Consider the following 57,671-nt stretch of genomic DNA (forward strand, 5'->3'; position numbering starts at 1 on the left):
CTGATGTTCTCCTTTACTGTTTCGGGATTTTCCCGTAAAAATTTTAAATCAATCATATGCTCCTCCTGATCAAAGGATTTATTACTCCGGCGGTTAAATATCGCAGTAGATTACGCAGAACAAATCTTCATATGCAAGGCGGAAGATTGAGCTGTAGCGAGTGCTACAGCGATTGATGAGGGTCTGCCCCGCTTTATCGGGCACAACGTAGCAGATGGAGGTTTGGGCAAGTAAGATACTGCAATATTTAACCGCCGGAGTAATAAATCCGTCTTGTTCATATCTCCCGATATTATACCCTGATTGGCTTTTCTTCGCAAGTGTTTTAGGAAAATCCTCTGTTTGTGGGTGGAATTCACTTTTTAATAAGTTGCTTTTCACAGAAAAAAAGCTATACTATTAACACCACACAAAAGATCGATACGCAATTGAACGGAACACATATTGTTGAACGCACAGATTGGAGAGAACTATGGGCATTTATGTAAATCCAGGAAACATTGCTTTTCAGGAAGCTGTAAATTCCGTCATTTATGTAGACAAAAGCCAGCTGATTTCCTATACAAACAGCATTTTAAATACCTTGCAGAAAAATGTATGCGTCAGCCGCCCACGCCGTTTCGGAAAATCCATGGCGGCAGATATGCTGACTGCCTACTACAGCAAAGGCTGTAACTCCCATGATCTGTTTATGGGAAAATCCGCCGAAAAAGATGAACATTTTTCAGAACATTTCAATCAGCATAATGTGATCCGCCTGGATGTTCAGCAGTTTCTGTTTCATGATTCCCATCTTAATATTTTCATTGATAAAATCCAGGAAGAGATTATAAAAGAACTGCGGGAAGAATACGGCAATTGCTTCCAGGTGGACTCATACGGGCTGCCAAATGTCCTGAAACAAATTTTCACGCACACAGGAGAAGGATTTATATTTATCATAGATGAATGGGATTGTCCCTTCCGCATAGCCAAAGAAAATACATCCCTCCAGAAAAATTATCTGGATTTTCTGCGGGGACTTTTTAAAGGACAAACTTATGTGGAATTAGCATATATGACAGGAATCCTTCCCATAAAGAAATACGGAGAGCACTCTGCACTGAATATTTTCGATGAATATTCTATGATCGATCCTGCTGAACTGACTGATTTTTTTGGATTTACAGAAGATGAGGCCTTTCATTTATGCACCCAAAAAGAACTGGATTTTTCCATGCTCCGGAACTGGTATGACGGATATCTGTTAAATGGACAGCATATTTACAATCCTAAATCCGTTGTAGATGCCATACGCCGAAGAAAATTTAAAAGCTATTGGACTGGTACGGAAACTTATGAGGCGCTGAAATTTTACATTGACATGAATTTTGACGGCCTAAAAGAAGCAGTCACAATTATGTTGGGAAACGGCCGCTGTAAAATCAATACCAGAAAATTTCAAAACGATATGACAACCCTTGCCTCTAAGGACGATGTTCTTACACTGTTGGTACATCTTGGGTATTTAACCTTCGATGAATCAACAGATGAAGTATTCATTCCCAATCAGGAAATCGCAAATGAATTTCTGAATGCAACAGATGATTCAGAATGGAGCGGCGTCATCCAGTCCTTGCAGCGTTCCGAAGAATTCAAAAAAGCAATATGCTTCCTGGATTGAGAACTACACCGGAAATATTTTATTAGTAGGCATCAGTTACAACAAAGAAAAGGAGCACCAATGTATCATTGAACAGCACAAAAAGGAGTAAATTTTCACGCTTGGTTGTGGATCGTCACCGTCTGATACGGAATCTCAATGCCGTTTTCCTTAAAAGCCTTTACCAGATCCGCCCGGATATCACTGCAGGCCCGAAAACTGTCATTTAAGTTTCTGGTCCAGATGGTGGTCTTTAAGGTGACGCCGTCGGCTGCAAAGCCGCTGACAGTGACGCTGCTCTTGTCAGTGTCTATGGCCAGCGGATGGTCTGCGCATATCTCCTTCATGACAGAAACAGCTTTCTCAATGTCTGACTCATAAGAGACCACCACCTCGATAAAGTTCCCTACATTTTCCGTAAAATTAGTATTGATAATCACCGCGGAATCCATAATGGAATTGGGCACAATACAGCATTCTCCGTTGAACTGGCGGATTACCGTATGTCTTATGGTAACGTCAATGACCATGCCTTCCGCAATTACAGTCCCGCCCTGCAGCACCCGAATTTTTTCATCCACGTTATAGGGCTTGGAAGCGGAAACAGAAATGCCGCTGATCACATTTGCCAGCGCCTGCTGTGCGGCAAATGTGGCGATTGCCACAATCAAAGTACCGCTTTGCAGAAGGGCCTTGCTGATATCTTTGGTAATTTCAAACTGCTGAACCAGACTGTAAATGATAATTACATCTATAAATACATTAATCGCGCTTTTTAAAAAATGCAGATGAATTGCCTTTGATTTCCTGGACGCAAGCCGGTAGCATAAATTCACAAACTGGTTCAGCGCCAGACCCACTGCCACAAACAAACCTATTTTGAGCAAATTATTCATATTTACCTCCATAAATATCTTCCAATTTCCTCAAATTATATCAAATTATTTCTGTTTCTTCCAGTGTGAACTTTTATTAAAATCATGGAGCGCATTCCCGATAATTTCTGACAGAATAAAGCTCTTTCCAGAACAATATTCCAGCAATTCCCGCCGTTATCAAATCTGCAGCGGCCTGGGACACAATCACTCCCATATATCCGCCCATGCGGTATGATACTGCAAGAACTGCCAGAAAAACAACCCCCTGCCGGCTGATGGATAAAAGAAAGGATGCCGTAACCTTCCCCATGGACTGAAACACAATCGTCAGCAAAAGTATCATGCCCACAAATACCATTGTAATAACCTGCCACCGGAGCATTACGGTTCCGTCGCTGATAATGGTTTCCTGATCCATAAAGCATCGCATTAAAAACGGAGCCAGCAGGAAAATAACTGCTGTCAAAGCAGCCGCAATGACGCTGATAAACCGGAAACAGAACCGGAGCAGCTCCCACATCCTTTTTTTATCACCGGAACCGTAATAATATCCAAACAAGGGCTGTCCCCCAAACGCAAACCCGGTCAGCAGCAGAAGGGCTATCATATTTACTTTCAGCACAATTCCCATTGCCGCAATTTTGTCATTTCCAAAAGGCAGCAGAAATTGATTCATCAGTACCACGCTGACGCTCTGCATCAGATTTGCAAGGGCCGCAGGTATGCCAATTCCAAAAATCTGCCACAAATGCCCTGCCGGCACCTTCAGTTCCCTGGGATTCAGCGACAGTATTTTACTTCTCTTTGCCACTGCAATCAGAAAGAAAACGTCTACACATACGTATCCGATGACAGTGGCAATGGCCGCGCCGCTTGCGCCCCACCCCAGAACAGAAATAAAAATGGGGTCCAGTATAATATTCACCACCGTGCCGATCAGAGTGCCCGCCATAGATTCTTTTGACATCCCTTCCGCCCGCAGCAAATTGGAATGAATAAATGAAACCATAATAAACGGAGCGCCTATTGCCAGATAAATATAATAATTTGACGCATGGACAAACGTCTCCTCACTGGCTCCTAACACATACAGAAGGGGCACACGAAGCATCAGCATCACAGCGGCAATCAAAATGCCGGCAAAGATTGTGACATAAAAGCAGCAAGAGCTGACGCAGCGCACCCCCTGCTCGTCCTTCTGGCCCATCAGACGGGAAATCAGAGAACTGCCTCCCTGTCCAAAAATATTTCCGAAGGCCATCAGCAGCGTGAACAAAGGCATCCCCAGAGAAACGCCCGCCACAAGGTTGGTGTCATTGCTCTGGGCAACAAAATAAGTATCTGCCAGATTGTAAATTAACGCCACCGCCATGCTCAGGACAAGCGGCAGAGACAGACGCAGATATGATTTTGAAATATTTGAATCTTTAAAAATTTCATTTTCCATGTTCTTTCCCTCGCTTCTTTATTTTCAATGCCATTATAACAATTTACATTGATTTTTTCTGTGCCATATGGCACAATAGGAAAAAATAAAATGAAAAGAAAGATGTGTATTTTATGGAAAAAATATATGATGCGGCAGAAATTGAATACTGGCTTTCGAAAGAACAAATCCGCAGTTATTTCGATACCCCTGACTTGTCCTTTCACCTCTGCCGCTATGAAAAAGGGGAGTTCCTTACTACTCCGGATGCCCCTGTGGAAGATCTGCTGTTTGTGGTTCGGGGAACCATTCAAATCTACGGCATCCGTGAGGACGGAGGCATTTCCCCGGTCAATCAGAGCAGCAGTCCCACGCTGATTGGGGATCTTGAATTTTCCAGGCAGGGAAACCCGCCCTTCTTTGCATCGGCGAAAACAGAAGTCACCTGCATTGCCCTGTCCATGACAAACTATCAGAAACAGCTTCACTGCGACCTGCGGTTTCTCCATTTGCTTCTTAAGTCCTACGGTGATAAGTTAGCGCTTTTTACTTCCATTGACGTCCCCGCCTCAACCACAGAGGAGCGGGTGCTTCTTTATATGAAAAATATCTCTCCTGCCCATGAACTGAACGGCCTGGAGGCGGCTATCCATCAGATTCACTGCAGCAGAAGGCAGCTGCAGCGGGTGCTGAAAAAATTATGCAGTACCGGACAAATTGAAAAAACCGGAAGGGGCAGATACCGGCTGAAGGATACAGGATTCTAATCAGGAAAGCTTTGGTTCAGCCCGTTTCTCAACGATTAAATTCGCTCTTCCCTCCGGTTTTATTCAGAAGATAAATCTCCCCGATTTTCATATGCTTGTCCAATGCCTTGCACATATCGTAAATGGTCAGAAGGGCGATGCTGACTCCGGTCAAAGCTTCCATTTCCACTCCGGTTTTTCCGGTTACTTTCACCGTGCAGTAACAGAGAATCTCTCTTCTTTCGCTGTTTTTCTCAAATTCTATCCTGCAGTTTGTCAGGGGAAGGATATGGCACATGGGAATCAGCTCCGCCGTTTTCTTCGCCGCCATAATTCCCGCAGTGGCCGCTGCGCCGAGAACATCTCCCTTTTCCACGGTCCCCGTTTCAATCGCATGGTATACTGCCTGGTTTACGGTGATTTTCCCTGCTGCCACGGCGGTTCTGTCTGTGACTGCTTTGCCTGTTACGTCCACCATCACTGCTTTTCCGTTTTCATCAAAATGTGTCAGTTCCATTTTCTCTCCTCTCTTTTTCTGTGTTCCCTATCACAAATATTTAAAACAGCATCATACATTCTTCCTTTAGCTCTAAATAGTCGGGCAAACCCCTTTCTTCGATCTGAATATGCTTCTCCTTCTGCACAAACCAACAGAGGGACTGCCTTGGAACAGTTTGCTGCCCGGATTGGCAGACAGGCTGCAGATAGTAGTGGTATTCGAAGGGCATTTCCGCCATGCGCCTGACCTGCACGCTCAGGCAATGATTCCTTCTGCCGCCCCACACCGGCACAAAATCGTGGGCGCGATAGCCAATGCCGGTAACGCCATCGGGTATTTCACGTTCCAGGCAAAGACAGATTCCCCAGTCCGGAACTTCCAGTCTGTGAACGTCTATCCGCCTGGCGTCCGCAATATTTTTACAGCCGGTCAGGCGGGCCGCTTCCCGGTAACGGGGATTTGCAAATATTTCTTTTGTCCTGCCGAATATCACCTCATGCCCCTGCTCCATCACCAGTAATTCCTCCGAAAACCGATAAATTTCGTCTCTGCTGTGGGAAACCAGTATCACCAGTCCGGGAAAATCCGCCAGCAGCTCTTCCAACTCCCGCTGCATCTGATCTTTCAAAAACACATCCAATGCAGAAAAAGGCTCGTCTAACAAAATCACCTCCGGCCCGCAGGCCATCATCCTTGCAAGGGCAGCTCTTTGCTGCTGTCCGCCGGACAATTCTCCCGGCAGCCGGTCTGCCAGACCTGTAAGCTGAAATTTTTCCATCATTTCCTGAACCCGCCTCTGCCGTTGAATTTTCTTCCCTGACCATCTGGTTTTCAGCGTTCCCGCTGACTTGCCCTGCAGTCCGGCTCCGATATTTTCTGCCACCGTCATATGGGGAAACAATGCGTAATTCTGAAACAGATAGCCGATCCGCCGGTTCTGAGGCTTTACGTTTCTCTTTTGTCCGGAATCAAACAGCAGGTTTTCTCCAATCCGTATATGACCGGCATCCGGCGTTTCAATCCCCGCCAGTAATTTCAAGGTCAGGCTCTTTCCGCAGCCGGAAGCTCCTAGAATTCCCAATCGGTTCCCCTGGCTTTCCGCTTTCAGGCTCAGTTTAAATTCTCCCAGTGTTTTTTCTATCTGAAATGAAAATCCCATGTTCCGCACCTCCTGAAATGAAAATCCCATGTACTGCACCTCTTTTGGGCCTTTCACCCTGAATATTTGAATCGGCATAAACTTGGGCCGTTACCATCGTTTTACCATTCTGTTCTTTTTCCCCGCCGCCAGATTCATCAGCACAAGAATGAGAAATGCAATCAGAATCACAATCAGCACCCAGATTCCTGCCGTCCGAAAATCCCCGTCCTGCATTACCATGGCTATTTTCTGAGAAATAGTGGCTGTTTTTCCAGGAATATTCCCCGCTAACATGGATGTGGCCCCATATTCCCCAAGAGCTCTTGCAAACGTCAGCATTGTGCCGGAGGCAATCCCGGGACCGGCGCAGGGAACTGCTATTTTCCAGAAAATTCTGGCTTCCGACATGCCCAGGGTTCTAGCTGCGTATATCAAATTAATATCCACCTGTTCGAAGGCCGCTCTGGCAGTCCGGTACATCAGGGGAAAGGCAATAACTAAAGCGGCAATGACGCAGCCTGCCTGGGACTGCACCACCTGAATGCCAAGGGTATGATACAGAAAACTTCCCGCAGGCCGTCTTTTGCTGAACACCAGAAGCAGGAAAAATCCTGCCACGGTAGGGGGCAGCGCCAGAGGAAGGGTCAGAAGGCCGTCAAGGATTGATTTTTTTAAAGGGGATGTTTTCATCGCTCTGTATGCGCCGTAAATTCCCAGAAAAAAGGAAATTACAGTTGCCGCAAATCCTGTTTTCAGGGATACCAGCAGCGGGCTCCAATCCAGATTTTCCAAAATAATTTTCAATTCTTCCATTGATAACTCCATTTGTTTCTGTGAAAACACGGCAGACATTTATTGCATTGCACTGGTGTCAAAACCGTATGCTTCAAAGATTTCTTTCGCTGCATCAGACAGGATAAATGAGATAAACTCCCGGGCTGCCCTGCTTTTTGCTTCATCTGCCTCCGGATTTACCACCTGTGCGATGGGATAAACAATGCTTCCAGTCAGCTCCGGGCTGACAGTCTGAAGAATCTCCAGCTCCTTTTCATACCCGTAAGTATCTGAATCATACACAGTTCCCACTTCACAGGAACCTTCCACAACTGCAAGAAGCACCTTGCTTACATTGTCCTGTTCGCTGATTTCCGTACCGCCCAGGGCTTTTTGCACCTGCCTTGCAGTAATGGAAGCAGGATCTTGTGTTTTTTCAAGAATTCCCAGATTCATCAGCGCCTGACGGGTATATCTGCCTGCCGGAACGCTTCCGCCTGCCAGGGCAACGCTGGCTGCCTCTCCAAAAGTTTCAAGTCCTTTTACGGCTGTGCCGCTGCCTTTTCCTGTAATAACCACCAGCTGATTTTTCACTGCATCCTGTCTGGTTCCATCCACAATCAGCCCGTCTTTTTCCAATTGATCCATTTGCGTTTGCGCAGCGGGAAAGAAAATATCACATGTACAGCCTTCCTGGATTTGCGTTAACAGCCGGCCGGAGCTGTCTGCATTGCAGGAAACAGAGACCTCCGGATGGAGCTTCTGATATTCCTTTGCCAGTTCCTCTGTCACTCTGTTCAGACTGGCTGCCAGAAAAATCTGAATCTCTGTTTCCTCCAGGTTTTCCGCTGCAGACTGGCCGGTTTCGGTTTCTTTATTTTCCTGCCCGTTTTTCCTTCCGCAAGCGGATATGCAAAAGATGAGCAGCGCTGCCAGTAACAGCATCCATATTCTTTTTTTCCTGATTATCGGTATTTTTCTTTTCATGCTCTTCACCATTTCATCGCCGCACTACCGCAGCTCTTTTGCGCACTCTCCTGCTGTGCCCCGCAGAATTCCAAGTCCATGTCCCAGGTGGGGGAGTATGTATTCCAGGCTCTCTTTGACGGCTTTTGGGCTTCCCGGAAGATTGACAATCAAGGTTTTTTTCCGGATACCGGATACTGCCCGGCTTAACATAGCCCGCCCGGTAATGGTCAAAGAATACTGGCGGATGGCTTCTGCAATGCCCATGGCCATCCGGTCACAGACTGCCGCTGTGGCTTCCGGAGTAACGTCCCGTTCTGCAAATCCCGTTCCGCCTGTGGTGAGAATCAGATTCACCTGCCGTTGGTCTGCCAGTCTGCAAAGCTGTTTTTCCAGAGACTTTCTGCCGTCCGGAAGCAGGAGTTTTTCTATCACTTCGTATCCCTGCCCTTTGAGAATTTCCTGAATCAGAGGCCCGCTTTGATCCTCCCGCTCCCCGGCATATCCTTTATCGCTTAAGGTAAGCACTGCAGCGGTAAAGGGGCGGTGAGCCAGAAGGGGCAGCGCTTTGATTTCATCTCCGGGCCGGATTATGCCCCCTGTCAGCACTTCTGCAAACACGCCCTCTCTTGGCATGATGCAGTCGCCCATCACCTTGTAAATCTGGCAATGGCTGTGACAGTCCTTACCAATCTGGGTGAGCTTCAGCACTGCTTCCCCAATCTGAAAACAGGTTCCCACGGTCATTTCAGACAGGTGAAATCCCTCCACCACCAGATTTTCTCCAAATGCCCCGTATGTTATATCGGCCCCTTTCTGCCGGAATTCTTCGATCTTTTCCAGAGAAAGGAGGCTCACCTGCCGGTGCCAGTTTCCTCCGTGGGCGTCCCCGGCAATTCCAAAATTTTCTATCAGCTTTGCATGATCGGTTTCTGTTTTCTGAGTTCCTTTTTTATCACTGATACAGATTGCTGTAATTTTTCCCATCTGATGCTCCTCCAATTTTATGCCTCTCTTTTTTCTACCCGCCGATTTGGGCCATTTGCCTGCGTTCTGTGATTTGTCCCGCTGTTTCAAAATGATGTTCCCGGGGCTTTTGGCTGACAGCCTGGGCAATCCGCTGTTTCAAAAGCTCTTTTCGGACGGCGGCTTTGCTGCGCTGCTGCACTTCTCTGCAGGCGGAATTTTCTTTCTCCTGCAGAACTTCCATTGTATCTTCTTTTTCTTTCTCCTGCAGAACTTCCATTGTATCCTTTTTTTCTTTTCCCCGCAGAATTTCCATCACATCCACTTCTTCCTCGAAACACAGGCAGGGTTTTAATTTCCCCTGCGCGGTCAGCCGCAGCCTGTTGCAGCCGCTGCAGAATTTTCCATGAAGGGCGCTGATAAAGCCCACGCTTCCCATTGCCCGTGGAATCCGGTAATAGACGGCCGGGCCGTTTCCGCGGATGCTTTCGTCTGTTCTAAGGTCCGGGTAACTGGCTTTCAGACGCAAAAGAAGTTCCTGATTGCTGACGGGCCGGTAACTTCTCCCGCAGCCAATGGGCATCATTTCAATAAAGCGCACATCCAATGGATACTGCGTTGTGAGCCTTGCCAAGCTTAACCATTCTTTGCTGTTTATGCCGGGCTGCAGCACCGCATTCAATTTAACCGTAAGTCCTGCTTTAAGGGCCTGCCCAATCCCTGCTAATACCTCATGCAGTTGGTTTTTCCCGGTAATCTGCTGATAAATCTGAGGATTTAAGGTATCCAGGCTGATATTTACGGCGTCCAAGCCATGGTCTAAAAGCTGCGGCAAATACTGTTTCAGCAGAGTGCCGTTGGTGGTCATGGTTACCTGCTCAATTCCGGGAATCTTTTTCAGCATTCCAATCAGCCGGGGGCAGCCGGAACGGACTAACGGTTCGCCGCCGGTAATTTTCAGCCTGCTGATCCCCAGTTCCGAAGCCGCCCGGCAGAGTTCCTCTATCTCCTCATAAGTTAAAATCTCTTCCATGGGAACCTGGGAAATCCCCTCCGGCATACAGTAGCGGCATCGCAAATTGCAGCGGTCTGTAATGGAAATCCGCATATAATCTATGATTCTTCCATAGCTGTCTCTCATTTTTCAATCTCTTTTCCCTTCTATAACCCGCCGTCGGCAGCGCAAATTGTCATTTAATGTCCGATGTACCAAAAATCGTCTCTAACAGGACGTCTATGACGCCGCCGCAGACCATGCCCTCCTCCTGCGCGTCCTCTCCTGTCATATCCACATGGCACAGTCTGCATGGTTCCTTGCCGTTACGGCTCATGGAACGGGCAATTCTTACCACCTCTGCCTCCGCACAGCCGCCTCCGATGGTGCCAATACAGTTTCCGTCCGGCAGAATCAGCATTTTTGTGCCTGTTTCTCTCGGAGCAGAACCTTTGCGCATGATGATGGTGGCAAGCACATTCTTTGCATTTGTTTCCTGACGGTCCAGAATGTATTCCAACAATTCTTTGGAATAACCAAAGCTTCTTTTTTCCCTGTTTTTCACCTGAATCAGTTCCGCCATAACTGCCACTGCAATCTCTTCCGGGGTCTCGGCGCCGATATCCAGTCCGATGGGCGTGTAAATGCGGTTCACTGCCTCCGGGTCTTTTCCCTGTTCTAAAAGAGCTTCTTTTACTTTGGCCGCCCGCCGCCGGCTGCCGATCATTCCAATGTAGGCATGTTCTTTTTCCACAATGGATTCCAGGCAAATCTGGTCGTAGCGGTGTCCCCGGGTCACAACCACAAAAAAGGTATCTTTATCGCCTTTAACAGCAGCAAGTCCCTGGGCAAATGGCTGACACGTCACTTCCTGGGCTCCTGCAGCTCTGGCCCAGTCTGCAAATTTGGGACGGTCCTCCAACACATGAATTTGAAATCCCGTCATACGGCCGATTTTTATAATAGGAAAAGACACATGACCGCCGCCGCAGATGACAATCTTTTTCGGCCTGCCCAAAATCTCGCAAAACATCCGGGTTCCCTCAACGGAACAGATACCGGTGTTTTGAATCTCTGACAGTTTGGGCAGATAAACCGGGCCCGGCATGGATTCTGACGACTGATAAACAACAGAACCGCCGGAAATCAGCAGTTTTTCCCCAAAAAATTCTCTTTCTAACAAAGTAACAGCCAGATTTCGGTTATTTGGTTCTAATTCTCTGAGCGCTTTGAAAAATTTCAGCATGTTCTATCCCTCTTTTCTGTCTCATGACAATTCATACGAAGCATCTGCAAGCATATTTTATGCCTTCCCAAATCCGCAGTTTGGAAACGTACAGACCGGGCAGGACAGGCACAGACCCCCTTCGCCCAGAATGTCAAAATCCTCTTTTTCCAATTTTTCTCCTGCCATAATTCTGGGAAGAACTAAATCAAAAATTGTCCGTTTCGCATACATCACGCAGCCCGGCAGTCCCAGAATGGGCACGTCCTGCCTGGTATAAGCCAGAAGGAACATGGCTCCCGGCAGCACCGGCGCCCCGTAAGTCACAACTTCTGCCGCCGCCCTGCGGATTGCCGCCGGCGTCTTATCATCCGGGTCCACGCTCATACCGCCGGTACAGATAATCAGCTCCGCGCCCTTTTTCAGCAAAAGACGGATTTTCTCTTCTATCTGTTCCGGGTTATCGCCGCTGACTTCACGGCCGATGATATCCGCAGAATATTCCGCCAGTTTTTCCTCCACCACAGGGGTAAAGGTATCCTGAATTCTTCCATAATACACTTCATTTCCGGTTGCGACAATTCCGGCTTTTTTCTTTTGAAACGGTTTTAACTGGAAAATCGGAGCATTGCCGCCCACTGCCTTTGCCCGCTCCATTTTGTCTTTTTCAATGACCAGGGGAATAATTCTGGTTCCTGCAATTTTATCCCCCGCCCGCACCGGAAAATTCCCATGGCGGCTGGCTATCATCATCTCTCCCAGGGAATTGACTGCTTTCAGCTTTTTCCGGTCAATTTTCAGCAGTCCGTCGCAGTCGGCAATCAATTCAATTTTTCCTTCTTTCACCTGAGTGGGATGCATATGCTCATTTCTGCAGATATGGTATAGAATCTTGGCGGCTTCATTTTCATGGAGCATCCCTTCCTGCTTTTCCCAAATATAAATATGATCTTTTCCTACGCTTAAAAGCACTGGGATATCTTCTTCTGTAATCACATGGCCTTTCCGAAACACGGCGTCTTTGGATACGCCTTTAACAATCCTTGTAATATCATGGCAGAGCACCTGGCCTGCCGCCTCTTCTGTTTTCATCAATTTCATGATTTCCTCCATTTTCCGGGCTGTTATAAACTATGCCGTACCGTCTATTTTTTCAAAACAAATCGCCGGATAAAAAAATTTCCTGAAACAATTCGCCGCTGATTTTATTTAACTGTTCCCCATAAGTTTCAAAAAGCTTCAGCAGCTTCTTCCCCCGTTCGGTTACATTGGCCGTACCTCCGCCCCGTCCGCCCGGCTGACGCTCTACAATCCGGCAGCCCATACCGTCTTCTGCATTCTGAATGATATTCCAGCCTTTACTGTAGGAAATTCCAAGCTGTCCGCAGGCTTCCCGGACAGAACCGGAAGCTGCGATTTTTCTCAGCAGTTCCAGTGTCATTTCATCAAAAAACCCTTTGTGATTCACCAGAGTCACCTGAATCTTCGGGTGTATCAGCCTGGAATTGTGGACATCCACCAACCGTTTGAAATCTTCTCTGGTGTCCGCGTCCATCAGTACGGCTTCATCTTCTACCGGCACCCGGACGCGTTTCAGGTTTTCAATGGAGTTCAAGGCGCCTTTCAGCCCGCCGTCTCCCTGATAGGCCAAAATGGCAGGAATCAGAGATGCCCGAAGTAAAATGGGGTGTCCGGCTTTCCCCTGGAAAACCGGCTGAATGATATCGCCCTGCTGATCCAGAAGAATTTCCACGGTCTGTTCCATAAAAAACGGAATATCCACCGGACAAAAGCATACGCTGTCACAGCGTTCCTTCAGATATTCCAGACCGATTTTTGCGGAATCAAACATCTGGGTGGTTTCGTACCGGGGATTTCTTAAAAAAGTAATTCCAAAGCTCCGGAGTTCTTTTTCCAGTTGATCGCTGCGGTATCCGGTTACCATGACAATCTCAGTTATTCCTGCCTGCTGAAAATTCACAATCACCCGTTCTGCCATGGTGCGGCTGCCGATTTTCATTAATTGTTTGAACTGGGCCATGCGGGTGGACATTCCGGCGGCTGCGATGAGGGCGGCTGTTTTCATGATGGGGGCTCCTTTCCTGAAAATATTTTAGGGAACTTTTTATTTTTGGATACGGACGGGAATGGCGGACTGCCCTTTCTCACGCGAACCGGGCAACGCTCCGGCGAACTAACTGCAACTTCGACCACGGAAGTCAGGAAAGCCTTCCTTCCCAAGTCTCCGTAAGCAGTGGATTTCGCCTGCGCTAAATACGCCCTTGAACCGTTTGCTTAGAGAAAGGGCAGTCCGCCATTCCCTGTGTATCGAAATATAATACGTTCTGTAATTCCCGGATTTGAGAAGCATACCTTCCCAAATTAAACCTTTCAAAATTTCAACACTTCTACTATTTAGCAACTTTACGAATAACCAGAACGCAACCAGCATCTCATAGCAATCCCATCATTCACAAGCTGCAGCACATTCTGTAAATAATAAAAAGCTCACACCTCTCACAGCAAGTAATATTCACAAGCTGCAACCGCCAACAGACAGCCAAACAGGGCAGGAACCTGTTCCCTGGAAACAAGTCAGGGCTGCTTTTCATGAAGGGGAAATCCACTGCTTACGGAAACTTATGGATGAAGGCTCTCCTGAATCCATTAGTTGGAGTCAGCAGTTAGTTCCCTGGAATGTCGGCCCGTTTCCAGGGGACTGGTTCCTGCCCTGTTTGGCGTCCGTTGGCCACGGTAAAGCTGCAATTTCACTGCCTGGTTCCTGCCCTGTTTGGCGTCCGTTGGCCACGATAAAGCTGCAACTTTACTTCACCTTCTTATAATAAGTATCCCGCAGCGGCATCTCCGTCCGAAGTTTCCCATCCAGCCGGTAATACGCATGCGCGCAGGCGGCTCCGGTGGGAATCATGCACAGTTCTCCGCAGCCTTTGGCGCCGAATGCCAAAGGAATTTTCCTCGGCCCCTGCACCAGTTTTACTTCCAGTTTTGGCACATCGGTGGAACGCATCAGTCCCAGGGTGCCCAGCTTGGTTTTGCAGTAGCCTTCCTGGCATTTGAATTCTTCGGTTAAGGCATAGCCAAGGCCCATCACCATGCCGCCTTCGATTTGTCCCTCCACAGACTGAATGTTTACGGGTGTTCCCACATCATAAGCGGCGACTATTTTTTCCATTTTTCCCTTTTCATCGGGAAGCGCCACCTGAACGCCGTAGCTGTAGCTTACATGACGCACCGGAAATTCTTTTGTGGAAGTAAGGCCGTCTGTCATGGGATGATATTCTCCGTAGTATTCCTCTCCTTCCAAATCTGCCAGAGATTTTCCTGCATCCAGGTCTTTTTTCAGCTTTTCGGCCGCCAGCCTTGTGGCTTCTCCAGTTACCACGGTTTGACGGGAGGCTGTACTGGTGCCGGAATCCGGTGTGGTTCTGGTGTCTGCGTCTGCATGGACCACCAGTCCGGGCGCAATGCCTGCAGCCTCACAGAGAATCGTCTCGCACATAATGGCAATTCCCTGGCCCATGCATGCGGCGGAAGTCAGTACATGTACTTTTCCCTCCTGCACCCGCAGCCTGCAGCGGCCGCTGTCAATGATTCCCACGCCTTTTCCGCTGTTTTTCCATCCCAGGGCGATTCCGGCATAAGGATTGGATTCATAGATTTCTTTCACTGCCTCCAGACATTCTGCCGCTCCGGTACTCTCATCCGCAATCTGTCCGTTGGGAAGAATCTGTCCTGGCCGGATGGCGTTGCGGTAGCGGATTTCCCAGGGGGAAATTCCCACTTTTTCTGCCAGAAGATTCAGATTCTGCTCCATGGCAAAATTGCTCTGGGCCGCCCCAAATCCCCGGAACGCGCCGGAAACCATATTATTGGTATACACAGACATGCCGAGAATATCCACATTCTGATAATTATACGGGCCTGCCGCATGGGTGCAGGCCCGATCCAGTACCGGGCCGCCCAAAGACGCATAGGCTCCGGTGTCTGCGATAATGACCGCTTTCATTCCCGTTAAGATTCCGTTTTCATCACAGGCTGTAGTAATTTCAATTTCCATGGGATGCCGTTTGGTATGGTAAGCAAGGCTCTCCTGCCTTGTAAATTTCACTTTTACAGGCTTTTTGGTATACCATGCCATCAACGCCGCATGATGCTGAACGCTCATATCTTCTTTGCCGCCGAATCCGCCGCCTACCAGCATGGAATGGCAGTGCACTTTTTCTTTGGGGATTTTCAGCATCATTGCAATTTCCCGCTGCTCATCATAAACTGACTGGCTTCCGGTGTACAATAACAGGCCGTCGTCTCCCTCCGGTACTGCAACGGCGCATTCCGGCTCCATAAACGCATGCTCCTGATGGGGCGTTTTGTACTTTCTTGTCACCACGTATTTTGCATTGGCAATGGCGGTTTTCACGTCTCCGTTTACCAGGGTGGACTTGCTCATGATATTTCCGTCCTCATGGATTAAGGGCGCGTCTCCCCGTAAAGCGTCCTGGGGAGTGGTCACAGGTTTTAATTCTGTGTAATCCACCTCCACCAGCGAAACCACTTCCTCTAAGCTTTCTTTGCGTCTGACTGCCACAAGGGCAAGGCAGTCTCCCACATAACGGGTAATTCCTCCTTCCGGAATCATCACGTCCCAGTCTTTTTTCATATGCCCGATGACATTGTCCGGCACGTCCGGCTGCAGCAAAATCCGCACGCAGTCCGGGTGGGCCAGCGCTTTGCTGACGTCAATTTTATTAACTCTGGCGCGGGGATACCTGGAGCGCACTGCTTTGGCATAGAGCATATCCGGAAATTCCAGATCGTCCGCGTATTTTCCGGTTCCGTTTACTTTTTTGGCGGCGTCGGGACGGTTAAAATGCTCATTCATGTGAAGCTCTTTCGGCTCCTTTGGTATTTCCAGAGATTCCCGGAAAAATTTTCCCGCCATTAAAATAGCTTCTTCAATTTTCTTATAGCCTGTACAGCGGCAAATGTTTCCCCGGATTGCTTTTTTCACATCCGAACCTGTCGGATCGGGGTTTTCATCCAGTAATGCTTTGGCGCAGATGACCATGCCCGGGATACAGAATCCGCACTGTACGGCGCCTGCCGCCCCAAAGCAGTACTCATAGACTTCCCGTTCCCGCCGGCTGAGTCCTTCCACCGTCAGGATGGACTTTCCAACAAATTTCGACACTTTCTGCACGCAGGCTTTCACTGCCTTATTGTCCACCAGAACGGTGCAGGTTCCGCAGGCGCCTTCGCTGCAGCCGTCTTTTGCAGAGGTAATCTTTAAATCGTCCCGCAGAAAAGACAATAACGTTTTATCCTGGTCTGCGCTGACTGTTTTTCCGTTTACCTGTAACTCAAACATTTGTGGTACCTCCTTAAAAAATTTTTATTGCAATAACTTTTTATCCTTGAATTTTCCTCTCCTGCATGAGATAATTAATTTTATGGCAATTCATTCCCTCATCTATCCTGCACAGAAAGGAAATTTTATGTCTGATAATATATTGAATCAATACAAAATCCTTGTGGACTTTCTGGGGAAAGCCCTGGGGCCGGACTATGAAATCGTACTCCACGACATCACTTCAGAACCCGGCCAGATTGCCGCCATCGCCAACAGCCATATCAGCGACCGGCAGGTGGGCAGCCCTACCACAAATGACGCCCTGCAGATGCTTGCGGCCAATTCCTATAAAACCAATGACTTTCTGCACAACTATCCGGTGACAGCGGAAAACGGACATGTTCTGCGGGCTTCTACTTTATTTATCAAAGATGAGGAGGGCAGCCCGGTGGGGCTTTTGGGCATCAACTTTGACGATTCCCGTTACCGGGAGCTTTGCGGCGGGCTGCTCTCCGCCATCCATCCAAAGGATTTTTCCGGCGGAGAATGCAGGACTTGTCAGGAATCTACGGCAGCGCCCAGTCCGCAGCCTGCCCCGGCGCAGCCGGATTCCCTGGCGGAACACTTCTCCATGGACATTTCCGCCATGATGCAGACTGCTTTTGACAGTGTCACCTCATCTCTGGAGACTCCCATTGACCGGCTGAATCAGCAGGAAAAGCGGGATATTGTGCAAAAACTGCAGGAACGGGGGGTCTTTAAGCTAAAGGGAGGAATCGCTTTTGTGGCCAAACACCTTTCCTGCTCTCCTGCCACAGTATACCGCTATCTGGGAGATCTGTAGATTTTCCAGAACATGCGAAAACCGCTGTCTCTCATCCGGCCGGCTGATATTTTCCGCCGTTTTCCCTGCAAATCCTGCCGTTTTCTGCCGCCAGGCAGCCCCGCAGATAAACCTGCTCTGCCCTTCCTTTCAGGCATGTTCCCTCCAGCGGGCAGTAATCTGATGCTGACTGCTGGGTACCGGCCGACAAAGTCCACTCCGTTTCCGGATTCCATACCACCAGGTCCGCGTCGCTTCCCGGCGCAATCAATCCCTTTCTGGGGTACAAATGGTACAGCTTTGACGGATTTTCCGCCAAAAAACTGCACATCTGTTCTAACGTCAGCTTTCCCCGGCCCACCCCAAAATGATAGATCAGGGCCGGCCGTTCCTCCGCTCCCGGCATCCCGCAGGGAGTTTTGGCAAAATCCCCGGCCCCGGCTTCTTTCTGCCGTGTGGTAAAGCTGCAGTGGTCTGTGGCAATGGTCTGGATTTCTCCTTCTGCCAGCGCCCTCCATAATACCTGCTGATCTTCCATTTTGCGAAGGGGCGGGGCAATCATGTATTTCCTTGCCTCCTGATCCGGCAAATGATACCGGTTTTCATCCAGCAAAAGATACTGGGGACAGGTTTCCACGTATACAGAAACGCCCCGCTCCCTGGCTCTTCTCACCTCTTCATACCCTTCTTTGGAGCTGAGATGCACAATCACCACAGGCGCGCCCGCACAGGCGGCAATCTTCAAAACACGGCCCACCGCTTCTGCTTCCGCAAGAACCGGCCGGGTCCAGGGATACTCTGACACACGGCTCCGGCTGCCCCGTTTTTTCAGAACTTCTTCCAGCCGGGCGTCAATGATGCCTTTGTTCTCACAGTGGATGCCTGCAATTCCTTTTAATTCCTTCAGCCGCACAAGGATCTCATAAATAGTCCTGTCATCCACAGCCATCCCTTCATACGTGGTATACAGTTTGAACGAGCGTATGCCCCGGGCTGTCACCTGTTCCAGTTCCCGGCTCACCTCCTGGTTCCAGTCAGACAAGGCCAGATGGAAGGCATAGTCGCAGCTTGACTTTCCTTCCGCCTTTTTATGCCAGCGTTCCAGGGCATAGGCAAGGCTTTCTCCCCGGTTCTGGGTGGCGAAATCCACAATGCAGGTGGTTCCTCCGGACAGCTCCGCCTTCGTGCCGCTGTCAAATCCATCGGCGGTTACCGTTCCCGAAACTTCCAAATCCATATGGGTATGGGGATCGATAAATCCCGGAAACAGATATTTTCCCGACACGTCAATAAGTTCCGCGCCCTCCGCCTTCAGGTTTTTCCCCACTGCAAGGATTTTCTCTCCTTCTGTCAGCACATCCGCTTTCCTGGTTTCTGTACTGGAAACCACTGTGCCGTTTTGAAATAATTGTCTTTTCATAAAGGAACCTCCTGGTTTTACACAGCAAATCAGCCTAATAAATACCCATACTCCCTGCACACCGTTTCGATCAGCTTCTCCAGTCCCTGGAACAGCCTGCTTTCCTGTCCAGGCTCCCAGGTAAATTCTTCTCCCAGATATCTGACCCTGCACCTGGCTGTTTTTTGATCCAGTACCGCAAAGCCCTGGTTCTTGCTGTCTGCCATATCTTTTTCGCTGGCAAACAGTGTGAATTTATCCAGATAAGGAGCGCTTTCGTAAGGACAGAAGCTTTGGCAGTTGCCGCATTCGTTGCACATGTAGTCCACATGTATGATCTGGGACTGGGAAAGCCCCGGCACACGGATTGCCACATTCGCACGGTTGGGACAGACATCGGCGCAGTTTTCACAGACGGAAGAACAGCCCAGGCATCTTTCAGAATCCGCAGAGTTTTCTTTCTCAATCCCGTGATCCGGTTCTAAAGCCATTTCTTTCCCGGAAATCTCTTTTGGCTCTGCAAGTATTCCTTTCCTCTGGTAAATCTTTTCCGGCTCCACCGGTTCACTCATATCCCCGGACACAGATTTTCCCAGGATGGCTTCTGATGCTTTCACGGCATGGGCCATTCCTTTCACTGCCAGAGACGGCCCGTAAAGCCCGTCGCCGATTACGTAAACCCCCTCCAGATTGGTTTCTAAGGTTTCCTCGCTGACCAGGGGACGGCCTGATTCATCCACATGGATTCCGTTTGCCTGGTAATAATCGGCGGGAACTTTTTCTCCCACTGCCGCAATGACAGTGTCTGCCAAAATTGTTTCCGTCTCCCCGGTGGCTTTCACACTGGCTCTGCCGGAAGCGTCCAGGGCCCCTAAAGCCATTTTATCACAGATCAATTTCCCTTTTTCCATCCGCACCGGAGCCAGAAGCTCTTTGAATTCCACGCCGTCTTTTACTGCAAGCTGCAATTCATGCTCATCCGCCGGCATATACCGTTTGGTTCTCCGGTATAAGAGATACACATGCTCCACGCCTTTGCAGCGTTTTGCCGCCCTTGCGGTATCCATGGCAGTATTGCCGCCGCCAATGACAGCCACATGTCTGCCGGGCTCTATTTCCCCTTTGGCCTGATTGAACGCTTCTAAGAATTCCAGTGCGTTCACTGCCTGTTTTCCTTCCAGTTCCAGCTGACCCCGTTTATATGCGCCCACTGCAAGAACTACATTTCCATAAGTTTTTCTCAATTCTTCCACCGAAGGAGCCTCTGTGCCGCAGAGGATTTTTACTCCCAGTTTTTCCAGCAGAGACACATCTTTTGCAATCACCGCATCGTCAATTCTGAAATCAGGAATCACCGCGCTTACAATGCCGCCCAGTTTCTCCCTCTTTTCATACAAAGTCACTTCTGCGCCTGCCTTAGCCAGATAATAAGCCGCCGCCATGCCGGAAGGGCCGCCGCCCACTACAGCTGCTTTTTTCCCGCAGGACGGCCTGGCCTTCAGCGCATGGAGGGCATGATCGTATCCTTTCTGTGCGCACAGCAGCTTGGCGTCCCGAATCTGTACCGGCGTTTCATAGAAATTGCGGGTACAATGGCTCTGGCACCCATGGGCGCAGATGGTTCCCGTAATAAAGGGCAGCGCATTTCTGTTTAAAATCACCTGCAGCGCTTCTTCATACTTCCCTTCTCCTGCCAGTTTTAAGTAAGTTGTAATTTCCTGGTGAATGGGGCAGGCGTCCTCACAGGGAGCGGTAAAGCATCCCACCAGAGGCACTTTTTCGGCCGTTTTTCTGGATACCGGAAGTTTCACCGGCTTTACATGGTGCCTGTCGGTAAGGGCGTCTTGTGCGGTCTGATCCAGAGCTTTCACGTCAATGCCCGTAAAAGGCTTCCTTCCCATACGGTCCACGGCTTCTGCCACCTGCTTCATTCTCTGGTAGCCGCCGGGCTTTAACAGCGAGGTTGCTATGGTCACGGGCCATACTCCCGTTCCCACAATTCTTTCTATATTGAAGGCGTCTGCGCCGCCGGAATAGGAGATCCGCAGCGTTCCGTCAAATTCCCGGGATAATTTTGCCGCCAATGCGATAGAAAGGGGATACAGTGATTTGCCCGACATATACATTTCCTCGCTGGGCAGTTCTTTTGCTGTTACATCCACCGGAAAAGTATTGGTGATTTTCACACCGAATTCCAGTCCCAGTTCCCCGGACAGCTTCATCAGCCTCCGAAGCATGGGCACCGCATCTTCATACTGCAAATCATCTTCAAAATGGAACCTGCCAAAAGCAATGTAATCATAACCCATGCTGTCCAGAGTCTCTCTTGCAAATTCATAGCCCAGCAGCGTGGGATTGCATTTGATAAAGGTATAAATCTTCTTTTCTTTCAGCAGATAATCCGCAATGCTCTCAATCTCCTGGGGCGGGCATCCGTGAAGGGTGGATATGGTGGCGGAATTGCAGATTCTGGGAGAAATTTCCTCAATGTCCTTTTTTGTCATATGCTGAAATTCCCCCGCATGGGCCAGAAGGACTTCTCTGCATTCTCTGTAGGTATCAGTCTGGCTTGCATCTTTCATATTTTCAATGAAAGCGTCAATTTTTTCAGACTTGATTCCGGCTAAATCATAGCCTACGCTGATGTTAAACTGAAATCCGTCCATGGCCCCCAACCCGTATTCTTTTGCCAGAAACGCCAGTAAAAACCATGATTTGATATACTCTTCCTGAGCCTTCGGTACATACAGCTCTGTGGACCATTCACAGTTGTAGCACTCGTCATCCGCTTTAATGCAGGGCTTATTGACACAGGCTGCAAGCTCAGCGCCGTCCATAATCTGCACCGTTTTCAATTCAAAGAAACGGCTTCCGGCATAGTAAGCCGCCGCAATATTCTGGGCAAGCTGGGTGCCCGGCCCTGCGGCGGGCCCCACCGGCGTCTCCAAATTCCTGCCGAAAATAGTCTGGTTATTCTTTGGAGCAGCCACATAGGGCCTGCGCACTCCGAATACGGCGCCGCTTTTCTCATGCTCCGTGCGGACCCAGCGGAGCAGCTGCTCAAAACTCATACCTGTCATACTATCGCTCATGTCTTTCTCTCCTATCCGTTAATGCTCTTCCACAGTTTTGCAGAGGATTCCCTGCATTTTGCCATAACTTCTTTTGTATCCGCTACTTTTATTTCCCGGTCTTTCATCAGCACTTTTCCGTTTCCGATGGTGGTAATCACGTCTCTGCCGGTCATGCCGAATAAAATATGTCCGTTGCAGTTGCTCTCATCCAGTCTGGTGGGCGGATCGTAATCCACCACAATGACGTCTGCCGCCGCCCCGGGCTTTAACACCCCAAGAGGCGCGCTGAAATATCGGCCGGCAATCGCGGCATTGTGTTCAAACAGCATTTTGGGCACTTCGCCCCAGGCCGCATTGGCGTCGCATAAATGATGTTTGTGAAGCACATTTGCCACCTTAAAGGATTCTGTCATGTCATGGGTATATCCGTCTGTGCCAAGGCCCGTGACTATGCCCCGTTTCACAAGCTCCAACGCAGGCGGGCAGCCGCAGGCATTTCCCATGTTGGACTCCGGATTATGCACCACCATGGTGTCTGTATCTTTAATCAACTCCATTTCATGGGAATTGATATAAATGCAATGGCCCAGCAGCGTTTTCTCTCCCAGAATTCCCCAGTCCATCAGCCGGTCCACAATCCGTTTCCCATATTTTTTCAGGCAGTCATGGAGATCCTCAATGCCCTCCGCCACATGAATGTGGTAGCCTGCTTCCTCTGGCTTATTTGCGGCTGCCAGTTCCATCGTCTCATCGGAGATGGTAAACTGGGCATGCATCCCCATCATTCCGGCAATCATATCTGTATCGTCCTTTAAGGCATAGCGGATAAATTCTGCATTTTCCATCACGGATTCTCTGGCCTTTTCTTTTCCGCCCCGGTCAGAAATTTCATAACACAGGCAGGCCCGCATACCAAGCTCCTTTGCCGCTTCTGCAATGGTAAACAGACTGCCCTTAATCTGCCCGAAGCTGGCATGATGGTCAAAAATCGTGGTGACGCCGTTTTTAATTCCAGCAAGAATTGTCTCCATGGCGCTGTATTTGATCTGCTCCATGGTCAGATTCCGGTCAATGGTCCACCACTGGCCCTCTAAAATATCCAGAAATCCTTTGGGATTGTAGCCTTTGATCCCAAGCCCCCTTGCCATGGCGCTGTAAATATGTTCATGGGCATTGATAAATGCAGGCATAATCACGCCCTGTTTTGCATCTATGTATTCCGCATCCGGATATTTTGCCTTAAGCTCCTGCTCCGGCCCCACCTGGGTAATTCTGGTTCCTTCAATTGCCACTGCGCCCTGTTCCATAAAGGGAAGGTCACTGTCCCTTGTAATTACTTTTCCGTTTCCTACAATCAGCATCATGTTTCCTCCTTCATGATTTCAATATCTTTCTCTTCTTTTTCTCTGGGCAAAACCAGATTCAGTATAATTGCCGTAATGGTAGCCAGGACTACCGGAGATTTCCCGAAAATGGTAGTTACCCACCCCGGAAAGCTGGCAAGGGCGGCATTGGCCTGGGTAATTCCCATGCCAAGCGCAATGGAAAGCCCTACAATCGTGGTATTCCTGTAATTCATCGGAGCTGCAGTGATAAGCTTCACCCCGGTCATGGCGATGGAAGCAAATACGGAAACCGTCGCCCCGCCCAATACACAGTTCGGTATGGTAAGCAGCACTGAAGAAAATCTGGGTATCAGCCCTGCCACCAGAAGGATGCCTGCCGCCAGTCCGAACACTCTTTTTGCCACTACCTTTGTGGACGACACAATTCCCACATTCTGGCTGAAGGTGGCTGTGGGAAGCCCGCCGAACAAAGCGCTGATAATATTGCAGCATCCATAGGCCACAATACCGCCGTTTAATTCCTCATCCTCCGGCAGACGATCCAGCCCTCCGGTGGTGGTAGCCGTAAAATCTCCGATCGCCTGAATGGAATTGATGGCAAACAGCACACCGATGGCAACACAGGCAGACGGCTCAAACACCAGGCCGAAATGCAGCGGCTTCGGAAGCTGAAAAAAGGACGCACCGGAAACTGCGGAGAAATCTATAATTCCAAAAAGCAGCGACATCACGTATCCGGCAATAATTCCTATTAGTATAGACGACAATTTCCAGATTCCTTTTCCATAATGGTTCAATCCTGTCACAATTACCAGCGTCAGCAACGCGATCAGCCAGTTTTGCCAGGAACCGTACTGCTCACTTCCTACGCCGCCCGCCATATAATTAATAGCCGTGGGATAAAGGGAAAGTCCGATGGCAAATACCACCGTACCTGTAATCAGCGGCGGAAAAAACTTTCGGATCTGCTTAATAAAAATCCCAACCACAACTGCAACGATTCCACCTGCAATCTGTGCGCCCAAAATAGTTCCCACACCGAAATCCCCGGCAATGGCCTGCATGGTAGGCACATAAGCGAAGCTGATTCCCATAATCACGGGAAGTCCTGAGCCAATCCGCAGCTTTCCTTTGCCCAGCGGGTAGAGCTGCACCAGTGTTGTAAGCGCCGATACCACAAGAGCTGCCTGAATTAAAATGACAGAATCTCTGTCTGAAAGCCCTCCTGCCCCCGCAACAATAATCGCAGGAGTCACGCAGCCTACAATCATTGCCACCACATGCTGCAATGCCAGCGGAAACGCCTGCCCCATGGACGGTTTTCCGTACAAGTCAAACAGTAGCGCAGATGTATTTTATTTTTTCTCCATCTTAACCTTATTCCTCCTTTTCTCAGGCAGCAGTCCAAATGCCGCCTGTTCCTGCAGGCTCCTTCTGTCATGGAAAACCTGCGAAACCATCAAGCTCTGTTGTCTGAAAACGAAAAACCGGTTTCATGCACTATGAACATAATTTTATCTTTCCGTGCCGTGTGTTCTCGTGCAATTTGTACAAATACTGTTCTCAATGGTTTTATCTTATCATGCTTTTTACCGGAATGCAAGCAAAATAATAATTTTTTATCATAATAATAAATTTTTCATTTTTCTATTGATTTTTGAAAATCACCTGTTATAATGGGCTTAGAAAGACGGCTGCACAAGACAGTCAAAACTAAAGGAGGATCGTATCATGTGCAATTCATCAGGACGTCCCATTCAGTGGACCCTCAACCGTATGCCAGGAAGCGACGACGCCAGACTTTCCCACATGTCTTTGGCAGAAATGGAAAAGGCAGGCAAGTTCCACAAAAGTTTTCCTCAATATGAGGCAACTCCCCTGACGCCGCTGCCCGGGCTGGCTGAATACCTGGGGCTGAAACGCCTTTTTGTGAAGGATGAATCTTACCGGTTCGGCCTGAATGCTTTCAAAGTGCTGGGCGGCTCTTATGCCATTGCCAGACATATTGCCAAGGAGCTGGGCAGAGATATCAGCGAAATTTCCTATGATGTGCTGACATCCAAAGAGCTGCGGGAAGAATTCGGGCAGGCCACCTTCTTCACCGCCACAGACGGAAACCATGGCCGGGGCGTAGCCTGGGCTGCCAACAAACTGGGGCAGAAATGCGTGGTCCGGATGCCCAAGGGCACCACTAAAACCCGTCTGGAAAACATTGCCAGAGAAAACGCCGCCGTTACCATTGAAAATCTCAACTATGACGACTGCGTCCGCATGGCTGCGAAGGAAGCGGAAGAGACTACACGGGGCATTATGGTTCAGGACACTGCCTGGGAAGGGTATGAAGAAATCCCCACCTGGATTATGCAGGGCTACGGCACACTGGCTCTGGAAGCAGACAAACAGCTTCAGGAATACCAAAGCCGCCCCACCCATATTTTCATCCAGGCAGGCGTCGGCTCCCTGGCCGGAGCTGTCATCGGCTATTTTGCCAATCGTTTTAAGGAAAATCCCCCGGTGATGGCAGTCGTGGAAGCCGGCGCGGCAGACTGTCTGTACCGCTCCGCACTGCAGGCGGACGGAAGCCAGGTCAACGTGACAGGCGATATGCTCACCATTATGGCAGGACTGGCCTGCGGGGAAGCCAACACTGTTTCCTGGGATATCCTGAGAAACCATGCCGATGCATTTATTTCCTGCCCGGACTGGGTCAGCGCCAACGGAACCCGCATTTACGGCGCTCCCACAGGAGAGGACAAACGGGTCATTTCCGGCGAATCCGGTTCTGTTACCCTGGGCCTTGTCCATGCCCTGATGACAAATCCGGACTATCAGGATTTGAAAGATGCATTGAAGCTCAACGAGAACTCTGAAGTTCTTCTGGTTTCCTCTGAAGGAGACACCGATCCGGACCGTTACCGGGAGATCACCTGGGAAGGGCTGTGCGGAAGCGATAAGGAACCATTTGCTGATATTAAATAAGAATAAACATAAAGGAGATACATACCATGGCAGATTTTGCAAAAATCAAAGAACAGGCGCAAAGCTACAGCGCAGACATGAACGCATTTTTACGGGCAATCGTGAAAAATCCCGGCGAAAGCTGCGACGAAAAAGCCCATATCGACACCATTGCGGCAGAGATGGAAAAAGTCGGATTCGACCAGGTTCAGATTGATCCCCAGGGAAATGTCATTGGCTACATGGGAACCGGGGACAGAATCATAGCCTATGACGCCCACATCGACACGGTGGGAATCGGCAATCTGGACAACTGGGATTTCGACCCCTATGAAGGTTATGAAAATGAGACAGAAATCGGCGGCCGGGGCGTTTCCGACCAGTGCGGCGGCATTGTTTCCTCCGTTTACGGGGCAAAAATCATGAAGGATTTAGATCTGATTCCAAAAGACTGCAAAATCATGGTTGTGGGAACGGTTCAGGAGGAGGACTGCGACGGCCTTTGCTGGCAGTATATTATCAATGAAAATAAGGTGCGCCCGGAATTTGTGGTATCCACAGAACCCACCGACGGCGGCATCTACCGGGGACAGCGGGGACGCATGGAAATCCGCGTGGATGTGAAAGGCATTTCCTGCCACGGTTCCGCACCGGAACGGGGAGATAACGCCATCTACAAAATGGCGGACATTCTTCAGGACATCCGGGCATTAAATGAAAACGACGCCAAAGACACCACCGAAATCAAGGGACTGGTGAAAATGCTGGATCAAAAGTACAACAAGGACTGGGAAGAAGCACGTTTCCTGGGCAGAGGCACTGTTACCGTTTCCCAGATTTTCTATACCTCTCCCAGCCGCTGCGCCGTTGCCGACTCCTGTTCTATTTCTTTAGACCGCCGCATGACCTTCGGAGAAACCTGGGAAAGCTGCTTAGAGGAAATCCGCGCGCTGCCCAGCGTGAAAAAATACGGAGACGACGTGCAGGTATCCATGTACCGCTATGACCGTCCCTCTTATACCGGATGCGTCTACGAAATCGAATGTTACTTCCCAACCTGGGCCATCCCCAAGGAGCACAAGGTAACCCAGGCATTGGAAGCCGCTTACACCGGACTGTACGGTGACAAACGGATCGGCGCGCCGGAAACCCTTAAAATGCGCCAGGAACGTCCCCTGACAGATAAATGGACGTTTTCTACCAACGGCGTTTCGATTATGGGACGAAACAATATTCCCTGTATCGGCTTTGGGTCGGGTGCAGAGGCTCAGGCCCATGCGCCCAATGAAAAGACCTGGAAGCAGGATCTTGTAACCTGCGCTGCAGTATATGCCGCGCTGCCAGAAGAGTATTTTAAAGGATAAATCATCATTTTATTTAACAGGAGGACATTATGAAAACATTACAGGATTACATTGATAAACTGAACAAACTGAATTTTAAAGACATGTACAACGGGGACTTTTTCCTTACCTGGGAAAAAACGGACGAAGAACTGGAAGCTGTGTTTACCGTGGCGGACGCTCTCCGTTTTATGAGAGAAAATAATATTTCCACCAAGGTATTTGAAAGCGGCCTGGGAATTTCTCTGTTCCGTGACAATTCCACACGCACCCGCTTCTCTTTCGCCTCCGCCTGCAATTTACTGGGACTTGAAGTACAGGATCTGGACGAGGGAAAATCTCAGGTAGCACACGGAGAAACAGTCCGTGAAACAGCAAATATGATTTCTTTTATGGCTGACGTAATCGGCATCCGGGACGATATGTACATCGGAAAAGGAAATAAGTATATGCATGAGGTTGTGGACGCTGTGGCCCAGGGCAATAAAGACGGCATTCTGGAGCAGAAACCCACACTGGTAAACCTTCAGTGCGACATTGACCATCCCACACAGGCAATGGCCGATATGCTCTACATCATTCATGAATTCGGCGGCGTGGAAAATCTGAAAGGCAAAAAACTGGCCATGACCTGGGCTTACTCTCCCTCCTACGGAAAACCGCTTTCTGTTCCTCAGGGAATCATCGGCCTGATGACACGATTTGGCATGGACGTAGTTCTGGCCCATCCGGAAGGATATGAGGTATTCCCGGAAGTGGAAGCCGTTGCCGCTGAAAATGCCAAAAAATCCGGCGGAACCTTCACCAAAACCAACAGTATGGCAGAAGCCTTCCAGGATGCTGACATTGTATATCCCAAGAGCTGGGCGCCCTTTGCCGCAATGGAAAAACGTACCGAACTTTACGGAAACGGCGATACTGCCGGCATTCAGGCATTGGAAAAAGAACTTCTGGCCCAGAATGCGCAGCACAAAGACTGGGCATGCACCGAGGAGCTTATGTCCACCACCAAAGACGGCAAAGCTCTCTACATGCACTGTCTGCCTGCAGACATTTCCGGTGTAAGCTGTGAAGAAGGGGAAGTGGACGCTTCTGTATTTGACCGCTACCGCAACCCGTTATATAAGGAAGCAAGCTTCAAGCCCTACATCATTGCCGCTATGATTTTCCTTGCAAAATTCGCTGACCCTGCAGAAATCCTCAAAAAATTAGAAGAACAGGGAACACCCCGGATTTTCCAATAATTCCTGTCCTGCAGCCTCCTGACAAAAAACAGGCTGCAGGAGCCTCCCGATTGTGAAAGGATTGTCAACTGTTATGAAGAAAAAGAAACGAATTGTGATTGCTCTGGGCGGAAATGCCCTGGGCAATACCCTCCCGGAACAGATGAAAGCTGTGAAAATTACGGCAAAAGCAATTGCAGACTTAGTTGAAGAAGGCTGTGAAGTGGTGGTGGCCCATGGAAACGGCCCTCAGGTGGGCATGGTCAATAATGCCATGATTGCCCTGACCCACGAGGACGAGCATCAGCCCAACACGCCCCTGTCTGTCTGTGTCGCCATGAGTCAGGCCTATATCGGATACGACCTGCAGAACGCCCTGCGGGAAGAGCTGTTAGACCGGGGCATTACGGAGCTTCCGGTAGCCACCATGATTACCCAGGTACGGGTGGACGAAAACGACCCTGCCTTCCAGGCTCCCTCTAAGCCCATTGGAAAATTTGTATCCCAAGAACAGGCGAGAATGATGGAAGAAAAATTCCACTATATCATGAAAGAGGACTCCGGCCGGGGCTACCGCCGTGTGGTGGCTTCCCCGAAGCCTGTGGAAATCATTGAAATCAATACGATCCGCACCATGGTGAATTCCGGCGATCTGGTGATTGCCTGCGGCGGCGGAGGAATTCCGGTGATCCGCCAGGGAAACCACTTAAAAGGCGCAAGCGCAGTGATTGACAAGGATTTTGCAAGCTGCCTGATGGCAAAAGAATTAGACGCAGATTTCCTGATTATCCTCACTGCCGTAGAGCAGGTGGCATTGAACTTCGGAAAACCGAATGAAACCTGGCTGAAGCAGGTATCTCTCAAGGAAGCGGAGGAATATATCAGACAGGGACATTTCGCCCCCGGCTCCATGCTGCCGAAGGTACAGGCGGCCGTGGACTTCGCCGGCTCCAAGCCCGGACGCAAAGCATTGATTACCCTGCTGGAGAAATCCAGAGACGCCATTCAGGGAAAGACAGGGACTATGTTTTCTATGTAAGCTGCCTAATCCGGAGTAATATTTGACGCATACTGCCCAAAGGGCCAGAATTCCCTGAAGCACATTTAATGCTTTGAGGAACTCTGGCCCTTTGAGGGAATGTACGGATGAAGCGCTGGTTCAGGACAGCCCTTTTGCTGTTTCATCTTTCTGCGCAACTCAGACTTTTGGATTCCATATCAGCCGTTATTTTGAAATGTACCGGCCTGCTTCATGCTCCTTCGAACTTCAGTCTTTTCTCTCCTGTCACTGCTCAAATGTTATTTTCTCCATCACGTCCAGTATTGCCTGTTTCATTTTATCATGCAGATACACTTGGTTCAAACTCCGCTTATGATATTTCAGATACGTTTTTTCTGTATACTGTATCAGTATGCTTGTAAAAAAACGCTCCCAGCTAAAATATTCCTGACTCTCTATAAAATCCTGAGGATGCTGCAGAATATTCTGTATTTCCTTACCATCAATCAAACCTGATTTTAAAATCATCCATTCAAATGATTCCGGAAGATAACATTTTGTATCGGGGTATACCTTCATGTATTGAGACAATTCATTCATTTCAGGGCCAATGGAAGCTCCATCCGCAATCACAAGCACACTTTTCTGCTCCATCTTCTTTAATGCATCCCTGATCTTTGATTTTCCGCCTGCGCTTTCACATTTTATCTGCAAATCACCGCATACCTTCCTGAAAAAATCATAGCCTGAGTTAGAATCTTCCACAAGAACCCCGTCTGGCTTCACTTCCTCTGAAATTTCTTCATTTCCATAAATATGGTAAAATTCATTATATTCCCTTTTCATATCATGGTATTTCCCGGAAGAATGTATCCCATATATTTCTTCCACAGAATACGGCAGATTAACCAGATCTTCCCTTGTAATAATTACAAAATAATTGTCAGACTCCCTTGCCATTCTTGCAAACTCATCTGTTTTAAGAAACAGGTTATCCTCATCAAGAAAAATAATATAATCCTGCAGCGTCGGCAATACCAGTTTCCAGTCAAGCTCCTCCAACGTACGGCATTTCTTTTCACACCGCACTTCAACCCCGGAGCTGTCACCCCGCCTTGCCGCAAGCGCAATCATAGTATATAACGTGGTTTTTCCCGTGGCGCTGTCGCCCCGGATAATCGTGATATTCCTTTTGATATCAAATTCATACCGAAGCCTGTTATTCTGCACCACCACATGATATTTTCCCTTCATCTCTTACCGCTCCTTTATCCCAAGAGCCTCATTTAGATATTCTGCATATCCATGAACCATTCTTCCTGTATTCAGCATCAGGGCGTCAAATTCTCCTGCCGAACTGAAATCCAACACATGATGGAGATTGATGGTCAGCTCCTTCCTTTTTCCAATTTCCACAATCCATTTTGCACAGTTATCTCCGCAGGACGACGCATTAAATATTTTTCCTGATTGATCAAATGCCATCAGCATCAATGTTTTCACTCCCCCGGATATCTCCTTTGTGGAAATCGGCCCCAATACCGGACTCTCAATCAAATGGGGGCTAATCACCTTTGACTTATCAATGTCTCTTATCATTTCTACAGACAATGGATCTGTCACCCATTCATCTTCATACTGATTATCAAAATATGTGGGAGGATGATAAACAGAATTTTCAATATCTCCAAAAATAATTTTCAGCATATGCCCTCTGCACCTCCAAAACCATTTTTTTAACTATTCTTATTATAATTCTTTTAGCCCTCTCAAAGCAACTGCAAAATAAAACATCAAAGCATTGATGCCCATTCCCAAATCACTGTTTCGTATTCCTGAGCTTCCGGGAGACTTCTGCAAATCATTTGACTTATATTCTCTGGGTTTTCCGGTAATACTCCCCAGGAGTCACGCCGCATTCCTTTTTAAACATCTTAAAGAAATGGTTGTAGCTGCTGAATCCGCACATCTGGCAGACATCACGGACAGACAACCCCTGCAGAAGATATTTTTTACTTAAATCTATCCGCGCCCGGGTAATATAGGAATGCAGCGTCAGCCCTGCACTCTTTTTAAATTCCCTGGAAATATGCTCGCCGGAAACAAAAAATTCCTCTTCCAGTCTGTTCAGGGAAAGATCCTCCGTCAAATGCTGACTGATATATTCAAAAACATCATCCAAGATCAGCATTTTCTTCTGATGGAACTGGTGCACCTGGTCGCTCTGGATACAGGTACGCAGAAACAGCACCAGAAAAGTGGTAAACAGGCTTTTTTCATACAATTCCGTTCCCAGTTTAATTTCCTCGTCTTTTAATGCGTCCAGCTTCACTACCATATTCCGAAGCAGCATAGAAGATCTCATTTCCCCGGGGATCACGGCTGTATCATAAGGAGCAAACCGGAAGTTTTCTGCCAGATTACAGGTGGAATCGGAAAGGGCCGCCAGGGATTCTTCTGAAACCGCCAGGCAAAGCAGGCGGCAGGCGGTTTTCTGCGAGGAGGCCAGAATCTCCCGGGTCTGCCCCGGCTTTAGAAAAATAATATCCGAAGGGCAGCAGGAAGAATATCCTGTTTCAAGAAACTGGCAGGTTCCCCGGAGAACAAAAATGATGTGGTAACAGCTGCCGGAACGGAAGGTGCGGCGGGTTCCGGGATTCAGGTTGTATTGTTTTATTTTGAATAAATTCGGCATGGGGGACTCCATTCTGGGTGGGGGGATTTTTCTATATTGGAAACGGACGGCAAATCGGGGCTTCCCTTCCTCACGCAAACTGGGCAACATTCTGGTGAACTAACTGCTAACTTCGACTAAGTGATTCAGGAAAGCCTTCATCACTAAATCTCCGTAAGCAGTGGATTTCACCTCCATTAAGACCGCCCGTGAACCGTTTCCTTAGAGGAAGAGAAGCCCCGATTCGCCTGTGCATCGAAATATATAAAAATCTCCTGCATCAATATTTCATATTATTATATCAAAAAATGATAATTATTTCATCTGTTTTCTCACTATAATTCTGATTAGATACTATAAAATTTGCGTGCGAAAGGACAATCCTGTAGCAACCTCCGCAGCCACATATAAAAAGGAGAAATATCATGCAGCACTATCCTAACCTGTTTTCCCCCATTAAAATCGGGAACACAACCGTAAAAAACCGTATTTTCATGCCGCCCCTGTCCACCAACCTGGCTGACAAGGGTTATGTGACAGACGCTTTAATTGAACACTACTCCAACCGGGCCAAGGGCGGTGTTGGCCTGATTATCACAGAAGTAACAACGGTGGAGCCTGTTTATACTTATCTGCCGGGAGACATGTCTATCTATGATGACAGCTACATACCGGGCTGGAAGAAACTGGTAGATGCTGTGCACCAGTACGATACCAAGATTTTATCACAGCTGTTTCACCCGGCATATATGGCATTTCCCATTCCCGGAACCCCTCAGCTGATTGCCCCCTCCAATGTGGGCCCCTATTATGCCAAATCAGCGCCGCGGCCCGTCACTGTGGAAGAACTTCATACCATTGTATGGCAGTTCGGCGAAGCGGCCCGCCGCTTTCAGCAGGCAGGAGGCGACGGCGTGGAAATCCAGGCAGCCCATGCCCACGGCCTGTTAGGCGGTTTTCTCACACCCCTTTACAATAAACGCACCGACGAATACGGCGGAGATATCAACGGGCGCCTGCGCCTGACTCTGGAAGTGATTGAAGCCATCCGAACACAATGCGGAGAAGATTTTATCATTGACGTACGGATTTCCGGAGACGAATACAGTGACGGCGGCCTCACATTAAACGACATGATTTATGTGTCAAAACAGTTAGAAAAAGCAGGCGTAGATTTTATCCATGTATCCGGCGGCAACACCATCAAGCGGGGCAGCTCCATGCCTGCGCCGGGCACTTCGCCGGCTCCTCACGCCCACGCCTCGGAAGAAATCCGCAGACACCTGACCATTCCGGTTTCCACCGTGGCCCGCATTAACGAACCCTGGATTGCAGAAGAACTGATCGCAAACGGTAAAACGGATATCTGTATGATTGGCCGGCCCAACCTCTGCGACAGTGAATTTGCCAACAAAGCCGCCGCCGGCAAAACAGACGACATCCGGCCCTGTATCGGCTGCGGCCGCTGCCTGACGGGAATCATGTTCGGCAAGCCCATTGCCTGCACCGTCAATCCTTCTGTAGAATCCGATACCATAGCGCCTGCGCCGGAACAGAAAAAAGTCCTGGTCATCGGCGGCGGCCCGGCAGGAATGGAAGCGGCTTATACCGCCAAAATGCGGGGACATGAAGTGGTTCTCTGCGAAAAAAATCAGGAGTTGGGCGGACTGCTGCGCCTTGCGGCTGTGCCAATCGGAAAACAGGAGCTTTGCAAAGTAATCAAATTCATGGCCAGAAGGCTTTTCCAGGCAGGAATCGAAGTCCGCTTAAACTGCCAGGTCACTCCGGAAATGATTTCCTCTGAATTTGAAGGATACGAGATCCTCTGCACCGCCGGCGCAAAACCAAAGGAAATTAAAGCGTTCCAATGCTTCAAACAGACAATGACTGCAGACGACGTTCTGTCCGGCCAGGGCTTTCCAGGACGGAAAATTGTAATTCTCGGCGGCGGCTCTGTAGGCTGTGAAACCGCAGATTACCTGGCTCCTTTGATTGACGACAAATTCCCTGCCAACCGGGACGTAACCGTCATTGAAATGACCGATACCCTGATGGCCGGGGAAGGGGGCCCCGCAAAAAGCGCGCTGACCCAGCGGCTCATCCTCAAAGGCGTCAAACTGGAATTAAACAGCGTTGTTACAAACGTGGACGAAGCCTCTATTACTTATGAAAAAGACGGCAGAGAATATGTAATAAACGATGCTGATACGCTGATTTTTGCCGTAGGCTACACCCCGGCGCCTGTCGCCTGCAGCCACGCCCATATTCTGGGAGACTGTGACAAAGTGGGGAACTTAAAAGACGCCATCACGGCAGCTCATCATTTTGCAAAAACAATTTAAAATTTTACATAACAAAGGAGAACAACTACTATGGGAAAAAAATTATTAGAACCAATCCAAATCGGCAGCATGACGCTGAAAAACAGAATTATGTTTCCTCCGCTGACTACCGGCTATGAGGAACGGGACGGCTCCATCGGCCCAAGAAGCCTTAATTTCTATGAACGTCTGGCCAAAGGAGGAACTGCATACATTGTAATCGGCGATGTTGCGCCTGTCCGCACTGCCTCTCCTACCCCGATGCTCTATGACGACAGCCAGATTCCGGCATTTCAAAAACTGGCGGACGCGCTGCATGCCCACGGAAGCAAACTGGCCCTGCAGATTTTCCATCCGGAATATGATGTACAGGGCGTGGGCCGGCTGATTATGGGCGCAAACATGGCAAGAAAAGCCGCCAAAGACGCACAGGATGCCGGAAACCAGGAAGAAGCTGCAAAACAGACGGAGCTTGCCGAAAAAACCACTAAAGAAGCCTATGCCAAACTCCGCCACGACATGCAGCATTTTGTAGATGAAGCCACCATTGATCAGTTAGCCCAAATCCGCCAGAGCATTGCCAGCTGTGCAAAAAGAGCGGAGCAGGCCGGCGCAGACGCCATTGAAATCCACGGCGACCGTCTGCTTGGCTCCATGTGCTCCACCCTTTTAAACCACCGCACAGACGCATACGGCGGCAGCCTTGAAAACCGCACCAGATATTCCCTGGAAGTTGTGGCGGCCATCAAAGAAGCCGCTCCCTCCCTGGCTGTGGAATACAAGCTTCCGGTGATCACTGTCAATCCAGACGGCTCCCTCCGCGGCAAAGGAGGCCTTTTGGAAGAAGAAGCCGTTTCTTTTGCAAAACTTCTGGAACAGGCAGGGGTGGATATGATTCAGGTGGCCCAGGCAAACCACACTGGAAATATGGGCGACACCATTCCGCCTATGGGCGCCGTTCCCTATAACTGGACCCTTCCCGCCGCAAAAAAGGTGAAACATGCTGTTTCCATCCCCATTGCCACAGTGGGAAGAGTTGTCACCGCAGAAGCCGGCGAACAGATGTTGGAACAGGGCGAGGCAGATGTTATCGGATACGGAAGATCTCTGCTGACAGACCCGGATATTGCCAGCAAGACAGAGGCCGGAGAATGCATCCGGGAATGTTTGAACTGCAACAAAGGCTGTGTGGACGCCATTCAGAACCGCCGGTATATTTCCTGCGTTCTCAATGCAGAAAACGGCGATGAAGCAACCGTTTTCCTGAAAGAAGCTTCCTCTGCCAAAAAAGTTGCCGTAATAGGCGCAGGAATTGCAGGATTAGAAGCTGCCCGGGTTGCGGCAAAACGGGGCCATCATGTAACCCTCTTTGAAAAAGAAAACAAAATCGGCGGGCAAATCCATTTAGCCGCTGTACCGCCCAGAAAAAACGAAATTCTCAGGGCTGTCACTTATTATGAAAAAATACTGCCCACCCTTTCTGTGGAGTTAAAACTGAACACTCAGCCCTCCGCTGCAGAATTAAACGGCTTTGACACTGTAATTGCCGCAGTGGGCGCCCACAATATGCCCCTCCCCATGCCGGCAGAAAACAGCAAGATCCTCTCCGCCTGGGATGTTTTAGCAGGAGCGGAAATTTCCGGTACATGCGCCGTTTTAGGCGGCGGACTGGTGGGAACGGAAACCGCCGAATACCTGGCGGCCTGGGGTCATAAAGTGCTTATCATAGAAATGATGGACAAAATTGCAGCCGGAGAATCCGGAACTGTTATGCCGTTAATTACAAAAGATTTTGAAACCCACAACGTAGAGCAATATGTAAACACGAAAGTAAAAGAAATCCGGGACAATGTGATCTACGCAGTCAATACTGCTGACAACACAGAACTTACCCTTCAGGCAGACACCATTGTCAATGCGCTGGGCTCTAAGAAAAACACATTTGACACAGCCGGCATTACTGCTCCGGTCACTTACATCGGGGACTGCTCCGGTGAACGGACTGCAGATATTGCGGCGGCAATCCGCAGCGGATACCATGCGGCAAATGAAATCTGACAGCAATGATTATCAATTTTTGCCCATCTCTTGATTTCAGACAGAAACAGCAGTAAAATAATACCAGTATTTTTATACTGCCAATGAAATTACATTATATCAAGGAGATGAAATTATGTACGAAATGAAACCCGAATATTACACCGGAATAGCAGCGATTGACAAAGAGCATACCAGACTTTTTGAGCTGGCGCAGGAAACTAAGGATTTACTTTGTGATGATTTTATCCTGGATAAAACAGACAACTTAGTGCACCTGATTTCCGAATTAATCAACTACACCCGGACACATTTTTCTCATGAGGAAGAATATCAGAGAAGCATCAACTATCCCGATATTGAGAAGCATATTGCCCTGCACCGCAAATTCGAAGATAAGCTGATGGAATTTAATCTGGATTTTCTGGGCGATGACTATAGCAGCCAGAATGAAACTGTGGAAGAACTGCTTGGATTTCTGACCTCCTGGCTGATCAACCATATTCTGCAGATAGATATGCAGTATGTTCAAAAATAACGGATATTCAACATACATACAGGGGGCTGCCGCAAAGCGAAGCCCCCTGTATATGTGCCTGAACCTGACCGGCCCGGAGCGTATTTGAAACATGCTCTGGCCCTTACAGTTCTTCCGGTATAATCACTGCCGCCACCAGGTACACAAAAATTCCTGTGGTTGTGCATCCCAGCAATACAAACAGCAGGCGGATAATTGTGGGGTCAATATTAAAGTACTCGCCGACGCCTCCGCACACGCCGCAAATCACCCGGTTGTTTCTTGACTTAAATAATCTTTTTTCCATATCAATTCCTTCTTTCTGTTTTTCCTTATGAACAGTTCCTGTTACTCTGTAAAAGAGACACTCACCTCTCCCACATTGCACTCAATATCCATCTCCCGGCTTCCATCACTTTCAATTTCACGCCCGGAGCCCAGTCCGCTGTACTCATCACCTCCGATACGCACACTTCCCACCGCGCACTCTATGTTATAACTGTAATCGGATTCTTTTCCCGCAGCGGTTACCTGAATCTGCCCGATGCCGCATTCCAGCTCCACCGCATCGGCTTCCATGCATTCTACATACAGTTGGCCCATCCCTGCGCTTAAGTCCAGGCTTTCTGCTGCAATCTCTGACAAGCTGATCTGCCCTGCATCCACCTGGGCGCACAATTCTTCTTTGGCTGTCAGTTTTTCATTGACGCTGCATACCCCTGCATCTACATTAATACTAATATCCTTCGCTGTCAATGGCATATTGATATCAATATATCCTGCATTCTGCTCTATATTGACAGAATCCAGCCACATATCCTCCATTACTGTTTCCGGAATCTGCACCGTAATCCTGGAACTGTCATTTCCCCGCACACGGCTGGCCCCCTCCTCTTCAATATATAACGTTTTGCCGCTGGTGTAAGCCTTCACCCGCCGTCTGTGGTTTTCCTTCCGGTAATCTACAAAAATATAAATGGTTTCCTCATCTTTTCCGCTTTTTTCTATGGTAATTCCGCCGTAATCCACATCCAGCTCCAGCTCCCTTATCTCTTTCCAGGAAAATTCAAAGGATTCAGAGTCCTTGCTTTCCCAGTCCATGCTCCCGTCTCCCCAACCATTGCGCTCATAGATATAGGGAATATGCCGGATAGGCCCGATGGAAAATTCTCCCTGCTCCACATCGTCCCAGAACTCTGAAAAACGAAAACCGATTCCAAGTCCCACTGTACAGAATATACTGCCCAAAATCACCAGAATCAATGTAATAATCAATGCCGCCTTTGTAAAATTCTTCATGCTCTCTGCTCCTTTCCGGAAAATATGCTTCTCCACAGCCTACTGATAACCCCGCATATCCACGGCACCAGTTTTCCGCATACCCATACGCACAGAACGGTGGCCAGAATTGCCAGAGCCAGCAGCAGCAATCCCACTCCTGTCAATGCAAATCCCACTGCCAGATTACCAGTGATAAACTGGCCGATTCCTATGCCGAACAGCACTCCTCCAGAAATGTAAAGGGCTCCTGCAGTGCATACCGCAGCAATGGCAATCCCAAAAACGCTTCCTCCCAGACCGGTTATCACACCCAGCCAAATGGGGCTTGTGATAACTGCAATTGCTATAATCAGCAGAATTTCCATCCCTGACCTTCCGCTGTAAGTGGAGCGGCCGTCTCCGCTGTTACTGTAACCGGATTTCTGCTCCTCATAGGTAAAGCCTTTCCCTTCTCCATAACCGGAGCTTCTCTGTTCTCCATAGGCAAAGCCTTTTCCTTCTTCATAGCCGGAGCTTTCCTGCTCCTCATAATCATACGTATCGCCGCTGAACTGGCTCTGGCTGCTTTCTGCCCGGGAACTGTCCCCGCTGTGCTGCTCTTTGCCGGTTCCGGCGCCTGGCTGCTGCCCGCCTGCCGGTTTCCGGATGGATATGGGATGCTTCTGCTCAAACCGGCTGTCCTCAAACCCATGCTCCGTAAACACTCCGGTATCTGTCTCCATTCCCAAATCTGTTTTGATGGATTCCGGGCCTGTTTCCATTCCCAAATCTGTCTTAATGGTAGCCGCCACTTTCTCCGGCGATTCTAATTCTCTCAAAATCCGCGCTTCATTTTCCACTCCTGCATCTTCAAAATAACTCTGGTAGTAAGACAACGCTTCCTTTCTCTCTTCTTCTGCTACATCCTTCAGCAGCCGTTCTAACTGCCTCATAAATTCCTCTCTGCTCATGCCGTCTCTCCTCCCGAAAATAACATTGTAATTTTAGAAGAATAATTTACCCATTCTGTGCGGTACAATTTCAACTGCGCTGTTCCCTTCTCTGTAATCTTATAATATCTGCGGTTTCTGCCTCCGCATTCCACATCATAGACTTCCAGACAGTCATCCTTCTGCAGGCGCCGCAGCACCGGATACAGGGTAGATTCCGATACGTCTATGGCCTGCCGTACATCCTGGGTGATCTTGTAACCATACGTGCCCTCCTCTTCCTTGCACACAACCGCAAGAACGATTGCGTCTAAAAGAGCTGCACCTGTGTTAAATACCATGCCATCACTCCTCACTGTTTTTGTTCAAAACTCCTTGCGGTTCTTCACCGCAGCGGCTTTTTTAAAGTATTATTTAGAATATATTACTATTTTTCAAATATTACTATTCTCTAAATATTACTATTTTATATTTAATACTATACGCTGTATAATATTATTTGTCAACAATTATTTAAAAAAATTCAGGGCTCCTGTTTTTTCTGACAGCCTGGCTTCAAACCAGATGCAGCGCCAAACAGACCTCCATCCAGGATTCTCCGTCTTTTTCCCGGATTCCGGCAGTTATTTCCCCTTCCATCTGATGCATTAACTGCCTGCAGATATACAGTCCCAGTCCGCTTCCGGGATTTTTCCCCACATTGCTGCCCCGAAAAAAGCTGTCAAAAATATGAGGCAGCTCTTTGGAGGAAAGCCCGCATCCGGTATTTTGGACAACAATGATATATTCTTCTTCCTCCCGTCTGGACTGAATCCGGATCTTTCGGCCGTCGCCGTATTTGACGGCATTCTCCACCACGTTCTGCAAAGCTTCTGTCAGGCGGGCTGAATCCCCCCAGACCAGACAGTTGGAATACGGCTCCATTTTAAATTCCAACTGATAAAGCTCCATCTTTTCTTCATAATATATGCGAATTTCTTCCAAGATTTCTCCCACATAAATTTCCCTGTTTTCCACCTGAAAACTCAGAAAATCTTCATTGGAAGCCTTCACAATTTCACTGACATAGGTTTCGATTTCTTCTGCTTTTTCTTTTATTTTCCCTGCAATCTCCTGCTTTTTTGATTCTTCCCGGTAAAGATTTCTGCACAAAGCCTGGGCATACAGATGAATGGCGCTTAAAGGAGTTTTGATATCATGGGACAAGGACAGAAGCAGAACCTTTTTCTCCTTCTGCAGCTCCAGCTCCCTTGTCTTAGTTTCCTCCAAACTTTCCCGCAGTAAATCCATGCCCCACATAAATTTTCCAAAAAAGCGGTCTTTGTTTTCCTTCAGCGGAAGGGTGAGGTTGCCCTTAGAAAGCTCATAGGGAAGCTGAACGAATCTGGTGAAGGGCCGCAGGATTTTCTGCCTTACATACCACAGAACCAGCAGCGTCAAAAGAAGGAAAAAACCTGCAATTCCATTTACCAGAACCCGCACCGGGCCGTCGGAAATTTTCCCGGAAACGTAATATACCTTATAATATGCCAGTTCGGTGGCAATTACCGCATATTCCTCCTCTCCATTTTTCCAGAATTTCTCCGGTTCCCGGCTGTCTCCCGCTGGATACGGCAAAACAGAAAGCCCGGTCACAAAGGGATAATCTGTCCCTTTCGAATAACCGGACAACTCTTTCAGGCTCTCTGCCGCCCGCCCTGTCTGCTGTTCAAAATCTGCAATCGTCCGCTCCAACCGGTTGAGGGCAATCCGGTATTCCCTGCTTGTTTCTGACAGTTCTGTCCCAGAAAGCAGCCCGTTAACGAGACATAACGCCGCAAGGCCGCCCAAAAGGACAGCCAGCAGCAATTGGTTGATTTTTTTCATATCTTCCCTTTCACTCAAACCGGTAGCCGATTCCCCAGACGGTCAGAATCCGTTCCGGTTTTTTAGGATTTTGTTCCAGCTTCTCCCTCAGCCACCGAATATGCACGGTCAGGGTTTGAATCTCGCTTTCACTGTCAAATCCCCAGATTTTACAGAATAATTCTTCCTTGGGAATGGCTTTTCCCTTATTTTCCATCAGATACAGCAGCAGGTCAAATTCCCGGGCCGTTACCGAAACCTCCCGGCCGTCCCGGTAAATGTGCCGGCCCACCTTATCCAGCCGCAGACTGCCCTCTGTGATCTCATCTGCAGAATACCTTCTCTGGAAAATCCCCCTGACCTTTGCCAGCAGAATGTCAATGTCATAAGGTTTTTCAATATAGTCATCCGCTCCCAGAAACAGCCCGTTCAGCTTATCTTCCTTTCCGCCTTTGGCGCTTACAATAATAATGGGCGTATTGTCATGCTGCCGGATTCTGCTGCAGACGCCGAAACCATCCATGCCGGGAAGCATCACATCCAGAATCAGCAGTTTTGCTCCTTTTTCCTCATAGAGCTTAAGGCCCTCTTCCCCGGAGCCTGCCAGGTACACGTCATAGCCCTCCGCCTGCAGGAAATCTGAGAGCAATTCCCCCAGCTCCTTATTATCTTCCACCACAATAATATCTGCCATGCCACACCTGCCGTTTCCTTACCAGCCCATCTCAATGAGCCAGTTGTTCAGCTTCCGTTCCCGCTGCTTCTCCTGACTGTCCGGGCCATCCATTGCAAGCTCTCCCCTAATATTTCCATCCACAATATACAAAACCCTGCTGCATTTTGCCGCTACCTTCATGTCATGGGTCACCAGCATAATTGTAGTTCCCTCCTGATTCAGTTTATTCAGCTCCTGCATCACGTCCTCCGACGCGCTCCGGTTCAGGGCCCCGGTGGGTTCATCTGCAAAGATGATTTCCGGCTTATTGATCAGGCTCCGGCAGATGCAGGCCCGCTGAAGCTGCCCGCCGGACACCTCGGTAATATCATTTTCCGCCACATCGCTGATTCCCAGTTTCCGCATCAGCGCCAGACAGAATTCATTGATTTCCTGTCTGCTGCGTCTTTTGTCTGCCTGATAAGCCGGAAGCAGAATATTGTCCATAATGGAAAGGTTTTTCATCATGTGCATCTGCTGAAAAATAAATCCCATGCTGGTGAGACGCACTTTTGCAAGCTCCTTTTCCTTTAAATCGGTAATCCGCTTTCCGGACAAAACCACCTCTCCGGCGGTAGGCCGGTCCATGCCTGACACGCTGTACAACAGAGTGGATTTTCCGGAACCGGAAGGCCCCATCACCGCCACCAGTTCTCCCTGCTGAATTGTAAAGCTTACATTTTTCAATACGTTATTCTGCCTTTTATTGGTTACATACGTCTTGCACAAATCTTTCACACGCAATGCTTCTTTCATTTTCGCCCTCCTGTTCTTTTCCCGCAAAATCTACTCTATATTATTCATTTCCTGCACCGAGATATGTTTCACCCGCCGCATGGCCAATACGCAGGCCAGTACGGTAACTGCAAAAAGCGCGGCAGGATACGCTGCATAAATCTCCAGGGGATGGAGCACAAATTCAATTTTCTCTGCTCCCATCATCTGAAATACCCGTCCGGCCGTAAGTTCAGAAAAAGGCGTTCCGGTCAGGGTTCCCGCTGCAATGCCCGCAAACAGCACAAGCATAATCCGCTTGGTCTGCCAGCCAATCAGCGCGCCGTCAGAAAATCCGATGGATTTCAGCATTCCCATTTCTCCCCGTTCCCGAATCAGAAACATTTTCTGCATCAATACCACCACCAGAACGTTAATGGCGATAACCACTGCCAGAATCAGCAGCTTCAGCGGCTCAAGCCTTCCCGCAATATCCCCGATCATACTGCCGATAAATTCTGCCGTTGTCTCCACCTTAGCTTCCGGAAATAATTTTTGGACCCTGTCTGTCACCTCAGACAGCTCCTTTTTGTCCGGCTTCTGCTTTAAGGTGATCTGGGCGCCGAATCCCCCGGCCCCTTCTGCATAATTCAGTTCCGTTTTTTCCGTAAACCGGATTCCCTCTCCCATATTGTTCATGGACTGGTAGAGGGCGGTAAGCAGATAGGGTTTTTCTTCGCCGCCGCTGGTGATATATACGGTATCTCCCAGCTTAGCGTCAATCTTTTCCGCCACCATATGGGTCATTGCAATTTCATTTTCGTAAATTGGCGGCTGACCCTCATCATAAAAATACTGTTCCGTAGAAGTTCCAAATCCCTGTATCGCAAAGGATTTATAAGTTTTTTCCCCTTTTCTTACACGAAGTTTAAAATAAACCTCTGTCGCCGCCCGTTCCACTTCAATTCCATCCTGTTCCAGACGTTCTCTGCATTCCTCCAGGTAATCATACCATCCCTGTTTTGTTCCTTGAGCCATCAGCTCCGACACCTTATCCTCCTGATGCAGATAAAAATCACACTCTGTCAGGGCAAACCATGCTCCAATTTTTTCTGAACTGAGGGTATTGATGGAATTAATAGGCATCACCACCAGCCATACGCCGATCATACTGGTAAGCATCAGCACCAGATATTTTCTGAATTCGCTGACCACGTCATTATATGCTAAAAAGGTAGTGGCCCTTAAATGAGAACGCTTCATCTGAAAGATTCCTTTTTTCCGGAAACGCTCTCCGCTGTTCCCGTTTCGTATGGCGTCCATGGGGCTGAATTTCCTGATTTTTCCTGTGCTGTAATATCCAAACAGCACAACCACCCCCACAATCAGAACACTGATCCATAACTGAAACAGAATGCTTCCGCCGCCTTCTTCAATGACAATTTTCTCCGTCACCTGCATAAGCAGCCCCCGGCTGAACGGAATACTGGCGGCAAATCCAAACAGCGCGCCTGTCAGCGCCATCACAAAATATTTCACAATGTATAGTTTCCGGATGGAGCTGTCCCGAATGCCGATGGCCTTCATAATGCCGATTTCTTTAAAATCTTCATTTATGGTAAATACAATTGTAAATCGGAGCATAATTACAGATATGGCCATCAGACAAATGCTGACCAGCAAAATCACTGCCGCAATCACCATCTCCATAACATAAGTCGTCTTTACTAATTCTCTGCTGCAGCTGAACATCTCGCTGAAATCACAGTTGTTATATTCTGCCTGAAAAGCCTCGGCATCCCTGCAGCTGACAGAGTACAGCCTTCCATGCAGGAGGCCGCTTTCCTCTGACATCTCCTGGAAGTCATTTTGGCTTATCACACACCGCTGAGTGCCCATCATATCGGAACCCAGAAATGCATCCTTCAGCTCCCCTGCCACCTGAAATTCTTTTTCATAACCCTCTTCAGACTGAATCTTTAACTGATCGCCCGGATTCAAATGATTTTTCTCTGCCAAACGCTGTCCGATATAAATCATCCCGTCCTGCATCCCGGTGATTTCACGGTTTTCTTTATCATAGAACTTCTGCTGGCGGATGTCAAAAGGATTTAAAATTGCCATATTGTCCAAAACTGCCGTTTTTCCGTTCCCTGGTTTCAACTGGTTTTTGGAAAAAAAGAGATTCTCATCCGCAGTATAATCCTCCACCTGCGCCTGGTTTTTCAGAAATTCCTCGATCTCCCTGTCATTTTCAGAAAGCTCTCCCGAACTTCCCCCCATAGTCACAATCAGAAAATCCCCTATACCGGACTGATTCATAAAGTTTTCCACGCCGTTTAAAATAACCGCAAAGTTATTCAGGCTTCCTGCAATAAACATGGTGGACAAAAAAATAAATATCAGCAGAATCAGATTGATGGATTTCTTTCTTTTTAAGTCTTTTCTCAATATTCTGAAATACATTTGGTTCTCCCTCCCTTGTTCTGTTAACCTTAGCCCCGGCTGTGTCTGGTTCAGCCGGATGATACTGGTATTATAAAATAGGAAATATTAATAAATCCTTAAAAAGCAGAATCTTTCTGATATTTTTCTCCCTTCACACCAGAAATGGCAGATTTCCGCATTATATTGCAGAAATCCGCCATTCCCGGCCATTCTTTCCTGTTATGGAAAGAAACAGAATCATGAAGTTATTTTTGCTTTTTTGCTGAGTCCTTTGCTTCTGAGAAGTTTCTTATATGCTGACTTTTTCTTTTTCGGCACTTTAACAGTAACTTTTGAGGAAGTTTTTGAAAAAGCTTTACTCCCGACTTTTTTCAATACTGTGCTCTTAATCGTCATTTTTGTCAGCGCTTTGCAGTTATAAAATGCTTTAGCGTCAATGGTTTTTAATTTTTTGCTGTTTAATGACACTGTTTTCACTTTGACGCATCCGTAAAACCCGCTCTTTCCGATGCTTGCAACATTTTTTCCTACTTTCACAGACGTTGCTTTCTTACAGTTTTTAAATGCATTACTTCCCACTGCTGTTACTTTATAACTCACACCGCCCAGTTTAACCGTATCAGGAACCACAATTTTTTTGATATCTTTCTTCTTGCTTCCGGAAATTGTCACGGTCTTTTTGGAAACGCTGGTTACTTTATATTTATAAGCGCCCACGGTATATACCTTGCCATTTTTCACAGAAGTTTTTTCTTTTACCGTCACTTTAATCTGAGCCTTGAGGTTTTTGGGATTTGCAATACCCTCCTTCAGCGTCAGCTCACCGCTCAGAGTGCAGCTTCCTGCTTTCTGTCCATTATAGGTTCCAGGATTCCAGACAACTCCCAGGGGTTCTTTTGCTCCGCCCTCTAAGGTTACTTCTGCTGTAGTGGGAAGGGCAAGTTTATCGAAGGATGTCCCGATCACGGTCTCTATTTCTGCCAGTTCTTCCACTGCTGCAACTTTTTTTACCCCTTGAGGCGTACCGGGTTCTTCCTGATCTGAACCGTCTGTGCCCGGCGTCTGATCTCCTCCCGGATTTTGATTTCCTCCGGAATTTTGGTTCTCCTCTACTTTCACGGCAATTGCCGCCTGTTTCCCATCTGGATTTACAACTCCCGTTTTCAGTGTCAATGCTCCGGTTAAATGATAAGTTCCCGCTGTCTGGCCGTCATAAGTTTCCGGATTCCAGGTAATGTTCAGACTGTCTTTCGTTCCGTCCTCTAAGGTTACTTCCACTGTCTGAGGAAGCTGCAGCTTTTCAAAGGATGTCCCATACGCTGCTGTAATCCCCTGCAGTTCCTTTACAGACTGGATTTTTTTGTCTTCCTGGGCTTCCTGCATTTTTTCTTTCACAGTTACGGCAATCTCCGCCTGCTTCTTGTCAGGATTTACAATTTCTCCCACAAGGGCAAGATCGCCTTTCACGGTATAAGTTCCCGCTGCCTGGCCGTCATAAGTTCCGGGATTCCAGGTTACATTCAGAGTCTCTGTTTGATTATCTGCCAGTGTAACTTCAGCCGTTTTCGGCAAAGGCAGGTCTTTGAATTCCGTTCCAAATGCTGTCTCTATGCCTTCCGGATTTTTCACTTCCAGGATTTTAATGCCTTCTTTTACTGTTACAGTAATGGTCGCTTTTACCTCATCGATATTCGTAATTCCGTCTTTCAGTTTCAGTGTTCCGCTCAAAGTATAGGTTCCCGGTGTTTTTGGATCATAATCCCCTCTGATCCATGTGACCCTCAGCGTATCTTTTGTTCCGCCATTCAATATCACCTCTGCTTTTTGAGGAAGCTGCAGGCTTTCAAAAGAGGTTCCTGCCACCGCACTGATTCCCGGTATTTCGCTGACTTTGGCAATTTTATCTTCCACTATTACCTGGATTTCTGCTGCAGCTGTTCCATTGGCAAGTCCTTCCTCTAACTCCAGTTCTCCTGTCAGAGTGTATACTCCCGGCGTATTCAGGTCAATACTGCTTTCCTGCCATGTGACATTTACTGCCTGTTCCTCTTCTTTTCCGCTGATTTTTACATTCACCTGAGCGGGAAGCTGCAAATCGGCGAACGACGTTCCCACAGACACTTTCCTATCTTCAAAGGATTGGATATATTCAACGCTTGCGCCGGCAGACGCGCTGTCTTTGTGGGGCGTAATGGTCAGCCGATCCATATTGACTGCGCCGTTGCCATGCTTGTACTCTACGGTGTTCTCCCCTTCATGCAAAGTTACTTTCTGAAGCTCAATCCCCTGTGCTCCCGCCCCTGTTTGAGCTTCAAATAAGGTAACAGCGCCCCAGGCGTCCCAGGCATCGGTATAAACTACTGGAAACGTAAAATATCCAAGTTTCTTTTCATTGACAAATACATCTGCCGTTGCATCCTCTCTGCCGTTTGCATAGCGGAAGGATAAATCATAATCGCCTGATTTTTCCACATTAAATTTAAATTTCAGGGTATCATTAGAATTCTCCCAATGCCGTCCGTCCAGGCCGTCTACAAATGCATCCCCATAGGCAAGCTGATGATCCGTCGCTATTTTTGCCCCGCTTCCGATTTCCGCTCCTTCCGCTTCGCAGGTAATGTATATCTTCTCCTCTGGTTCAGGGCCGGCATCGCCCAGTTCCATATAATCCAGATTGAAGCCTGCCTCACTGGAGCATTTAATATCCACCAGATTTACTCCCGGTTCAAATACCGCATTTTCCACAGTTGCCGTGCCCCAGGCGTCCCAGCTGCCGGTAGAAGGCAAACTTACGTCCTGCACTTTTTTTCCATTTACGTATACGCTGGCCACCGGCACAGCCTCTTCGCTGCCGTTGCAGTAGCGAATCTGAATCTGCCGGCTTCCTTCTGCATTTACTGCAAACAACACATCCCCGGAACCATTTTCCAATTTATCTGAAAATCCCCAGCCGGAAAAATTACTGTGATTCCGGTTACTGTTTGCTCCGGCGCGCAGACTGGCAGCCTCTGCTTCATACCTTACAGTATTCGGTCTGATTTTTAAAACCACACAGTCGCAGGCAGCCAAATCCACCGTAAAATGATCCAGGCGTCCATAACTCTTATGCTGCCATAACTCCCTGACGCCGGCCGTTCCTGTAATGCCCAAATCCTTCTTAAAATCCAGTGTCTGGGTCTTTACCTCCCGGTCGCGGTTAAACAATGCCACAACCCAGGAGCCGTCCGGAAGCTGTCCGGCCCAGCGTTCACTCTCTCCAAGTCCCATAGGTTTTCCCACAAATCCCGCTTGGTTCAAATCCAGAATTTCTTTGTTCAGGTAATAGGTCTTGTTGTCGATACCCTCCGGCGCATTTGCGTTCATGGTATCATACTGATCTGCAATGCAGATGGGAGAACCTGCCATTGCCGCCAGGGAAACGGCGGAACGTTTCTGGGCGTCTGCCACTTTCAATTCTTCCTCACTGGAAATCGGCGTATCTGTATCCTCCGTTCTGATCACATCAAACCGGGCCATTCGAAGGAAATCTCCGTCCAGAACCATCTGGCCCCGACCGCCTACGTCCGCCCAACCGGTAAAAGCGTCAAAGCTGTTGCCCCACTGGGCCCAGTTTTCCTGCCACTGGCCCCGGCGCCGGCCGCTGATATGGTCGTTGGTCCACCCGGGCTCCGGGCCTCTGTTGGAATTATCCCATCCGCCGTTGGCAACGTCTTCATTCACCCGCATCATATGGCCATATTTCAATTCTGTGGCGGCATGATCATACTGGTTCGGCATTACCAGGCTCAGTGTCATGCCGTACGCATCACAGGCTTCCCGCATCCATTTCAGAGCTTTTTCATATCGCTCCGTTCCGTATGCCGGTTTTCCATTCTGGTTATTATCGCCATTAATTCCGTTTTCATACCATCCCAGAAAGTCAACTCTCAGAAAAGAAGCTCCTGCGTCTGCAAAATGCTTCACATATCCTTTGACGTACTCTTCTGCGCCTTCCTTGTCAGTATCCAGCCAGTACAGCGCCGGCTGTCCTGTTACGCACCAGGGCTCTCCGTCAAATCCTTCTCCTTTTGGAAGGGCCTGTTCTTTAAAATCGCTGAAATGGCCCAAATCCGGATTTACCAGGCTTTTTACCGGTATCTCTGTACCTGCAATCTTTGCCGACGAATGATAGGCAGCAGCGGTAACCCAGAGTGGATCGTAATAAACCCCCAGCTTCATTCCCCTGGCTTTCAGCTGATCCCCCATATCCTTCCAGGTTTTTGTCCAGGAATAATTATATTTGGTAATATAGCCGTTTTCATTGATGGTCTGCGCTCCTTCAATCCATCCGTCGGTGGACATCATATCATATCCGGCCTCCACAAATCCTTCGCTCACCATCCAGTCAGCATTGGCGTCCCAGCGTTCTTCCTTCAAATAACTGTCTGTCTCAAAAGGCGTCTCGTATGCCATCCAGTACAGGGGGCCTGTGCTGATATCCGGCGCTGCCAGAGTATCCGGCCCCACTGCCGTATCTGCAGGCGGCTGAGGTTCCTCTGTTCCCTCCGCTAAAGGCAGAACCCCTTTGTCTCTTTCCTGCTCCGGGCTTTCTGTCGAGGATTTTTGGGTTTTGCCGCCGGCCGCTTCCGAAGTCCTGCTTCCGGTTTCCCCTGCAGCATTGTCCGGAGATATCGCGGCTAACTTTCCAGCTGCAGACACCTGCACTGCAGAAGCAGAATCAAAAATCATAAGCGCGCATAATAGGGCTGCTATTATCTTTTTCTTCATAACTTATCCTCCTCCCTGAGAGCGTCCTTTGGATTCTCTTCTTCTCCGGAATCTTCCTGCACACTGTCCCCGCTGCCCGCTTCCTGCATCTCATCTGCAGAATTTCCCGGTTCTTCCGGCTGACTTTCCGTTCCTTCCGGATTCCCCGGTTCTTCCGGCTGGCTTTCCGTTCCTTCCGGCTGGCTTTCCGTTCCTTCCGGATTCCCCGGTTCTTCCGGCTGGCTTTCCAGTCCTTCCGGATTCGGCAGCTCTTCCGGCTGACTCTCCAGTCCTTCCGGATTCGGCAGCTCTTTTGGCTGGCTTTCTGTTCCTTCCGGATTCAGAAGCTCCTCTGTCCGCCTCCCCAGTCCTTCCAATTCCTGCATTCCTTCCGGCACATCCTCTTGGCCGCCCATTTTCTGCATAGCTTCTGACTGGCTCTGACCGCCGGTTTCAACAATAAGGGTGTGCCTGTTTGCATCATCCTTCATCTTTACATAACAAATCTGATTTGCACTGTCTGCAAAATATCCGCTCTCTGCGCTTTCCAACTCCTGCAGGCTTGTTTTGGATTCCAATACCTGCTGATCCAACCGCACGCCGGAAACATTTGCTGCATGATGAAACTGCATCAGATAATCTCTCTCTGCCACATTCCCTGCATACTGCCCTGTCCTGGCTTCAATATCAAACGTCAGCGATTGATCCGCAGCTACGCTGCAGGTATATTTCGTAGTGGCATACATTCCGTCTTTATAATTCTGACTCTCTCCATCGTCCTCATAATACACAAAGGAGCTTTCTCCTTCACTGGTCAGCGGATAGATATCCAGAGTCAGCTTATCCAGAGGTTTCTCGCCCACATACTGCATAACCGGCATTTTGGGAATGATTGCCCCTGCCTTTACAAATACAGGAAGTTTGTCAATGGGCGCGTCATATTCTTTTGTCTCGCCCCCTGCCGCGGAAATAATGGTTCCGTCACTGTAGTCGTACCAGGTTCCTGCCGGGAAATAGACCTCTTTCTTAGTTGTGTCCGATACCACCGGAGCCACCAGGAAACTCGGCCCGCACATAAACTGACTATCCATATCATAGGTCTGGGGATCTTTGTAATACTCCATGACCATGGGACGCGCCAGAGGAATTCCGGTTCCTTTCCCGGCTGTGCCTTCCAGTCCGGTTCCAATGACACTGTCCGCCGTACAGGAATAAAAATACGGGATCAGCTCATACCGCATATTAATCTGTTCCCTGGAAATCTCCTCGCAGTCAAAATTCCAGGGTTCCTTGCCGATTCCATTGTAGCAGTCTCCGTTGGTACCGCTTTCATTCCAGTTGGCATAATGGAACCTGTGAACCGGAGTGAACGTTGACAGTTCCACCCAGCGTTTATACTGATCATTGGTAAAACTGCCGGAAAATCCTCCGATATCGAACCCCCAATAGGAAAATCCAGACATGGAGAGCCCCAGTCCCAGCCTTAACTGCTGCTCCATGGAAGTCCAGTCGCTTGTGATGTCCCCTGTCCAGGGAGACGCATACCGGTGAGAACCGGTGAATCCGGAACGCGTCTGAAGAAACGGCCGCTTTTCCTTATTTTCAGACACTTTTTCATACATTGCCTGATTGTGCTTCAATGCATAGGCATTGTGCATCTCCTCAATATTGCCGTAAGATTTCCCGTTTTCATTGTAAAATGCCCAATCGGGAAGATATCTGGCCGGTTCATTCATATCCAGCCAAAACGCGTCTATTCCCTGAGCCAGAACAGCATTGTGCTTGTCACCCCACCATTCGGCAGCCTCCGGTTTGAAAAAGTCCATGACGCCGGAGTGCCCGCTTTCAGCTTTTCCGTCTGCGCCGCCCCAGGGCCAGAATGCCAGGGAAGTTTCTCCATTCAGGTTATGTATAAAATGATTTGCAGCATTTCCGTCTTTATAATCACTGGTAGACGTGGTGGCTGCAGATACATTGGGATCGTCTATAACGCCAAACTTAAATCCTGCCGCATCCAGTTCAGAAAGCATAGCTTCCGGGTTCGGAAAATTCTTATGATTCCACTCTGTGGGAGAGCACTGGTTCTGATACCATTCAATGTCAGAAAACATCACGTCGCAGGGAATCTGTTTCTCCCGGTAGGTCTTTGCCACTTCCTGAATTCTTTCCTGGGTATATCCGTAATGGCACTGCATATTTCCGTATGCCCACTGGGGCGCAAAAAAGGATTTTCCCACCAGATCCGTGAAGGAGGTGGTCATTTCTTTCATATTCTCTCCGCCGATAAAGTAATAGCACAGTTCTCCGCCCGCCGCAGGATTCATCGTGCCGAAAGAACACGTTCCTGCATCCGAGGCTCCCAGATCAAACTGAGTTCTGCTTGTATTGTCAAAATAAATGGCATATCCCTTGGAGCTGATATAATGGGGATCGCTCAGATACCAGCATCCTTTTCCAAGCTCCGCGGTCATGGCGTCTGCCTGACGTCCCAGGAAATCTGTACTCCACACAGTCAGATTTTCCCCTTTCCGGTTAAACGCTTCTGTTTTTTCTCCCAGTCCCCAGAACTGTTCGTCAGAAGCAATTTTATTCCTGACAATCAGCTCGTTCTGATCATTCCAACCAATGCTTTCCGCCTGATTTTCACAGAGCACATTGCCCGCCTTATCCTTATAGGTCAGTGCAAACTGGGCTTTTGCCACTTCCACCACAAGTTTTCCGGTGGAAAGCTTGTAGCAGGAGCCTGCATCCTCCACCTTCAGCTCCGTACCCTTTTTCACCTCTTCATTTACTACGGTAAAGGAATCGTACCTGCGGTAAAATTTTCCCGTTGGCTCACACCACACCTTGATGATATCGTCAGAACATGCTTTCACCCGGACTGCTGCATTTTCACACTGAAAAGTCACTTCATTTGCTTCGTTCTGCTGATAACTGCTACATTGCCCAATATAAGTGAAATCCGCCTCCTCAATGGTAATGTAATCCACATTTGCCACATTGGCATTCCCATCCTCCCGCTTCAGTTCAATGGTATTCTGCCCTTCTTTCAATTCCACGGTACAGTTGCGGTTCCACCACTTGTCCCAGCTTCCCAGTGCGGCAAGCCCCAACTGCTCCTGTTTTGTCCCGTTCACATAGAGATTGATGGTAGCGGCGTCACCGTCATTGCCTGCACTGTAACGGACAGACAGGGTATGCCTCCCGGCTTTTTTGGCTGTTACATTAAATTTCAGGCTGCTCCCTACATTTCCCATGCCGTCTACAAAGCCGTCTCCGGAATATCCTCTGTGATCCGTATTGACTTTTGCGTCTCCTGCCTTCACGGCGTTTTCCGCTTCATAGATGTCTTTTACTTTGAAATGGTCAAATCTGACAGCCGCCTGCAAATCAGCGGCCGGCGGCATCGTCCCCAATACAGTTGCCGCTGTGAGGGCAATGGCTGTCCTCTTTCTGTACTTCTTCAGTTTTTTCATAGCTATCCCTCCCGGCTTATGAAGTGAATTTTGCCTGTTTGCTAAGTCCCTTCTTCTTCAAAAGTTTTTTATATGCTGTTTTCTTCTTTTTAGGCACTTTGATGGTTATTTTCTTAGATGTCTTAGTAAATGCCTTGCTTCCGACTTTCTTTAAGGCAGTGCTCTTAATGGTGACTTTTGTCAGCTTTTTACAGTTATAAAATGCTTTAGAACCAACGGTCTTTAATTTCTTACTGTATAAAGTCACAGTTTTTACCTTCACACACCCATAGAAGGCGTTGTTTCCGATACTTGTAACATTTTTTCCAACTTTCACGGAGGTTGCTTTCTTGCAGTTTTTGAATGCCGAAGCCCCTATGGCCGTTACTTTGTATGTCTTACCTTTTAATTTAATGGTGCTTGGAACGACAATTTTCTTCATGCTCTTTTTCTTGCTGCCTGAAATGGCCACTGTCTTTTTCGAAGTATCCATCACCTTATATTTATAAGAACCTACTGTGTAGACCTTGCCTTTTTTCACAGAAGCGCTGCTGTTCTGTTGGCTTTCTTCCTGCAGAGTTACCCGAATCTGAGCTTTTCTGCCATCTGGATTGGTCACTCCGTCTTTCAGTTTCACTTCTCCGTTTAAAGTGCAGGTTCCTGTTTTCTGCGGATCGTAGCCGTTTTTGCTCCAGGTAACCTCAAGAACTGCCGTCGATTTATTTGCCAGCTCCGCAATTACCGTCTTGGGAAGCAAAAGCTTCTCAAACGCAGTTCCTTTGGCAGCTTTAATCTCTGTCAGGCTTCTTATGCTGACAATCTTCTTCTGGTTCTGTACGTTGGAGCCGCCGCTTCCATCACCACCGCCGTTTCCGTCATCTCCGCCGTTTCCATCATTGCCGCCGTTTCCGTCACCTCCCGGCTTTTCTTCTGCCTGCTCCACCGTCACGGTAATTTCCACCGCCTTGTCATTAGAAATTCCCGCGCCCAGCTGCAGCTCTCCTGACAGAATATATTCCCCTGGGGTATTCAGATCCAAATCTGCAGGATTCCAGACAACATCCGTAAGGATCGGCTCTGTTTCTCCTTTAATATTCACTTTTGCTTTGGCCGGAAGGCCCAGTGCATTGAAGGCTGTCCCGGCTTTCACCCTGATTCCTGTAAAAGCTTCCACTGACTCCACCACACGAACCGGTATCTGCTCCTTATGAGGCGTAACCGTTAAACGGTCTAAATTCACTGCACCGTTGCCATGCTTATATTCCACGGTATTGACGCCCGCAGTCAGATGCACCTTTTCCAGCTCCACATTTTCTCCGTCTTTCTCTCCTTCAAAAAGAGTGACAATTCCCCAGGTATCCCATGCATCCGGATAAACGGTCGGGAATGTGAAGTATCCCAGCTTCTTGTCATTGACGAAAATATCTGCCGTTGCCTTTTCCTTGCCGTTGGCATAGCGGAAGGACAAATCGTAATCTCCCTCTTCTTCCACTTCAAAGCGGAACTTCAGCGTATCATTAGATCCAGCCCAATGCGGCTGCTCCAGACTTGCCACAAACTTATTGCCATAGGCAAGCTGATGGTTGGACGCCACTTCCGCTCCGGCTCCCCGCTCTGCCTCTTCAGCCTCACATACAATCACTGTTTTCTTATCCGGTTGGGGCCCTGCCGTCCCCAGTTCAATGTAATCCAGATTAAATCCGGCCTTGCCTGTGCATTTGAGATTCACCAGATTTTCTCCGTCCTGAAATACTGCATTTTCTACAGTCACAGTACCCCAGGTATCCCAGTTTCCGGTGGAGGGCAGACTTACATCCTGCAGCTTCGTCCCGTTTACATAAACTGCCGCAACGGGAACATCCGTTTCGCTGCCGTTGCAGTACCGGATCTGAATATTCTGAGTGCCCTGGGCCTGAACCGCAAACAATACGTCGCCTGTGCCTTTTTCCAGTTTATCTGCAAATCCCCATCCGGAAAAATTACCATGATTTTTGTTGCTTTTTGCACCATCCCTCAGACTTGCCGCCTCTGCTTCATACCGTACAGTGTCCGGCGTTATTTTCAGAACAACACAGTCACAGGCTGCCAGATCCACACTAAAGCTATCCATCCTGCCATAATTTTTGTGTTTCCATAATTCCCTGACGCTGGCAGTTCCTGTAATTCCCAAATCTTCTTTAAAATTAATCGTCTGGTTTGTCACCTCTCTGTCCCGGTTGAACAAAGCCACCACCCAGGAGCCGTCTGCCAGCTGTCCGGCCCAGCGTTCGCTTTCACCAAGGCCCATAGGCTTTGCCACAAACCCTGATTTATTCAAGTCCAGAATCTCCTGATTCAGATAATAATACTTATTGTCTACGCCTGCGGGCGCGTTTGCATTCATGGTATCATACTGATCTGCGATACAGATGGGAGAGCCTGCCATTGCCGCCAGGGATACTGCGGAGCGTTTCTGCGCGTCTGCGGTCACAGCCTCCTCTGCGGTAAGCTTCCTCTCACTGTCAGAAGTCTCTCTTACCACATCAAACCGGGCCATTCTGAGGAAATCCCCGTCCAGAATCATCTGTCCCCGGCCTCCTACGTCCGCCCAACCGGTAAAGGCGTCAAAGCTGTTGCCCCACTGCGCCCAGTCCGGCTGCCACTGACCTCTGCGCCGGCCGCTGATATGGTTATTGGGCCATCCTTTTTCCGGCCCGTTTGTGGGATTGTCCCAACCGCCGTTGGAAACATCCTCATTCACGCGCATCATATCTCCGTACTTCAGCTCCACTTCTGCATGATTGTACTGGTTGGGCATTACCAGGCTCAGCAGCATCCCGTTTTCGTCACAGGCTTCCCGCATCCACCGAAGCGCCTTTTCATACCGGGCCGTTCCATAAGCCGGTTTTCCATTCTGTTTGTTATCGCCGCCGATTCCATTCTCATACCATCCCAGAAAATCTACCCGCAGGAAAGTCGCGCCGGCTTCTGCAAAATGTTTTACATAGCCTTTAATATACTGTTCCGCCCCTTCCTGATTGGTATCCAGCCAGTAGAGGGCCGGCTGCTTATCCTGACACCATTCCTGATTATCAAAGCCTTCTCCCTGGGGCAGATTCACAGGCTTAAAATCACTGAAATGTCCAAATTCCGGATTTACCAGACTGCTTACCGGTATCTCTGTTCCGATTATTGTTGCATCAGAATTGTAAGCCGCCGCTGTCACCCAGAGAGGATCGTAATAAACCCCTAATGTCATCCCCTTTGCCTTTAACTGATCTCCCATTCCTTTCCAGGTTTTATTCCAGGAATAATTGTATTTGGTGATATAGCCGTTCTCATCAATTACCTGGGCGCCCTCGATCCATCCGTCGGTTGACATCATTTTGTATCCGGCGTCTACAAATCCCTGCTCCGCCATCCATTCTACATTTTTATCCCAGCGATCTTCTTCCAGATAGTGATCCTCTTCAAAAGGAGTCTCATACGCCATCCAGTACAGGGGGCCCGTACTGATAGATTCTGTTCCTGTCCTTCCACCCATCTGAAACCTGATTTTATTTTCCCCCTGCTGCAAGGGCAGGGAGGTGGTCAGGCTGGCATATGTATCCCCATTGATGGTTACAGGCAATTGTTCCTCTTTTATAAATTTGTCATTTACATACACGGACACAGACTGCTCCCGTGCGCCGCCATTGGAATATCTTGTCTCCACTGCATAATTTCCGGGCTGATCCGCATTTATGGTAAATTCCACCTTTGACGCTTCGTCAGTGGCCTCCAGATATCCTTCTCCGGTATAATCCCCCGGACGCTCCGGCTTCACAGACGACATGTCCGTCACGGTATCTTCCGCTTCAATCACAGTCCCAGACGCCTGTACTGCCGCTACCGGCTCTAATAGCAAAACAAAGCTAAGCAGAGCCGCAACTATTTTTCTCTTCATAACCTGCCTCCTTTACACTGTTCTTCATATACTACCGCTTCGTAAGGACGCAATATCCCAGAAGCTCTGTCCTGGTAATTAGAAATCAGAATAGACGCTGTCTCTGACACAAGACCGCAGGGCGTCTCCTGTGTTGTAAAATTGCATACCACTGTCAATTTCACGCCATCCAATTTCCTTTCATACGCAAATACAGATTCGCTTTCCTTCAGCAGCATATGAAAATCCCCATATACAATCACCGGTTTTTCACGGCGCAATGCAATCAGCCTG

General features: G+C 48.6%; 41 protein-coding genes (1 of these 41 running past the window's edge). 10 read left to right on the forward strand and 31 right to left on the reverse strand.

The annotated features are described in order from the left end of the window. Positions 1-472 precede the first annotated feature (472 nt). Positions 473-1,663, forward strand: coding sequence for an AAA family ATPase (locus ACTO17_RS05140; RefSeq protein ID WP_482557133.1), 1,191 nt, complete (start codon positions 473-475; stop codon positions 1,661-1,663). 95 nt (positions 1,664-1,758) lie between these two features. On the opposite strand, the gene ACTO17_RS05145 is transcribed toward ACTO17_RS05140, so the two are convergent. Together ACTO17_RS05145 and ACTO17_RS05150 are read right to left on the reverse strand one after the other, a co-directional pair. After that, positions 1,759-2,538: a mechanosensitive ion channel family protein gene (locus ACTO17_RS05145; RefSeq protein WP_482557134.1), complete on the reverse strand. Its 780-nt coding sequence runs from the start codon at positions 2,536-2,538 to the stop codon at positions 1,759-1,761. An 82-nt stretch (positions 2,539-2,620) separates the two neighbouring features. Then, the gene (locus ACTO17_RS05150) at positions 2,621-3,967 is read right to left on the reverse strand and encodes an MATE family efflux transporter (protein ID WP_482557135.1); all 1,347 of its coding nucleotides are present in this window, start codon (positions 3,965-3,967) and stop codon (positions 2,621-2,623) included. A 113-nt stretch (positions 3,968-4,080) separates the two neighbouring features. Between ACTO17_RS05150 and ACTO17_RS05155 the strand changes: the two genes are divergently transcribed. Further along, entirely contained in the window at positions 4,081-4,713 is a 633-nt protein-coding gene (locus tag ACTO17_RS05155) for a Crp/Fnr family transcriptional regulator (protein WP_172536431.1), read from the forward strand. Between the two features lie 28 nt (positions 4,714-4,741). Here the strand turns inward: ACTO17_RS05155 and moaC are convergent, their stop codons facing one another. From moaC to xdh, 10 genes are all read right to left on the reverse strand, one after another. Further along, positions 4,742-5,209 carry a cyclic pyranopterin monophosphate synthase MoaC gene (gene moaC / locus ACTO17_RS05160; protein WP_172536432.1) on the reverse strand — a complete coding sequence of 156 codons (468 nt, stop codon included), beginning with the start codon at positions 5,207-5,209 and terminating at the stop codon, positions 4,742-4,744. 40 nt (positions 5,210-5,249) lie between these two features. Beyond that, positions 5,250-6,350 (reverse strand): sulfate/molybdate ABC transporter ATP-binding protein, encoded by a 1,101-nt coding sequence (locus ACTO17_RS05165; protein ID WP_482557136.1) that lies wholly within the window; start codon positions 6,348-6,350, stop codon positions 5,250-5,252. Positions 6,351-6,440: 90 nt separating this feature from the next. Further along, a complete protein-coding gene (modB, locus tag ACTO17_RS05170; RefSeq protein WP_482557137.1) occupies positions 6,441-7,145 on the reverse strand; it encodes a molybdate ABC transporter permease subunit in 705 nt (234 codons plus the stop codon). A 39-nt stretch (positions 7,146-7,184) separates the two neighbouring features. Continuing rightward, complete coding sequence (gene modA, locus ACTO17_RS05175; protein WP_482557138.1) at positions 7,185-8,051, reverse strand: molybdate ABC transporter substrate-binding protein; 867 nt, start codon at positions 8,049-8,051, stop codon at positions 7,185-7,187. Positions 8,052-8,117: 66 nt separating this feature from the next. After that, on the reverse strand, positions 8,118-9,059 hold the full coding sequence (locus ACTO17_RS05180; protein ID WP_482557139.1) for a molybdenum cofactor synthesis domain-containing protein: 942 nt from the start codon (positions 9,057-9,059) through the stop codon (positions 8,118-8,120). A 34-nt stretch (positions 9,060-9,093) separates the two neighbouring features. Beyond that, complete coding sequence (gene moaA, locus ACTO17_RS05185) at positions 9,094-10,179, reverse strand: GTP 3',8-cyclase MoaA (RefSeq protein WP_482557140.1); 1,086 nt, start codon at positions 10,177-10,179, stop codon at positions 9,094-9,096. A 49-nt stretch (positions 10,180-10,228) separates the two neighbouring features. Beyond that, complete coding sequence (locus tag ACTO17_RS05190) at positions 10,229-11,278, reverse strand: XdhC family protein (RefSeq protein ID WP_482557141.1); 1,050 nt, start codon at positions 11,276-11,278, stop codon at positions 10,229-10,231. A 57-nt stretch (positions 11,279-11,335) separates the two neighbouring features. Then, the gene (locus ACTO17_RS05195; protein ID WP_482557142.1) at positions 11,336-12,358 is read right to left on the reverse strand and encodes a molybdopterin-binding protein; all 1,023 of its coding nucleotides are present in this window, start codon (positions 12,356-12,358) and stop codon (positions 11,336-11,338) included. A 52-nt stretch (positions 12,359-12,410) separates the two neighbouring features. Then, positions 12,411-13,343, reverse strand: coding sequence for an NTP transferase domain-containing protein (locus ACTO17_RS05200; RefSeq protein WP_482557143.1), 933 nt, complete (start codon positions 13,341-13,343; stop codon positions 12,411-12,413). A gap of 738 nt (positions 13,344-14,081) precedes the next feature. Continuing rightward, complete coding sequence (xdh, locus tag ACTO17_RS05205; protein WP_482557144.1) at positions 14,082-16,643, reverse strand: selenium-dependent xanthine dehydrogenase; 2,562 nt, start codon at positions 16,641-16,643, stop codon at positions 14,082-14,084. Between the two features lie 127 nt (positions 16,644-16,770). On the opposite strand from xdh, the gene ACTO17_RS05210 reads away from it, so the two are divergent. Continuing rightward, complete coding sequence (locus tag ACTO17_RS05210; protein ID WP_172536441.1) at positions 16,771-17,469, forward strand: helix-turn-helix transcriptional regulator; 699 nt, start codon at positions 16,771-16,773, stop codon at positions 17,467-17,469. A gap of 31 nt (positions 17,470-17,500) precedes the next feature. Here the strand turns inward: ACTO17_RS05210 and hydA are convergent, their stop codons facing one another. From hydA to ACTO17_RS05230, 4 genes are read right to left on the reverse strand one after another with little or no spacing between them, the layout of a single operon-like run. After that, positions 17,501-18,868, reverse strand: a complete 1,368-nt coding sequence (gene hydA / locus ACTO17_RS05215; RefSeq protein ID WP_482557145.1) for a dihydropyrimidinase — start codon at positions 18,866-18,868, stop codon at positions 17,501-17,503. Between the two features lie 29 nt (positions 18,869-18,897). Continuing rightward, on the reverse strand, positions 18,898-21,939 hold the full coding sequence (ygfK, locus tag ACTO17_RS05220) for a putative selenate reductase subunit YgfK (RefSeq protein ID WP_482557146.1): 3,042 nt from the start codon (positions 21,937-21,939) through the stop codon (positions 18,898-18,900). 11 nt (positions 21,940-21,950) lie between these two features. Next, complete coding sequence (gene ssnA / locus ACTO17_RS05225) at positions 21,951-23,282, reverse strand: putative aminohydrolase SsnA (RefSeq protein ID WP_482557196.1); 1,332 nt, start codon at positions 23,280-23,282, stop codon at positions 21,951-21,953. Then, entirely contained in the window at positions 23,282-24,580 is a 1,299-nt protein-coding gene (locus ACTO17_RS05230) for a uracil-xanthine permease family protein (protein WP_482557147.1), read from the reverse strand. The genes ssnA and ACTO17_RS05230 overlap by 1 nt, the downstream gene beginning before the upstream one ends. Positions 24,581-24,998: 418 nt before the next feature. On the opposite strand from ACTO17_RS05230, the gene dpaL reads away from it, so the two are divergent. The 4 genes from dpaL to arcC all read left to right on the forward strand — a co-directional run bounded on the left by dpaL (position 24,999) and on the right by arcC (position 29,830). Further along, a complete protein-coding gene (gene dpaL / locus ACTO17_RS05235) occupies positions 24,999-26,246 on the forward strand; it encodes a diaminopropionate ammonia-lyase (protein WP_482557148.1) in 1,248 nt (415 codons plus the stop codon). A 26-nt stretch (positions 26,247-26,272) separates the two neighbouring features. Continuing rightward, positions 26,273-27,589 carry a YgeY family selenium metabolism-linked hydrolase gene (locus tag ACTO17_RS05240; RefSeq protein WP_482557149.1) on the forward strand — a complete coding sequence of 439 codons (1,317 nt, stop codon included), beginning with the start codon at positions 26,273-26,275 and terminating at the stop codon, positions 27,587-27,589. Between the two features lie 29 nt (positions 27,590-27,618). Continuing rightward, on the forward strand, positions 27,619-28,812 hold the full coding sequence (gene ygeW, locus ACTO17_RS05245) for a knotted carbamoyltransferase YgeW (RefSeq protein ID WP_482557150.1): 1,194 nt from the start codon (positions 27,619-27,621) through the stop codon (positions 28,810-28,812). A gap of 73 nt (positions 28,813-28,885) precedes the next feature. After that, positions 28,886-29,830 carry a carbamate kinase gene (gene arcC / locus ACTO17_RS05250; protein WP_482557197.1) on the forward strand — a complete coding sequence of 315 codons (945 nt, stop codon included), beginning with the start codon at positions 28,886-28,888 and terminating at the stop codon, positions 29,828-29,830. Between the two features lie 246 nt (positions 29,831-30,076). Here the strand turns inward: arcC and ACTO17_RS05255 are convergent, their stop codons facing one another. From ACTO17_RS05255 to ACTO17_RS05265, 3 genes are all read right to left on the reverse strand, one after another. After that, on the reverse strand, positions 30,077-31,045 hold the full coding sequence (locus ACTO17_RS05255; RefSeq protein WP_482557151.1) for a translation initiation factor 2: 969 nt from the start codon (positions 31,043-31,045) through the stop codon (positions 30,077-30,079). 3 nt (positions 31,046-31,048) lie between these two features. Continuing rightward, positions 31,049-31,498, reverse strand: coding sequence for a DUF4869 domain-containing protein (locus ACTO17_RS05260; protein ID WP_482557152.1), 450 nt, complete (start codon positions 31,496-31,498; stop codon positions 31,049-31,051). Positions 31,499-31,661: 163 nt separating this feature from the next. Next, positions 31,662-32,486 (reverse strand): helix-turn-helix transcriptional regulator, encoded by an 825-nt coding sequence (locus ACTO17_RS05265; protein ID WP_482557153.1) that lies wholly within the window; start codon positions 32,484-32,486, stop codon positions 31,662-31,664. 404 nt (positions 32,487-32,890) lie between these two features. On the opposite strand from ACTO17_RS05265, the gene ACTO17_RS05270 reads away from it, so the two are divergent. From ACTO17_RS05270 to ACTO17_RS05280, 3 genes are all read left to right on the forward strand, one after another. Then, complete coding sequence (locus ACTO17_RS05270; protein WP_482557154.1) at positions 32,891-34,807, forward strand: oxidoreductase; 1,917 nt, start codon at positions 32,891-32,893, stop codon at positions 34,805-34,807. Positions 34,808-34,837: 30 nt separating this feature from the next. Further along, complete coding sequence (gene bilR, locus ACTO17_RS05275) at positions 34,838-36,844, forward strand: bilirubin reductase, long form (RefSeq protein ID WP_482557155.1); 2,007 nt, start codon at positions 34,838-34,840, stop codon at positions 36,842-36,844. A 115-nt stretch (positions 36,845-36,959) separates the two neighbouring features. Beyond that, the gene (locus ACTO17_RS05280; RefSeq protein WP_482557156.1) at positions 36,960-37,361 is read left to right on the forward strand and encodes a bacteriohemerythrin; all 402 of its coding nucleotides are present in this window, start codon (positions 36,960-36,962) and stop codon (positions 37,359-37,361) included. A gap of 103 nt (positions 37,362-37,464) precedes the next feature. Here the strand turns inward: ACTO17_RS05280 and ACTO17_RS05285 are convergent, their stop codons facing one another. The 12 genes from ACTO17_RS05285 to ACTO17_RS05340 all read right to left on the reverse strand — a co-directional run. After that, the gene (locus ACTO17_RS05285) at positions 37,465-37,647 is read right to left on the reverse strand and encodes a PspC domain-containing protein (protein ID WP_172536329.1); all 183 of its coding nucleotides are present in this window, start codon (positions 37,645-37,647) and stop codon (positions 37,465-37,467) included. Between the two features lie 41 nt (positions 37,648-37,688). Next, on the reverse strand, positions 37,689-38,639 hold the full coding sequence (locus ACTO17_RS05290) for a DUF4097 family beta strand repeat-containing protein (protein ID WP_482557157.1): 951 nt from the start codon (positions 38,637-38,639) through the stop codon (positions 37,689-37,691). Beyond that, the gene (locus ACTO17_RS05295; protein ID WP_482557158.1) at positions 38,636-39,571 is read right to left on the reverse strand and encodes a DUF1700 domain-containing protein; all 936 of its coding nucleotides are present in this window, start codon (positions 39,569-39,571) and stop codon (positions 38,636-38,638) included. Before ACTO17_RS05295 ends, ACTO17_RS05290 begins: the two co-directional genes overlap by 4 nt. Beyond that, complete coding sequence (locus tag ACTO17_RS05300; RefSeq protein WP_135987972.1) at positions 39,568-39,891, reverse strand: PadR family transcriptional regulator; 324 nt, start codon at positions 39,889-39,891, stop codon at positions 39,568-39,570. The genes ACTO17_RS05295 and ACTO17_RS05300 overlap by 4 nt, the downstream gene beginning before the upstream one ends. A gap of 214 nt (positions 39,892-40,105) precedes the next feature. Further along, positions 40,106-41,416 (reverse strand): sensor histidine kinase, encoded by a 1,311-nt coding sequence (locus tag ACTO17_RS05305; RefSeq protein WP_482557159.1) that lies wholly within the window; start codon positions 41,414-41,416, stop codon positions 40,106-40,108. 10 nt (positions 41,417-41,426) lie between these two features. Continuing rightward, positions 41,427-42,089, reverse strand: a complete 663-nt coding sequence (locus ACTO17_RS05310) for a response regulator transcription factor (protein ID WP_172536333.1) — start codon at positions 42,087-42,089, stop codon at positions 41,427-41,429. An 18-nt stretch (positions 42,090-42,107) separates the two neighbouring features. Next, positions 42,108-42,866, reverse strand: coding sequence for an ABC transporter ATP-binding protein (locus tag ACTO17_RS05315; protein ID WP_482557160.1), 759 nt, complete (start codon positions 42,864-42,866; stop codon positions 42,108-42,110). Between the two features lie 30 nt (positions 42,867-42,896). Further along, on the reverse strand, positions 42,897-45,290 hold the full coding sequence (locus ACTO17_RS05320) for an ABC transporter permease (protein WP_482557161.1): 2,394 nt from the start codon (positions 45,288-45,290) through the stop codon (positions 42,897-42,899). A gap of 219 nt (positions 45,291-45,509) precedes the next feature. Further along, complete coding sequence (locus tag ACTO17_RS05325) at positions 45,510-50,039, reverse strand: Ig-like domain-containing protein (protein ID WP_482557162.1); 4,530 nt, start codon at positions 50,037-50,039, stop codon at positions 45,510-45,512. Further along, positions 50,036-53,494, reverse strand: a complete 3,459-nt coding sequence (locus tag ACTO17_RS05330; protein ID WP_482557163.1) for a TIM-barrel domain-containing protein — start codon at positions 53,492-53,494, stop codon at positions 50,036-50,038. Before ACTO17_RS05330 ends, ACTO17_RS05325 begins: the two co-directional genes overlap by 4 nt. A gap of 16 nt (positions 53,495-53,510) precedes the next feature. Next, positions 53,511-57,398 (reverse strand): leucine-rich repeat protein, encoded by a 3,888-nt coding sequence (locus ACTO17_RS05335; RefSeq protein ID WP_482557164.1) that lies wholly within the window; start codon positions 57,396-57,398, stop codon positions 53,511-53,513. Continuing rightward, a protein-coding gene (locus ACTO17_RS05340) for an alpha-glucosidase (RefSeq protein WP_482557165.1) crosses the window boundary here: on the reverse strand, positions 57,395-57,671 show its final stretch. It continues 1,397 nt past the right edge of the window; only the last 277 of its 1,674 coding nucleotides appear in the window; the start codon falls outside the window, past its right edge; it ends in the stop codon at positions 57,395-57,397. The genes ACTO17_RS05335 and ACTO17_RS05340 overlap by 4 nt, the downstream gene beginning before the upstream one ends.

Source organism: Petralouisia sp., assembly GCF_056822245.1.

Excerpts from the sequence above, each read along its gene's own strand:
- ACTO17_RS05140 (WP_482557133.1), top strand. The coding sequence starts at position 473 with ATGGGCATTTATGTAAATCCAGGAAACATTGCTTTTCAGGAAGCTGTA.
- ACTO17_RS05145 (WP_482557134.1), bottom strand. The coding sequence starts at position 2,538 with ATGAATAATTTGCTCAAAATAGGTTTGTTTGTGGCAGTGGGTCTGGCG.
- ACTO17_RS05150 (WP_482557135.1), bottom strand. The coding sequence starts at position 3,967 with ATGGAAAATGAAATTTTTAAAGATTCAAATATTTCAAAATCATATCTG.
- ACTO17_RS05155 (WP_172536431.1), top strand. The coding sequence starts at position 4,081 with ATGGAAAAAATATATGATGCGGCAGAAATTGAATACTGGCTTTCGAAA.
- moaC (WP_172536432.1), bottom strand. The coding sequence starts at position 5,209 with ATGGAACTGACACATTTTGATGAAAACGGAAAAGCAGTGATGGTGGAC.
- ACTO17_RS05165 (WP_482557136.1), bottom strand. The coding sequence starts at position 6,350 with ATGGGATTTTCATTTCAGATAGAAAAAACACTGGGAGAATTTAAACTG.
- modB (WP_482557137.1), bottom strand. The coding sequence starts at position 7,145 with ATGGAAGAATTGAAAATTATTTTGGAAAATCTGGATTGGAGCCCGCTG.
- modA (WP_482557138.1), bottom strand. The coding sequence starts at position 8,051 with ATGCTGTTACTGGCAGCGCTGCTCATCTTTTGCATATCCGCTTGCGGA.
- ACTO17_RS05180 (WP_482557139.1), bottom strand. The coding sequence starts at position 9,059 with ATGGGAAAAATTACAGCAATCTGTATCAGTGATAAAAAAGGAACTCAG.
- moaA (WP_482557140.1), bottom strand. The coding sequence starts at position 10,179 with ATGAGAGACAGCTATGGAAGAATCATAGATTATATGCGGATTTCCATT.
- ACTO17_RS05190 (WP_482557141.1), bottom strand. The coding sequence starts at position 11,278 with ATGCTGAAATTTTTCAAAGCGCTCAGAGAATTAGAACCAAATAACCGA.
- ACTO17_RS05195 (WP_482557142.1), bottom strand. The coding sequence starts at position 12,358 with ATGAAATTGATGAAAACAGAAGAGGCGGCAGGCCAGGTGCTCTGCCAT.
- ACTO17_RS05200 (WP_482557143.1), bottom strand. The coding sequence starts at position 13,343 with ATGAAAACAGCCGCCCTCATCGCAGCCGCCGGAATGTCCACCCGCATG.
- xdh (WP_482557144.1), bottom strand. The coding sequence starts at position 16,643 with ATGTTTGAGTTACAGGTAAACGGAAAAACAGTCAGCGCAGACCAGGAT.
- ACTO17_RS05210 (WP_172536441.1), top strand. The coding sequence starts at position 16,771 with ATGTCTGATAATATATTGAATCAATACAAAATCCTTGTGGACTTTCTG.
- hydA (WP_482557145.1), bottom strand. The coding sequence starts at position 18,868 with ATGAAAAGACAATTATTTCAAAACGGCACAGTGGTTTCCAGTACAGAA.
- ygfK (WP_482557146.1), bottom strand. The coding sequence starts at position 21,939 with ATGAGCGATAGTATGACAGGTATGAGTTTTGAGCAGCTGCTCCGCTGG.
- ssnA (WP_482557196.1), bottom strand. The coding sequence starts at position 23,282 with ATGCTGATTGTAGGAAACGGAAAAGTAATTACAAGGGACAGTGACCTT.
- ACTO17_RS05230 (WP_482557147.1), bottom strand. The coding sequence starts at position 24,580 with ATGGGGCAGGCGTTTCCGCTGGCATTGCAGCATGTGGTGGCAATGATT.
- dpaL (WP_482557148.1), top strand. The coding sequence starts at position 24,999 with ATGTGCAATTCATCAGGACGTCCCATTCAGTGGACCCTCAACCGTATG.
- ACTO17_RS05240 (WP_482557149.1), top strand. The coding sequence starts at position 26,273 with ATGGCAGATTTTGCAAAAATCAAAGAACAGGCGCAAAGCTACAGCGCA.
- ygeW (WP_482557150.1), top strand. The coding sequence starts at position 27,619 with ATGAAAACATTACAGGATTACATTGATAAACTGAACAAACTGAATTTT.
- arcC (WP_482557197.1), top strand. The coding sequence starts at position 28,886 with ATGAAGAAAAAGAAACGAATTGTGATTGCTCTGGGCGGAAATGCCCTG.
- ACTO17_RS05255 (WP_482557151.1), bottom strand. The coding sequence starts at position 31,045 with ATGAAGGGAAAATATCATGTGGTGGTGCAGAATAACAGGCTTCGGTAT.
- ACTO17_RS05260 (WP_482557152.1), bottom strand. The coding sequence starts at position 31,498 with ATGCTGAAAATTATTTTTGGAGATATTGAAAATTCTGTTTATCATCCT.
- ACTO17_RS05265 (WP_482557153.1), bottom strand. The coding sequence starts at position 32,486 with ATGCCGAATTTATTCAAAATAAAACAATACAACCTGAATCCCGGAACC.
- ACTO17_RS05270 (WP_482557154.1), top strand. The coding sequence starts at position 32,891 with ATGCAGCACTATCCTAACCTGTTTTCCCCCATTAAAATCGGGAACACA.
- bilR (WP_482557155.1), top strand. The coding sequence starts at position 34,838 with ATGGGAAAAAAATTATTAGAACCAATCCAAATCGGCAGCATGACGCTG.
- ACTO17_RS05280 (WP_482557156.1), top strand. The coding sequence starts at position 36,960 with ATGTACGAAATGAAACCCGAATATTACACCGGAATAGCAGCGATTGAC.
- ACTO17_RS05285 (WP_172536329.1), bottom strand. The coding sequence starts at position 37,647 with ATGGAAAAAAGATTATTTAAGTCAAGAAACAACCGGGTGATTTGCGGC.
- ACTO17_RS05290 (WP_482557157.1), bottom strand. The coding sequence starts at position 38,639 with ATGAAGAATTTTACAAAGGCGGCATTGATTATTACATTGATTCTGGTG.
- ACTO17_RS05295 (WP_482557158.1), bottom strand. The coding sequence starts at position 39,571 with ATGAGCAGAGAGGAATTTATGAGGCAGTTAGAACGGCTGCTGAAGGAT.
- ACTO17_RS05300 (WP_135987972.1), bottom strand. The coding sequence starts at position 39,891 with ATGGTATTTAACACAGGTGCAGCTCTTTTAGACGCAATCGTTCTTGCG.
- ACTO17_RS05305 (WP_482557159.1), bottom strand. The coding sequence starts at position 41,416 with ATGAAAAAAATCAACCAATTGCTGCTGGCTGTCCTTTTGGGCGGCCTT.
- ACTO17_RS05310 (WP_172536333.1), bottom strand. The coding sequence starts at position 42,089 with ATGGCAGATATTATTGTGGTGGAAGATAATAAGGAGCTGGGGGAATTG.
- ACTO17_RS05315 (WP_482557160.1), bottom strand. The coding sequence starts at position 42,866 with ATGAAAGAAGCATTGCGTGTGAAAGATTTGTGCAAGACGTATGTAACC.
- ACTO17_RS05320 (WP_482557161.1), bottom strand. The coding sequence starts at position 45,290 with ATGTATTTCAGAATATTGAGAAAAGACTTAAAAAGAAAGAAATCCATC.
- ACTO17_RS05325 (WP_482557162.1), bottom strand. The coding sequence starts at position 50,039 with ATGAAGAAAAAGATAATAGCAGCCCTATTATGCGCGCTTATGATTTTT.
- ACTO17_RS05330 (WP_482557163.1), bottom strand. The coding sequence starts at position 53,494 with ATGAAAAAACTGAAGAAGTACAGAAAGAGGACAGCCATTGCCCTCACA.
- ACTO17_RS05335 (WP_482557164.1), bottom strand. The coding sequence starts at position 57,398 with ATGAAGAGAAAAATAGTTGCGGCTCTGCTTAGCTTTGTTTTGCTATTA.